Genomic DNA, 55,455 nt, shown 5'->3' with positions numbered 1-55,455 from the left:
CTCATCGGAGCTGATCATGCAGCCGGGCCGGGTGATGATCAGGTCCGGCTGCCGAGCAGCGCCGCGGCGCCGACCAGGACTGCCATCGTGGTCGCGGTCGCACCGAAACCGATCGCGGCACCGAGGGCTGTGCCGACGGTCGGAGCCAGCGCACTGGCCACCAGGAGCGGTGCGGAGAACACGCCGTTGATCGTTCCGAAGCGACGCGTCCCCCAGCGATCGGCGACCGCGGTGGCCTGGACCAGGGTGTGACAGCCGCGAGCCATCCCGATCACGATCCCGAACGCCAGCAACAGCCACAATGGTCCGGGCAGCAACGCCAGCGCCAGCAGCGCCGCTGCGGCCGCACCGATGATGATCACCAACCGGCCGGTCGGACCCCACCGTTTCGGGATGATCACGAATCCGAGCCGGCCCGCCACCTGGCCGACGCCGATCAGGCCGAGCCCGATCGCCGCAGTCCGATAGGACGCTCCGCGTTCGGTCAGTAGCGGCACCAGGTTGAGGGTGACGGCGAACATTCCCAGGGTGCTGGCCGTCATCACCGCCTGCAGGACCCGGAACCTCGCCGACCGGGTCACGCTGTGGATCGACGACGTGCTGGTGGGCGAATCATCGTGGGCGTCGTCGGGTGAGCGCCCGGTCCACGGCAGCCGGAGCAGCAGTGCGTGCAGCGGAGCGGTGATGATCAACACCACCGCCGCCATCAGCAGGTAGCTGATCCGCCAGCCCCAGCGGGTGATCGCCTCGGCCACCAATGGTGCGAAGATCGTCGAGGCGAATCCGCCGGCCAGGGTCAGGATCGTCAGCGGCCGGAGCCGGCGTTCGCCGTACCACAGCGTGATCGCCGCGAAGGCCGTCTGATAGAGCACCAGCGCCTTGGCGACGCCGGCGATCAGCCATCCGAGGGCAAAGACCACGATCCCCGGCGCGATCGCCGTGCTGGCCAATCCGATCGCGCCGAGCACCGAACCGATCGTCATCGTAACGCCGGGACCGTAGCGATCGAGGAGTCGGCCGGTCGGGATGCCGGCGACCGCGGCGACCAGCATGCCGGCGGAGAATGCACCGGTGATCAAGGTCGGTGACCAGCCCGTCGACCGGCTGATCGGCAGTAGTGCGGTGGGCAAGGAGTAGTAGAGCAGTCCCCAGCTGACGGTCTCGGTGATGCACAGGATCACCAGGCCGCCGGTCGGGGTGAGAAGGGCGCGTCGAATGGGTAGCAGTCTCCCAGCAGCGAGATCGAGCGCCCGGTCGGCCCCCGGACGGTTCTGCACGTCGACTCGGATCGGTCTGCACGTCGACCCGGAATCGGGCGTTGATGCCGAGCTGTGACGTGCTTCGATGCGCCCCGAATGGCCGCGATGTCGCCGATACGAGATAATGGGCGCCGAACCCTGCTGGAATTTCAGTTTGGATGACAGAGATGAGGAAACGATGGCTGCGATGAAGCCGCGGACCGGCGACGGCCCGATGGAGGTCACCAAGGAAGGCCGGGAGATCGTCATGCGGGTCCCGCTCGAAGGTGGTGGCCGCCTGGTGGTCGAGTTGAACGCCGACGAGGCGGCCGAGTTGGCCGGTGCGCTCAAAGAGGTTGTCGGCTGACCCGTCGTCAGTCGTCGCAGTCGGGCGCCGGGTTTCAGTTGGCCCGGTTTCTCAGTCGGCCCGGTTTTCGCAGTCGGCCCCGGTACGGATCCAGGAGCATCCGGCCGGGGCCGAGTCATGCCCGGGCGATCCTTCGCTCCGGGGATCCCTTCATTCCACGGATCCGGTCACGTCACGGTGCCGGATCGTAGTTCGGCCAGCACCTCGGCATCGTCGAGCTGGTGGAAGTCGCGGTAGGCGGCTCCGACGGCCTCCAGAGGGTCCGGCCGGGAGAGCGCGACCACGGTGACGTCATCGCGTTCCAGGTCGCTGATCGCCTGCACGGAGGCAACCGGAACAGCGGCAGTGATCGGGCCGGCACCGGCCTCTCGGACGGCGGCGACGGCCGCCCGCATCGTCGCACCGGTGGCCAGGCCGTCGTCGATCAGCACTACGGGGTCGCCGTTCGGAGCCGGTGCGATCCAGTCGGCGAAGCCGGTGCCGCGGCGCTGCAACTCGGCACGTTCCCGCTCCCAGACCCGTTCCCACACCCGCGACCGGATGCCGGCATGGTCGACCACATCACGATTGCGGACCGTACGCAGGTCGTCGCCGATCGCCGCGATCGCGCCCATCGCCAGTTCCGGATGGCCCGGAACGCCCAACTTGCGGACCAGCAGCAGCCGTAGCGGACAGCCGAACCTGTCGGCGACCGGGCGACCGACCGGTACGCCGCCGCGCGGTAGGGCCAGCACCTGCGGCCGTCCTCGGTCCGCCGCTCGTCCGACCAGTTCGGGCAGCAGTCCGGCCAACCGTTCGGCGAGCTGCTCGCCGGCGGCGGTCCGATCCGCGAACCTCATCGCCGCATCACCTCTGCGCCCGTCAGCTCGTCCCCGACACCTCACCGGCATGCAGCTCGCCGGCATGGACCTCGATCGCCCGGCGATACACCGCAACGGTCTCGGCGGCGATCTTGGCCCAGGAGAATTCGTCGATGCAGCGCTGCCGTCCGGCCCGCCCGAACGCGGCCGCCTTCGCCGGGTCCCGGGTCAGCTGATTGATCTTGTCGGCCAGCCCCTGTTCGAAGGCGGCGATCGCCGTCGGATCCTCGGCTCGTTTCGGGTCGTAGTCGACCAGGTGACCGGTCTCACCGTCGACCACCACCTCGGGGATGCCGCCGACGGCGCTGGCGACGACCGCGGTCTGACAGGCCATCGCCTCCAGATTGACGATGCCGAGCGGCTCGTACACCGACGGGCAGCAGAACACCGTCGCGTGCGACAGGATCTGTCGCACCTCGGCGCGTGGCAACATCTTCTCGATCCAGATCACGTTCCCGCGGGTCTGCTGCAGGTGCGCGAACGCCTCGCCGACCGATCGGGCGATCTCGGGGGTATCGGGTGCGCCGGCGAGCAACACCAGTTGGGTGTCGGGATCGAGATGTTCGGCGGCCCGGACGAGATGGATGAGTCCCTTCTGTCGGGTGATCCGGCCGACGAACACCGCGTAGGGGGCGTCGGTGCTGATGCCGTGCGCGGCCAGCACGTCGGTCTCCGGATCGGGCCGGAACTCCTCGGTGTCGATCCCGTTGCGGACCACATGCACCTTGTCCGGATCAAGATCACGATAGGAGTCCAGCACATCGCGACGCATCCCCGAACTGACCGCGATCACGGCGTCGGCGGACAGGAACGCACTCCGCTCGGCCCAGGACGACAGCCGATAACCACCGCCGAGCTGTTCGGCCTTCCACGGACGGTGCGGTTCGAGAGAATGGGCGGTGACCACATGGGGGATGTCGAGATACAGCCCGGCCAACCGGCCGGCCAGGTTGGCGTACCAGGTGTGGCTGTGGACAAGATCAACATCGCTGTCGGCCAGTGCGGCGACCATCGACAGATCCGCGCCGAACACCCGCAACGCGGCGTTAGCGCCCGGCGGAAAATCCTCGGCGTGAGCGGTTGCTCCCTCCCGCGGCTCGCCCATGCACTGCACGTCGACGTCGGCCAGGGCGCGCAGTTGCGGGACCAGTTGTCCGACGTGAACACCGGCACCGCCGTAGATGGCGGGCGGATACTCCCGGGTCAGGACCGAAACGCTCAACCGATCGCCAGCATCGTTCATAGCGGCATCGTTGCACGAAGGTCGTCGCGGTCAAACAGCCGATCGGTCCACATCCACCCGGCCGGTCAGGACGATGTGCCACCACGTGCTGCGGGGTGGCCGATGATCGCCGACCGCGGGGGCGATTTTGGTATCACGTACTGCGATGTGTGCCCGGGGGAGTCGTGTGCCGGGGCGATTCGGTAACACGTACTGCGGTGTGTGCCCGGGGAGTCGTGTGCCGGGGCGATTTGGTAACACGTCCTGCGGTGTGGCCCGGGAATGCCGTACGCCGCGGGCGATTCGGTATCACGTCCTGCGATGCGTCCGGCGATCGACGGCTGCGGAGGGCGATTCGGGATCAGGTACGGCGAATCGTCGCGACCGGACGGAGGTTCCGCAGCGTTCGGGTGGCCACGAACGCCCGGTGCCCTTGCTCTGCGACCCGTCCGGGCCATAGGTTCGGCTCATGGCAGCGCGTCCGAAGATCCTGTCCATCGTTCTGGCGGGCGGCGAGGGCAAACGCCTGATGCCGTTGACCATGGACCGGGCCAAACCGGCCGTCCCGTTCGGGGGGACCTACCGGTTGATCGACTTCGTGTTGTCCAACCTGGCCAATGCCGGCCTGCGGCAGGTGTGCGTGCTGACCCAGTACAAGTCGCACTCGTTGGACCGCCACATCTCGCTGACCTGGCGGATGTCGACGATGCTCGGCAACTACGTGACTCCGGTGCCGGCCCAGCAGCGGCTCGGTCCGCGCTGGTATCAGGGCAGTGCGGACGCGATCTTCCAGTCGATGAACCTGATCACCGACGAGGACCCCGACTACATCGTGGTCTTCGGCGCCGACAACATCTATCGGATGGACGTCTCGCAGATGGTCGAGGCGCACATCGACAGCGGGCTGGGTTGTACGGTCGCCGGCATCCGGGTGCCGCGGAGCCAGGCCAGCGCATTCGGGGTGATCGACGCCGGGGCCGACAACAAGATCAACTCGTTCCTGGAGAAGCCGGCCGATCCGCCCGGACTGGCCGACGATCCGGAATCCTCCTATGCCTCGATGGGTAACTACATGTTCACCCGGAGTGCGCTGGTGGATGCATTGGACGCGGATGCGGCCGACACCGATTCCCGGCACGACATGGGCGGCGACATCATTCCTGGCTTCGTCGGCAAGGGCGACGCCCAGGTCTACGACTTCACCGAGAACTCGGTCCCGGGCGCGACGGTGAAGGACAAGAACTACTGGCGCGACGTCGGCACCATCGACGCCTACCACGAGGCACACATGGATCTGGTGTCGGTCGAGCCGATCTTCAATCTCTACAACAACGACTGGCCGATCTGGACCTTCACCCCGCAGATGCCTGGCGCTAAGTTCGTGCTGGACGGTGTCGCCGAGGACTCGATCGTCAGCCCGGGCTGCATCATCTCCGGCGGACAGGTGGAGAGCTCCGTGCTGTCACCCGACGTCCGGCTGCAGGAGCGCTCGATGATCAACCGATCGGTGCTGATGTCCGGTGTCCGGGTCGGTGCCGGTGCCGTGGTCGACAACGCGATCCTGGACAAGAACGTCGTGGTGCCGCCCGGCGCCCAGGTCGGAGTTGATCATGAGCTGGACGTGGCCCGGGGCTTCACCGTCTCCGACGCCGGCATCACCGTGGTCGGCAAGGGGATCCGGATCTGATGAACGAGCAACGGCCGACCAGACGCGAGAACCACCGGGCCAACCGGCGTGGCTGGCAGGACCTGAACGATCGCCAACGGGTGATGATCATCGGCGCCGGTGCCTTGGACCTGGGGTTGCGGTTGGCCGGCTTGATCGACATCATCCGTCGTCCGGCCGCCGAGGTCCGTGGGCCGAAGCCGCTGTGGATCGTCGCGCTCTCGGTGGTCAGCTCCGCCGGCCTGCTGCCGGCGACGTACTTCGCCCTGGGCCGGCGGCGCGCGCCGCGACGCCGGGCGTCCTGAGCCCGACCCCGTGATCACGGAGCGTGATCACGGAGCGTGATCACGGAGCGGGGCCGTCAGAGCTTGACCGAGACCAGCAATCCGTCGCCGGTCGGCAGCAGCGTGCTGACCAGACTCTCGTTCTCCTTGATCGCAGTCAGGGTGGTCCGGATCGACTCGGTCTCGTCGTCGGTGTTGGCCGGGTCGGCGGTCTTGTTGTGCCACAGCGTGTTGTCGATCACCAGCAGGCCCCCGGACCGGAGCAGCCGGAGCGCCTGCTCAAGGTATTCGACGTACTCCAGTTTGTCGGCGTCGATCAGCACCAGGTCGTACGCGCCGTCGCTCAGCTTGGGCAGCACGGTCAGCGCCGCTCCGGCGATCAACCGGAACCGGCGGGCCGGGATGTCGACCGCGGTGAACGCCTGCCGTGCGGCGTTCTGATGCTCGGGCTCGATGTCGACCGAGGTGAGGACGCCGTCCGGCGCCATCCCGGCGAAGAGCGCGAGACCGGACACACCGGCACCGCTGCCGACCTCGACCACGGCTCGGGCGCCGATCGCCCGTGCCAGCACGGTCAGGGTGGTCGCCGCGCCGCGGCCGACCGGGGTCGCGCCGAACGATCGCGCCGCCTCGCGGGCGTCGACCGCAGCCTGGCTCTCCTCGACGAACAACTCCGCGTACGCCCAACTCTGGGCCGTCGGGTGGTCCGCGCCGGTGGCGGCGGGGGTGGCGTTGCCAGCATCCGCAGTACTCACGGCGTTCACCCTACCGAAACGGCCGGTCGGCGTGCGCGGTGAGCGTCCGGGTGGCACGAACCAGAAATCGGTCGGACACCATAGGATGTGCGCCATGAGATCGCATCGCCCCGTGTTCGGCGGCCCCGTGCCGGTCGGCTCGCTCCGATGAGCCACACGGTCGCGGCCGAGCTGGTGGCGAACGTTCTCAAGGTCGAGGTCGAGGTCGGGGCGAAGGTCTCGGCGACCGATCCGGTGGTGATCCTGGAATCGATGAAGATGGAGATCCCGGTGCTGGCCGATGTCGCCGGTGTGGTGGTCGAGGTGATCGCCACCCAGGGTGACGTGGTGACCGACGGCGACCCGCTCGTCGTCATCGAACAGGCGTGATGGGCAGCAGAGAGGTAAGCCGACGATGATCTACACAGACGGGCCGATGTTCGGCCGGCTGCTGACCGCCATGGTGACCCCGTTCGCCGCCGACGAATCGGTCGATCTGGAAGCGGCAGCTGATCTGGCGCGCCACCTGGTCGACGATCTCGGCAACGACGGCCTGGTGATCAGCGGCACCACCGGCGAGTCACCGACCACCACCGACGAGGAGAAGGCCGAGCTGCTGACCACCGTGATCGACGCGGTGGGGGACCGGGCATCCGTGGTCGCCGGCGTCGGCAGCTTCGATACCCGGCACACCGTGGAATTGATCTCCGTCGCCCAGCAGGCCGGTGCCGACGGTGCGTTGGTCGTGACGCCGTACTACTCCAAGCCGCCGCAGTCGGGCATCATCCGGCATTTCCACACGGTGGGCGATGCAACCGAGTTGCCGATCATGATCTACGACATCCCACATCGCACCGGGACGGCGGTCGCCACCGAGACACTGATCGAGCTCGCCCAGCACCCGCAGATCGTCGCGGTGAAGGATTCCAAGCGCGATTTCGAGGGATCGGCGTGGGTGATGGCCGAAACCGATCTGCTCTACTACTCCGGCGACGACGCGATGACCCTGCCGCTGCTGTCGCTGGGTGCGGTCGGACTGGTCGGCACCTCGACCCACTTCAGCGCGGTCGGCACCAAGCAGCTGATCCAGGCCTACCTGGACGGCAAGATCGAGGAAGCGACCCGGCTGCATCGCCAACTGCTGCCGATCTACACCGGGATCTTCGCCACCCAGGGCTGCATCCTGGTCAAGGCCGGACTCGAGCTGCAGGGACGCCCGGTCGGCGGGCTGCGGTCACCGCTGCTGCCGGCCACCGACGAACAGCGCGCCGCGCTGCAGAAGTCGCTGGCAGCCGCCGGTCTCTGACCGCACCCGAGCCACCCCCAGCACCGCCCGATCCACGCCTCCAGCCGACCGACCGACGCGGTAGCTCGGTGTCCGCCGATACCGAACTGCCGGGGCGGGAACAATGCCGGCCGGGCCCGCGTTGGCACGGATGAGAGTTGGCTAAGAGAAGTGGTCGGAGACTTGGGCGGTTTGCCAGTGTTCTCACAGCGGTTTACCAGGAAGGCTCACAAGAATGAGCCGCCAGGGCAGCAAGCCCTGCGCCGATCCGAAGCCACCGCTGTACCGGCCTCACGATCGGGCGTCGCCCCGACGAGAGGTGAGCCGATGTCCCAGCCGACCTGGCCAGCTCCCAATCCTGCCGAACGTCGCAGCCCGGCGGCCGGATCGGCGCCAACCAGCGCCGCGATCTCGCCTGCCGCCGACGAGGAGTGGACACCGCCGACCTGGGACGAGGTCGTCCGCGACCACAGCGCCCGGGTCTATCGGCTGGCCTATCGACTGACCGGCAATCCGCATGATGCCGAGGACCTGACCCAGGACGTGTTCGTCCGGGTCTTCCGTTCGCTGCACAAGTTCCAACCGGGCACCTTCGAGGGCTGGCTGCACCGGATCACCACCAACCTGTTCCTGGACTCGGCGCGTCGCAAGCAGAAGATCCGCTTCGACGGTTTCGCCGAAGGATCCGAGGAACGGTTGCAGAGCCCGACCCTGGCGCCGGCGGAGCAGTTCGACGAGGCGGGCCTGGATCACGATGTCGCCGCCGCGTTGAAGGCGCTGGCGCCGGAGTTCCGCGCCGCCGTGGTGCTGTGTGACATCGAGGGCCTGAGCTATGAGGAGGTCGGGGCCGCGCTCGGGGTGAAGATCGGCACCGTCCGGAGCAGGATCCATCGCGGCCGGGCGCAGTTGCGGACGGCGCTGGCCCACCGCAATCCTTCCGCCGCGCACTCCCGGTATTTCGGCGTCGACGCCGAGCCGGGCGAGTCGCTGCGGCCGATCGGACTGATGGGAGCCATGGGTACGGCGTGAAGCGATCCTGTCAGGCCTTCGCCGAGGCGCGTTCGGCGTACGTTGACGGTCACCTCGGGGAGGGGGAGCGGCAAGCGCTGCTCCGACACCTGTCCGACTGTTCGGCCTGCCGCTGTGAGGTCGCCGCCCTGCAACGTCTCCGATCGCTGCTCACCGACAACGGCCGCGGCCGGCCCGAACCGGTACCGATGGAACTGGCCAACCGGCTGGCCGCGATCGCGGCCGAACCCCATCCGTCACACCGCAATCGAACGCTGACCACCTCAGCCGCCGCCGTCCTGCTGGCGTTGGCGCTGATCACCGGCGTCGGCTACCTGGCCGCGCCGGCACAACCGGGCGGCGTCGCCGACCCGACCGCGTCGGTCCGGACCGATTTCGCCGCCACCGTCGCCCAGCTGCCGCTGACCAATGAGGCGGTTGCCGCCGCGCTGTCGGTCGATCCGCGGGCGTTGCGGGACAACCGGGTCGGGGTGCCGTCCGATCCGACGATGACCGGCGATGCGCTGGATCAGGATCGGATCTCGGCGATCCTGGCCAAGGCGAGTTGGGCCCGGAGCCGGGTGCCGCATGCCGGCGTCGTACGGGTGCTGGCTCCGCGTGACGACCGAACCACGGCCGCCGATGTGGCGGTCAGCTTCGTGCCCGGCAGCGGCAACTCGGTACGGGTCCGCAGCATCAAGGGCGAGCAGTTGGCCCAGGGGCTGATCCCGACGCCGGCCGCGTCCCGACTGGCAGGCAGCGCCGAACTGATCCAGGCGTTGCGCGCCGGCTACCGGTTGAGCGGCACCGACGGTGGCACCCTGCTCGGACGGCCGGTGAGCCTGATCGAGGCGCGCCATCCCGGCGCCCGGGATGCAGACATCCCCGCCGCACGCTGGTGGATCGACAATCGCACCGGTCTGGTGCTGCGACAGCAAAATTACGACCACGCCGGCCGGCTGGTGCTGTCCGCCGGCTACAACTCCGTACGGATCGGTGCCGTTGCCGACGGAGCGGACTCCGCGGCGGACGATCCGAACCGGTCCGATGAGCTGGCGGCCGGCGGGCCGGGGCTGTCCGGGCTCGCCGCCCAACGTCCGCTCGCCGCGTGGTCCACCACGGCGGCGTTCACCACCTCCAGCGCCGGGCAGTTGTCCGAACAGGGATGGTTCTGCCATTCCGAATTGGCCGGCCTCTCACTGGTCAGGCTCCGGGCCGACGCGTCGGCCGAGCCGGGCGTCCTGCACATGGTCTACACCGACGGGTTGTCCACCGTCAGTGTCTTCGAGCGGCGCGGATCGCTGGCCCGGCCGCCCGCTGAGTCGGAGTGGGATCCGGCGCTCGGCGCCTACCGCGACGACGCGATGCTGAACACCGCGACCTGGCAGTCCTCCGATGCGGTCTTCACCGTGGCCACCGACGGGTCGACCGCCTTGCGGGACCGCGTGTTGGCTGCGCTGCCCCACGATCGACCCGTCGATCGAACTACGATGGAACGCGTTGGCGCCGGCTGGGCTCACATCTTCGATCACGCGCATTCCTGATCGGTGGGCGGCCGCCCCGTTGTTGATCTGCCCGACAGCCGACGAACCGGGCCGACTGATCGTGGTGAGGTAGGGACCAGGCGATGACCGAGGGCAGCGATCCGTACCGGCCCGGATTCAGGTCGCCGCAACCTGATCGGTCGGACCCGACCGGAGGGCAGCAGCTCTACCCGGCGCCCGATCAGCCGCCGACCAACGCGCCGCGCCGACCTCGCCGATCACGTCCGATGGTTGCCGTGCTGGCCACTGTCGTCATGGTCGCCTTGGCCGTCGGCGGCGGCGCCGGCTACCTCGGCAGCAGAATCGCCCAGTCCACGGCCCCGTCGGCTGGCCCGTCGTTCGGCAGTGGCGGTCTCGGACCGACCGCACCGGCCCCGGCCAACAGCAATGCGCCCAACAACAGTGCACCCACCAGCACCTCCTCGGTCCCGGCCTCCAAGGGGGCCGCGGACACCGTGACCATCGCCGAGCAGCTGCTGCCGAGCACGGTCACCATCCGGGTCAACACGGGCAGCGGCACCTCGCTCGGTTCCGGTTTCGTGATCGATGGTGAGGGCCGGATCATGACCAACAACCACGTGGTCGACGCCGACGGCGCCATCTGGGTGACCAACTCCGCCGGCCACCGGGAGAAGGCGTCGGTGCTGGGCCGCAGCGCCAGCTACGACCTGGCAGTGATCCAGGTCGACAAGCCCGCCGGTTTTCGGGCGGCCCGGCTCGGCGACTCGGCCAAGATCAAGGTCGGCGAGGCAGCGGTCGCGATCGGATCGCCGCTCGGCCTGGGCGGTTCGGTGACCGAAGGGATCATCTCGGCGGTCAATCGTCCGGTCTCGGTCGGCGAGGCCAATTCGGGTGACGGGCCGGCCTACCTGAACGCATTGCAGACCGATGCACCGATCAACCACGGCAACTCCGGGGGCCCATTGGTCGACGCCGGCGGTGCGGTGATCGGGGTCAACTCGGCGATCCTGACCGGTTCCGGTGCCACCAGCAGCAGTGAGGACAGCGGCAACATCGGCATCGGTTTCGCGATCCCGATCAATCAGGCCCGCCAGATCGGGCAGTTGCTGATCACCGACGGCTACGCCACCTATCCCGTACTCAATGCGACTGTCTCCGGAGACGGGAGCGGTTCCGGAGTGTTGCTGTCCAGCGTCACGCCGGGTGGGGCGGCCGACCTTGCCGGTCTGCAGCCCGAGGACATCGTGACGTCGATCGACGGGCAGCCGGTGGCCGAGACCGAGGACCTGATCGTCGCGGTCCGCAACCACCGTCCGGGTGACACGATCAAGCTCCGCTACGAGCGGGACGGCAGCACCCACACGGCGACCTTGAAGCTCGCGTCCAAGCGCGGCTGAGTTCGGAGTCCGGGCGGGATCCGGATGCCGGCTGAGTTTCCTGGAATCGTCGTCTAGTCTTGCCCGAGACGGGCGAAGCGCCGGGAGGGGTTGACGCGGGATGTTGGACATCGGGGCACCGGAGCTACTGCTGCTGGCCGTCATCGCGGTGATCGTGTTCGGACCGGACAAGCTGCCGGTGATGGCGCGGAAGGCCGCCGCTGCGTTGAAGTACGTCCGCGGCATGGCCGGTAACGCGCAGAACCAGCTGAAGACCGAATTGGGCGCCGACTTCGACGATGTCGACTTCCGGGACCTGAACCCGAAGGCGTTCGTCACCAAACACCTGTTTGCCGACGTGCAGCCGATGGTCAGCGACGTCAAGGACGACCTGGCCCAGATCACCAGCCTGAGCAAGGGCACGGTCAGCGACGCGACCGCTGCGATCGACGAGGCGAAGTCGGGCGGCACCCGCAAGCAGATCAGCACCGGCAACGGCGTCACCGCCACCGTGGTTCCCGCCCTGGCCGGCCCAAGAATCAGTACGCCGTTCGACCCCGACGCCACCTGACGCGGGTCTGGGCCCGTCCGGTCGTTGGGACCGATCGGGTCAACGGCGATGCCGGAGATCACGGCGAGCGGAGACCTCGGCAAACCCGACCCGACCGCCGACGTAGCGGACATCGGGATGTCGGGGGTGCGCCGGTAGCTCCAGTGCCTCCAACGAATCGCGTAGTGCCGCGGCGCCCGGCAGCGCTCTTTCGACGGCCCGGACACCCGGTCGGTAGCCGTCCCGCACCCTGATCCCGAGGGGAGTCAGCTGCACGCGGTGGGATCGATCAACCGTGACGGCGCCGTGTCGCTCCAGCCCCGATTTGCCGTTGCCGGTGATCCGAGAATCGGCAGCGCCGTACCCGCAGGGATAGTGCGAATACTCCAATGGCAGTTGGGAGACGAACGACTCCAACGGCGCGCGGAGCGATGTCGGAGTCCACTCCTGCTCCGCGTGGCTGATGGCCGCGCCCCATCGACGCCGCGCCCGGCTGGCGGGTTCGTTCAACCGGATGATCTTGCCGTCCCTGGTTGCCCATCCCGATCGCTCGACCGCTCCCGTCATCGACCGCACGGCGCGTCGGGACAACCGCACCCGCCCGGGGAGTTCTCTGACGTCGACGCCGTCGTCGTCGATCACCCGCAGCAGGTTCGACCACAGCACGACCTCCTCGGCACCCTGGCGCTCACACTCCCGGGTCAGATCCAACAGCGCAGCCGACAGCAGCACGTTCAACGGAACCATGCGGTGACGCTAGTGCACCCCGCCGACACTCCCGCGCGGCATGCGGTCCGGGCGCGGGCTTACAGGAGATCGAGGAGCACCGTCGGTATCCGGGAGCCTGAGGCCATGATCTGCCGATCGGCGACGGTACGTCGCAGCATCGCGATGTCGAGACGGCTGGGGTCGATGGCCTCAAGGGTGGCACGGAGCCGGTGCTGCTGGTCGCGGGCGATCATCGTGCCGAGCTGTAACTCGATCGGCACGACCGGCAGCACGGTGCCGTACCAATCCATGGCGACCGCGAGGGTTCACGACGCGGCCGAGAGCCGATACGGTCCTGCAGTGCCTGTCAGCAATGTTGATCATGACGAGCTGGTCCGAATTTACGGTCCGTGGCGGAAACGGACGCCGGCGGATGTCGCCGAACTGCTCGCCGACTATCAGGGACGTTGGTGGGTCGCGGGCGGCTGGTCCCTGGAGACATTCAGCGGCGTACCGCGTGATCATGGTGACGTCGACCCGAGCATCCCGCGCAGCGAGCTCGGTCTGCTCCGGCGCTACCTTGCCGGTCGGATCGACCTCTGGTCGGCCGACCAGGAAACGCTGCGGATCCTGCTTCCCGGCGACGTCGGTGCCGACGATCACCTGGTCCCCGACAGTTGCGAGAACGTCTGGGCTCGTCGCAGCGGCGGCGATCCGTGGGAGTACGACATCATCCTGATGACCACGGTGGGCGACCGGTGGGTGTTCAAACGGGACGCGCGGACGTCACTGCCGCTCGATGAGATCGTCTGGACCCAGGACGGTGTCAACTACCTGCGCCCGGAGATCCAGCTGCTGCACAAGGCCGCCGGTCTCCGTCCGAAGGACCAGGCAGACTTCGAGGCCGTTCGTCCGTTGCTGGACGCGGGCGCTCGGCATTGGTTGCGGGAGGCGATCGCGTTGACGCATCCGGGGCACCGCTGGCTCGCCGATCTGTAGCCTTCGCGACCAGCCGGCGCCCCGAGGTCGTCAGGGAACGTTCCAACAGGAACGGCCCGTCGGTCCATAATTCATCTGACCACCCGAAGCCGGGGCGGCGACGATGGTGGATCCGAGTCGGGTTCGGCGGCCCGGTTGGTGATCGGCCGAACCTCGCTGGCCTTGACCCAGGTGGCCGAGTCCTCGGAATCGGAGAACGCGGGCAGGACGTACAGCCACTCGCCGTCGTCCCGTTCTTCCCGGTCTTCAACGGACGCGGGAATCCAGACGTTGTCGCCGAGCGGATCCTTGCCTGCCAGGAATGAAACCTGTTCAGTGCCCATACCTGCGACGTTAGCACGCATGTTCGAAAATCGATGGAGAACCGAGGAAGCAGCCATGACGCTTTCATCAGGATCGGACTCGCGATCCTGCTGCTCGACCAGCTCGTCGTCGACGGCTGGAACGCCGTCCATCCCGCGAGTTTCTGTCGCTACTTCCCGACTGTCGACCTGACGCCGCCGTTCAGCGAGCACCACGCCCGCGACTTCGGCGAGGCGACCCTGGGAACCGCCGTGATCATCCTGATCGCCCTGATCCGGCCGAGGGCACACTTCGTGATCCCCGCGATGCTGGCCTACTCGGTGTTCTCGGTGCCGCACTTCTTCTTCCACCTGACCCACCTGGAGATGGCGACCACCGGTCAGGCGATCTTCCTGACCGGCGCGAATGCGACCGTTGCGCTGCTCGGGATCGCGATCATGCTCGTCACGATCACCCGCGGCCGGGCCAAACCGGTCACCGGTCCGGACGGGGTCGACAGCAGGAGAGCCAGGCACCGTTAGGCTCGAGGTGTGACGTCGTCGAACAGACCCCGCCAGGCCGAGCTGCCGCTCGGTGCCATCCGGCCCGAGGGCTGGCTCCATGATCAACTACGGTTGCAGGCCGACGGACTGACCGGTCGGCTGCCCGAGGTCTGGCCCGATGTCGGCCCGGACAGCGGCTGGCTCGGCGGCACGGGGGAGTCCTGGGAACGTGGCCCGTACTATCTGGACGGGCTGCTGCCGCTGGCCTACGTCCTCGATGATCAAGATCTGATCGACCAGGTCCGGCCGTGGGTGGAGTGGATGATCGGCTCCCAGCGTGCGGACGGCTGGTTCGGCCCGGCCGGCAACGACGACTGGTGGCCGCGGATGGTCGCCTGCAAGGTGCTCTGCCAGCACCACGACGCCACCGGCGACGACCGGGTGCCGGAGCTGCTGAGCCGCTATTTCCGTTACCAGCTGGACAATCTGGTCCAGCGGCCGCTGTCCGGTTGGGGTCGGGTCCGGGGAGCGGACAACGTCCTCAGTGTGTTGTGGTTGCATCGGCTGACCGGCGACGACTGGCTGCTGGAGCTGGCCGATCTGTTGCTGGCCCAGACCGAGGACTGGGGCCGTTACCTGACCGAGGATCTGGTCACCGGTCGCGCGTTGTTCTTCGACCACCGGACCCACGGGGTGAACGTGGCGATGGGGCTCAAGACCGAGGCCGTTCGCTTCCTGCGGACCGGTGATGATCTTGCTCGGCAACGTACCCGGGACGGACTGGCGGCACTGGAGCGGTGGCACGGTCTGGCGCACGGATGCTTCTCCGGTGACGAGTTCCTCGGCGGACGGGAGCCGACCGCCGGGGTGGAGACCTGCCTGGTGGTGGAACTGATGTACACCTACCAGCAACTGGCCCGGATCTTCGGTGACGGTGAATGGGCCGATCGACTGGAGACGATCGCCTACAACCTGCTGCCGGCCAGCTGCGATCCGCGGATGCTGGCCCATCAATATCACCAGCAGGCCAACCAGGTCAGGGTTTCGGTGGGCAGCCGGCCCTGGACCTACTCCAGCGACGATGCCAACCTTTTCGGGTTGGAACCGCACTTCGGTTGCTGCACCGCCAACCTGCACCAGGGCTGGCCGAAGCTGGTCAGGACTCTCTGGATGCACACCCTGGACACCGATGGCGCCCCCGACGGACTCACCGCCGTCAGCTACGCTGCCTGCTCGATCCGGGTCACGATCACCGGCGCCGAGGTCCGACTCCGGGTGCGGGGCGATTATCCCTTCGACAGCGTGATCACCATCGAGGTCGAGTGCGACCGCCCGGCGTCGTTCCCGATCCGGCTGCGGATCCCCGGCTGGTGCAACGATCCGCGCGTCACTGTCGCCGGAGAGGTCGAACAGGCAGAGATCGTCGACGACCATCTGGTGATCACCCGGCAGTGGGCCGGTGGCGAGACGATCCAGCTCGAGTTGCCGACGAAGCCGCAATTGGAGCGACGGGAGAAGCAGGCCGTCGCCGTCCGCTACGGTCCGTTGATCATGGTCGCCGGCGTTGCCGAGAACTGGATCCCGGTGCCCGGCGCACCCGGCTTCGGGGAGTGGGAGGTGCACCCGCGCAGCTCCTGGAACCACGGCATCGTTGCCGATGATCATGAAAACTGGGTGATCGACAAGCGCCCGATCAGCGCCGTGCCGTTCGCGGCCGAGGATGCGCCGATCCGGATTCGGGTGCCCGGTGCGCGGATCCCCGGCTGGGGCTTGGACGGGGAACAGGCAGCACCGCTCCCCGAAGGCCCGGTGCTCGGTTCACCGGTCGGTCACGAGGTGACGCTGACGCCGTACGGCAGTGCCCGCCTCCGGGTCACCGAACTGCCGACGGTCGCCGCCCCTCATCCGGGAGCCTGAGCCCACAAAGGTCCCTGAGCCTGTCGAAGAGCCCCTGGACCTGGGGCGTCATCTGGCTGTATCAGCGACCGGCCGGTTGCAGGTTGAGCTGCCGGCCGGCCAGCCCACGGCCGCGCTTGATCAACTTCTGCGCCAGCCCGGTGAGGGCCTCCGACGAGGGCTCGGCCGGTGCGGTGCCGACGATCGGCTTGCCGAGATCGCCGCCGGCGCGCAGCTGCGGATCCAACGGCACCTGGGCCAGTAGGTCGACGTCGTAGCCGAGCTGTGTGCTGAGGGTCTCGGCGACCTCCTGGCCGCCGCCGCTGCCGAAGACGTCGTAGCGGTGCTGCTTGCCGCAGTCGGGGCAGCTGACCTGCAGGAACGACATGTTCTCGACCACGCCGATCACCCGCTGGTTGACCATCGACGCCATCGTGCCGGCGCGTTCGGCCACTTCCGCTGCGGCCTGCTGCGGGGTGGTGACCACGATCACTTCGGCATTCGGCAGCTTCTGGCCGACCGAGATCGCCACATCACCGGTGCCCGGCGGCAGGTCCAGCAGCAGGAAGTCCAGGTCGCCCCAGTAGACGTCGGCCAGCATCTGGTGCAGTGCCCGGTCCAGGATCGGCCCCCGCCAGGCGACCACCTGGTCACGGCGCGGCTTGAGCATCCCGATGCTCATCACCTTGAGATTGGTGCGACCGTCGGAGTCCGGTGCCGTCGGCACCGGCATGATCATGTCCTCGACCGAGGTCGGCCGGGCGTCGGCGATGCCCAGCATGGCCGGCACCGAGTGTCCGTAGATGTCGGCGTCCAGCACACCGACACTCTGGCCCTGCGCGGCCAGTGCCATCGCCAGATTGACCGTCACCGAGGACTTGCCGACACCGCCCTTGCCGGACGCGATCGCGATCACCTTGGTCAACGAGTCCGGCTTGGCGAACGGGATCTCCCGGTCGGTCTGGCCGCCCTTCAGCGAGTCGCGCAGCGCGGTCCGCTGCTCGTCGCTCATCACGCCGAGCGTGATGTCGACCGACTCGATGCCGGGCACGGTCACCGCGGCCGCGGTCACGTCGCGGCGCAGGGTGTCCTTCATCGGGCAGCCGGCGACCGTCAGCAGGATCTCGATCTCGGCCCGGCTGCCGTCGACGATGTCGATCCGTTTGACCATGCCGAGGTCGGTGATCGGTCGCCGGATCTCCGGGTCGTTCACTCCGTCCAACACCTTGGTGATCTGGCTCACCAGTGGGTTGTCAGGGCTGGTCGTCTCAACATCCGGCATACCCGCCAGCGTAATAGCCCACCCGACCCGCACCGCCCCCGGTACCACTCCGCAACCGTCCGCCGCCCCACACACCCGCCGACCCGTCAGTTTCTCCCCGACACGCCCGGCGTTTCGGGGAGAAACTGACGGGTCAGCGGGAGGGGGTGGGTTGCTGGGGTGGGTCGTCGAGCTCGGCGAGGATGGCGCGCAGCTCGGTGCGGAGTTCGGCGCGCAGGTAGTCGCGGGTGGCCAGTTCACCGACCGACATCCGCAGCGAGGCGATCTCGCGGGCCAGGTAGTCCATGTCGGCCCGCGTCTGGGCGGCCTGCCGGCGGTCGTCGTCGAGGGCGACCCGGTCGCGGGCCTCCTGCCGGTTCTGAGCCAGCAGGATCAACGGCGCGGCATAGCTGGCCTGGGTGGAGAAGAACAGATTGAGCAGGATGAACGGGTACGGGTCCCAGCGCAGCCCGAACAGGCCGATGAAGTTCAACAGCACCCACAGCACGACGAAGCCGGTCATGTAGGCCAGGAACCGGGCCGTACCCATGAAGCGGGCGAACGCCTCGGCGAAGTTGCCGAACGCGTCGCCGGAGATGCGCATCCGCGGCAGCCGGCGTTGTCGACTGCGGCCAGGAGTGTCGAGTCGTTCGGAATCGCGTTCGGAGTCGCGGCGGGATTCACGCGGTGCTCGTGCCATCAGTTCGCCTCCTCGCTGTCGCTCATCGCGTCGAGCTGATCACCTCGCCAATCCTGTGGCAGCACGTGATCAAGAACGTCGTCAACGGTGACTGCGCCGATCAGTCGCCCCGCCTTGTCGACGACCGGTGCGTTGACCAGGTTGTAGGTGGCGAAGTAGCGGCTCACCGCGTGCAGATCGGACTGGTCGCTCAACGGCTCCAGATCGGAGTCGATCAGCCCGGACACCAATACCGACGGCGGTTCCCGCAGCAACCGCTGGGTGTGGACACAACCGATCAGCCGCCCGGTCGGGGTCTCCAGCGGCGGTCGGCAGACGAAGATCATCGCGGCAGTGGCCGGGCTCAGCTCTTCCTGCCGGACCAGGGCGAGCGCATCGGCGACGGTGGCATCGGGCGGAACGATCACCGGTTCCGGCGTCATCATGCCGCCGGCGGTGAACTCCTCGTAGGTCAGCAGTCGGCGCAGGTCCTTGGCCTCGTCGGGTTCCATCTCACCCAGCAGCAACTCGGCCATCTCGGCCGGCAGCTCGGCGATCAGGTCGGCGGCGTCGTCGGCGTCCATCTCCTCCAGGACCGCCGCCGCCCGTTCGACATCGAGAGACTGGATCAGCTGCACCTGCTCGTCCTCGGGCAACTCCTCCAACGCGTCGGCGAGCTTCTCGTCGTCCATCCCGGACGCCACATCCGCCCGGCGCTGCGGAGTCAGCTCGTGCAATTCGCGTGCGACGTCGGCGGCCTTCATATCCTCCATCTCGGCCAACAACTGCTCCGCCGCCTGACCGTAGGATCCGAGCATCGCGGCGATGTCGGACCACTCCACGATGGAGACCTGACCCTTGCGGGTGAAGGGTCGACCGAACCGACGGCTCCGGGTGGCCTCGCGGACCGCGACCTCGGAGACCTCCCAATCGTCATTGCGGACCTGATGCATCGCCACGTCGAAGATCACCCACGGACCGGGCGCGGACGGCTGCGTGACCTGTTGATCGAACAGGTCCTCCACCACCAGCGTCTCGGAGTCCCGGCGGGCGAACCGGCGGGTGTTGACCACTCCGGAGGTGACGATCTGGACCGCGTCGATGCTGCGGACGCGCTGCATCGGGACGAAGATCCGGTGCCGGGCGAACAGCTCGACGACCAGTCCTTTCACCCGCGGCGGACGACTCAACGTCCGCTCACTGATCACCACATCGCGCAGTTTGCCGATGGTGTCGCCGGCATCGTCCACGATCGCGCAACCGCGGATCCGGGAGATGAAGATGCTGGGCCCGTTCACCCCGCGAGAGTACCGCGTCCGTGCCTCCGGATCGGTACGAACGTGCTCACTCCCGTTCGGTCATCCAGCCCAGCCCGTCGGTCAACGCTTCGGCCTGCTTCGGGCCCCAACCGTCCGGCTCGTACGGCAGCGGCTCGGGCGGATCGGCCAGCACCGGTTCGGCCACTCGCCAGGCGTCCGCCAAGCCGGCTGAACTGGTGAACAGCGAACGGTCGCCGAGCAGCACGTCGTGGATCAACGCGACGTACGGGTCCAGCGCTTCGCCTCCGGAGACCTCGCCCAGGCTGAGATCGATCCGTTCCTCCCGCAGGGTCAGGTCGGGGCCCGGACGTTTCATGATCAACGCCACCGCGATCGACCCGCTGCCCTTCAGTGAGATCTCCAGCCGGGCCGCCGCATCGTCAAGATCGCCGAGCGGTCCCTGCGTCTCGCGCATGATCAACGACACCAGTTGGTCGTCGCCGGCCATCCGTTTCCCGCTCCGCAACACGAACGGCACACCGCGCCACCGATCGGTGTCGACCCAAAGTCTGACCGCAGCCAACGTGTCGGTGGTCGAGTCGTCGGTGATCTTGTCGATGTCGGTGTAGCCGTCGAACTGACCGAAGACGACCTCGGACGGATCCAGCGGCCGGAACGCCGCCAGCACCTGCTCCCGGGCATCCTGCAGGTCGTCCGGTGCGATGCTGGCCGGCGGATCCATCGCCACCTCGGCGGCGACCTGGAACAGATGGGTGGCGATCATGTCCTTGAAGGCGCCGGTGGCGTCGTAGAACTCGGCCCGTTGCGCGACGTCCAGCGGTTCGGGTGCGTCGATCTGGACCTGGGCCACGGCGTCGGCCGACCAGATCTTGTTGATCATGGCATTGCCGAACCGCAGCACGTGCAGGTTCTGGGTGGCTTCCTTGCCCAGGAAGTGATCGATCCGGAAGACCTGCTCCTCCTTCATCACCGAATGGACCTGCTCGTCCAGCTCGGTGAAGGACTGCAGCGAGGTCCCGTACGGCTTCTCGAACACGACCTTGGCGTTCTTCAGCAGGTCGTGCGCGGCAAGCCCGGCCACCACCTCACCGAACGCCACCGGCGGAACGGCGAGATAGTGCACGTACTGAGCGCCGTCGCCGATGCCGTCGGCGGCCTCGCCGATCACATCCAGCAGACTGCCCGGATCGGTCTCGTCGAAGCCACCACCGGCGAACCGCAGCCGATCGGAGAAGTCCTTCCACTGCTTGTCGTCGATCTTGTCGCTGCCCGGCCCGAACTCCTCCAACGAGGCGCGGACCCGTTCGGCGAAGTCCTGGTCTGCGTCGGCACCGCGGCCGTTGCCGACCAGTACCCACTCCGGCGGGGTGAGTCCCCGGCAGAACAGGTCGTAGAAGGCCGGCAGCACCATCCGCCGGGACAGGTCGCCGGTCGCACCGAACAACACGAACACCGTCGGCGTGGGCGCCTGCTGCGGGCCGGAACTGATCGTCTGCTGCGGCATCGTTCCTCCTGGTGGGATCCTGAGGTGGACGATACCGTTTCGATCATGGTCGACAACCAGGGTGGACAGCGCGCATTCAAGGATCTGGTGATCGACGCTCAGGACCCTCGCAGGATCGGCGACTTCTGGGCGGCTGCGATCGGATTGAGCGCGGAGTTCGACGGCGACGGCCCGGACGGGGTGTTGCGGGGGACCGAACCGGAACACACGATCTGGATCAACCAGGTCGCCGAGCCACGGACCGTCAAGCAGCGGGTCCACCTCGACGTGCATGCGAGCGGGACCGACCCGCTGACGGCACTCGGCGCAACCGTAGACACCGAACATCCGGGCTGGACGGTGATGCGAGATCCGGAGGGCGGAGAGTTCTGCGCGTTCGAACGGAACGCGTCCCAGTTGACCGACTACCGACTGTACGAATTGGTGATCGACGCCGCCGACCCGGCCGCCATCAGCGCCTGGTGGGCCGAGCAGTTCGGTCTGGCGGCGCAGCACGATCCCGCCGATCCGTGGCACTGGATCGACGGCGGAGCCGCCGGGCTGCCGTGGGATCTGGTCTTCAACCCGGTGCCCGAGCCCAAGCGGGTGAAGAATCGGATCCACTGGGACGTGTGGGGTGATACCGCCGACTACCTCGATGCCGGGGCGACGCTGCTGAGGCGCCGTGACGACGAGATCGGCTGGGACGTGCTCGCAGATCCGGAGGGTAACGAGTTCTGTGTGTTCACGCGGTAGCGTTGGGGGTGAGAACGGGAGGCGAGCCCAATGTCATTTTCCAACCAGAGCTTCTCCCGGCCGGGGAACTCGCTGTTCGAGCTCGAGTTCCCGCAGACGGTCGGCACCTACACCAGCTATGCCGAGGCCCAGAAGGCCGTGGACTACCTGGCCGACAACAAGTTCGAGGTACAGAATCTCGCGATCGTCGGCACCGGTCTGAAGTCGGTCGAACGGGTCCTCGGCCGACGTAGTTGGCGGACCGTGATCGGCCAGGGCATCCAGTCCGGCGTCACCACCGGTCTGTTGATCACCGTGGTGATGGTGATCTTCGGGCGTCCCGGCAGCTGGCTGGCCCTGTTGGCCGTCGCCCTCGGGATCGGCATCGTGCTCGGCATCGGCTTCCAGGCCATCGGGTACGCCCTCAGCCGCGGCCGCGACTTCACCTCGATCAGTCACACCGTCGCCGCCCAGTACGAGGTGCTCTGCGAACACAAGCTCGCCGCCAAAGCTCGGGAGATGCTGCAGCAGATGCCCGGCGCTCGGGCCGCCTACTTCCAGTAGCCCAAGGGTCCTGAGCCTGTCGGACCTCTCACCATGGGTCCTCGTTTGTGAAGGATTGGGTGCCTGGTTGGGGATTCCGGCCCGGTGGTCGGGTTTCCGCCCAGCATCGCGGCCGGGTCGCTTCGGGTGCTTGGGTGCTGTTGGTCCTACCGGCCGCGACGCAACGCCCGCCACACCCGAAACCCGACCACCGGGCCGAAATCCCCGTTGGGTGCCCGGGTGCGGTTGTCGCTGTCGAACGTCTCGCCCCGCATTGCTGGTCAGATGGTAACTCTTGTTGCGGAATCGCCCTCGGTAGTCGCTGTTCCGGGGCGATTTGGTAACAGCTGCTGCGAAGTGGCCGGAGTCTGTGGAGCCGGGTCTGTGGAGCCGGGTCGGCCTCTGCTGCAGGTGGTGGATGGGTCTTACAACCACTTGTTGCGTTTGAAGCCGATCCAGATGGCCAGCACCATGGCGGCGATGATGGCGCAGAAGATCACGAAGCCCCAGTGGCTGTCGGCGCCGGGGATCCAGCTGAAGTTCATGCCGTAGATGCCGGCCAGAGCGGTCGGGGCGGCGATCATCGCGGCGTACGCGGCCAGCTTGCGCATGTCCTGGTTGTCGCTGACCGACAGCCGGGCCAGGGCGGCCTGCATGATCGAGGTGAGCACCTCGTCGAAGGAGGACACGGCTTCGGCGGCGGCGATGTGATGATCATGGAGTTCGCGGAAATAGGCCTGGGCGTCGGACGGGATCATCGGGTAGCCGCGGGTCGACAATCGCTGCAGCGGTTGGCCCAGCGGCACCACCGACCGTTTGAATTCGATCAGCTCACGTTTCAGTTGATAGACGCTGGCGACCTTGCGTTCGCCGTCCTCGGCGAACACCGCGGCCTCGACCTCGTCGACGTCGGTCTCGAACTCGCCGACCACGTCCTGGTAGTCGTCGATGATCATGTCGGCGATCGAGTAGAGCACCGTCCACGGCCCTTCGGCGAGACGTTCGGGATCCTGCTCCAGAGTCTTGCGGATGTTGCCCAGCGGGGCATGTTCACCGCGCCGCACGGTGATCACGAAGTGTTCGTTGAGGAAGATCATCACCTGGCCGGTGGAGACCACCTCGGCGGCCTCGGACAGATGTTGGTGCTCGACGTAGGCGACGGTCGAGATGACCATGAACATGTCGTCGCCGAACATCTCCATCTTGGATCGGGTGTGGCCCTCGACGGCGTCCTCGATCGCCAACGGATGCAGATCGAACTGCTGCGGCAGCGCATGCAGATCGGCGTCGGTCGGATCCTTCAGCCCGAGCCAGACGAAGCCGTGCTTGTCCGCGACCGCGCGCCGGGCAGCGGTCGCCACATCGGGTGCCGACTGCCGTACGCCGCCGACGTACCAGCCCCAGTCGATCACCGAGTTCGGCGGCGGCTCGGGAGCCGTTGCCGGCGCGGGCGGCCGCCGCCGTGAGCCGAGAACGTTCAACGACAGATAGCGTTCTCGGCGGGACGGGGGACCGTCGGGTCGGCGCGGGCTCATCGGGTCAGGCCTTCAGCAGGCCGGCCATCCAGGCTTCGACATCGTCGGCGGTCCGGGGCAGAGCGGCGGACAGGTTGCGATTGCCGTCCTCGGTGATCAAGATGTCGTCCTCGATCCGGACGCCGATGCCGCGCAACTCTTCCGGCACCAGCAGATCGTCGGACTTGAAATAGATCCCGGGTTCGACGGTGATCACCATCCCCGGCGCCAGCGTTCCCTCCTTGTAGTTCTCCTTGCGGGCCTGGGCACAGTCGTGCACGTCGATGCCGAGATGGTGGGACGTCCCGTGCACCATCCAGCGCCGATGCTGCCCGCCGTCGTCGCTCAGCGTCTGCTCGACGCTCACCGGCAGGATGCCCCATTCATCCAGGTACTGCGCGATCACCGCGATCGCCGCCTTGTGGACTTCGGAGAACGTGGTGCCGGCCTTGGCCGCGGCGATACCGGCCTCTTGCGCGGCCAGGACTGCTTGGTAGACCTTGCGCTGGGCCTCGGAGAACGTCCCGTTCAGCGGCAACGTCCGGGTGACGTCGGCGGTGTACAGCGAGTCGAGCTCCACACCGGCGTCGATCAGGATCAGATCGCCGTCCTTGAGGTCGCCGTCGTTGCGGATCCAGTGCAGCGTGCAGGCATGATCACCGGAGGCGGCGATCGTGTCGTAGCCGACCGCATTGCCGGCATGCCGGGCGTGCAGCCCGAAGATGCCCTCGACCCAGCGCTCGCCCCGGCCGCGACGGATCGCCTCCGGGAATCCCTTCACCACCTCGGCGAAGGCCGCCGCGGTCTGCTCACAGGCTTCTTGCAGTTGATCCTGCTCGAAGGCGTCCTTGATCAACCGGAGTTCGCTGAGGAAGACGGTCAGCTCCTCGTCGGACTGCTCGGCAGCCTCGCTGTCGATCTCCTGATCGGCCCGGAGCTGGTCGACGATCCGGGCGATCTCCGGGTCGGCCGAACGCAGCAACCGGATCGCCGTCTGATCGGCGTTCTTGGCCAGTGCTTCGGCGAGCTCCTCGATCGGGACGCAGCTGAGGCCGGACAGGGCCGCCATCTCTTCCAGCGTCTCCCGCTTGCCGACCCACATCTCGCCGTACCGGGCGTTGGCGTAGAACTCCTCGGAGTCACGCGGCGCCCGCGGCTTGAAGTAGAGCGTGGCGTCATGCCCGGAGTCGGTCGGCTCCAACACCAACACGGCGTCGGGCTCCTTGTCGGTGCCCAGCCCGGTCAGGTGCGCGAACGCCGAATGCGGCCGGAACCGGTAGTCGGTGTCGTTGGAGCGGACCTGCAGGCCGCCGGCCGGGATCACCACCCGTTCGCCGGGATAGGCGGCACTGACCGCGGCCCGCCGGTCTGCGGCCGGCCCGGTGGCGGGCAGCGGATCGGGCAGCTCGGCAGGGTCTGCGGCCCAACCGGTCCCGATGAACGCGCGAAACGCCTCGGAGAACGGGGTCTGGCGGTTCGTCGGTTTGGCTTGCTTCTCGCTCATGACCGCATTCTTGCACTCGGTCCGACAGCCCCACGAGCTGACGAAGCCAAGCCGTGGTCCGGCCGTACCGACGACCTGGGGGAGGATCGATGGCCGGGAGTTGCCGACCGCGGCCCGCTAAGGTTTGGACCGTGCCGACTCCCGCGACCTCCTCTGCTCGAACCACCCCGACCCGAACCGCCGCCGATCGCCTGGCCGCCGCCGACGACGCCGCCCTGCGCCGGCTGGGATTCCGTGACGACGATCGTGCCGAGCTGGCCGCGATCATCGAACGAGTGCTCGCCGACACCGACCGTCTCGCTCAGGTCGAGGAGTTGGCGGCGGCGCTGAGGGCGCGGATCGGTGCCTTCGACAGCGAGGAGCAGCCGTTCGCCGGCTACGCCGGGGACGAACGCGAGCGTGCCGACGCCGAGTGGGGGATCGGCGTCCTGCCCCTGCTGGCGTTGTTGGTCACCGCCGACGACGTCGCCGCCTTCCATGCCGAGCGGGGCATCGGCCGAGACATCTCCGAGGTCAGCCTGTCCGATCTCGGACAGCAGGCCTGGGTGCACCGCCGCACCTACGGGGAATTCGGTCTGCACACGTTCGGCTGGTTGACCGTCGCCTGGTCCGGCGCCCTCTACTGGCTCGGCCGGCTCCAGTTCAATCTCACCCGCTCCGAGTTGCCCGGGATCGACGGTGGCTGGGTGATCTCGACCCATATCCCCGAGGCCGGTCCGCTGACCCCGGAGGCGGTGGCCGAGTCGTTCGGCCGCGCACGCGCCTTCTTCGGTCGGTATTTCGCCGACTACCCGACGACGTTGTTCCACTGCGCGTCCTGGTTGCTGGATCCGCAGCTGGTCGAGGTGCTGGCGCCGGAATCCAACATGGTCGCCTTCCAGCAGCTGTGGGAGCTGCGCGGTGAGCCGCGGGACGGCGACGGCGATGCCCTGTTCTTCGTCTTCCGCCGGCGGGGCGAGGTCGATCACACGACGTTGCCGCAGCGGACGTCACTGGAGCGGGCGATCGTCGCCCGGCTGAATGACGGCGGGCACTGGAGCGTCCGGGAGGGCGTGATCGATCAGCAGCGCTTTCCGGAGCTCGACCGGTGACCGAGCTGTACCTGGTCCGGCACGGTGAGACCGAGTGGAGCAAGAGCGGTCAGCACACCTCGACCACCGATCTGCCGCTGACCGAACACGGCCGCGAACAGGCCGAGCTGCTCAACGGCCGACTGCTGCCGGAGGACTTCGGGCTGATCCTGACCAGTCCACGCCTGCGGGCCCGGGAGACGGCCCGATTGGCCGGGTTCACCGGCGATGCCGAACCGAAGACCGACGATGATCTCGTCGAATGGGCCTACGGGGACTACGAGGGCCGGACCAGTCCGGACATCCGGACCGCCCGCCCGGACTGGGATCTGTGGCGGGACGGCTGCCCGGGCGGCGAGTCACCGGCTGACGTGGTCCAGCGGCTGACCCGGGTGGTGGACAGAGTGCGCAACTCCGGCGTCGAACGGTCGATCGCGTTCGCTCACGGCCACGCCCTCCGGGTCTTGACCCTGTGCTGGCTCGGACTCGACATCAGCCTGGGTGATCAGTTCCCGCTGCACACGGCGACGATCTCGGTGCTCGGCTGGGAGAAGAACGAGCCCGCACTGCAACGCTGGAACGGTCCGGTCGGCTGAGTCGGGTCGGCCGAATCAGGTCCGCCGAGAATCGGGTCCGCCGGCTGAGCCGGTGCTGTCGGGTTCTCCCGATCAGAGCGATCGCCGGGACAGCCGCAACATCAGGGCCAGAGCCAGGCCGGTGGCCAAGATCATCATGCCGGCCAGCGGGACGGCGGTGCCGTTGTTCAGCAGCCCGACCAGCGGAGTGGCCAGACCACCGATCACGAACTGGGCCGAACCGAGCAGGGCGGCGGCGGTGCCGGCGTTCTCGCCGTGCCGGGACAGTGCGATCGCGGCTGCGTTCGGCGCGGAAACCCCGCAGGCGGCGAGCAGTGCGAAGATCGGCACCACGAAGCCGATCAGCCCGGCACCCGACAGCGAGGTCAGCAGCAGCGCCACCGAGGCCGTGACAGCGGTGATCACCGCTCCACGCAGCACCCGCTCGGGCCCGAATCGCTTGACCAGCAACGGATTCAGCTGCGTCATGACGATCAGCCCGACAGCATTGACGGCGAACACCACACCGTACGTGGCCGGGCTCAGCCCGAAGACGTCCTGCAACACGAACGGCGAGCCGGCGACGTAGCCGAACAGCGCAGCGAACATCAACGCGGCCACCGCGACCATCGTCAGGTATCGGCGATCGGCGAACAGACCGGCGTAGCCCTGCAGCCAGCGCAGCGGCTCGGCCGGCACCCGACGTCCGGTCGGCAGCGTCTCGGGCAGTGCCACGACGGCGATGATCATCGCCGCCAACGCGATCAGCGCCAGCACCACGAAGATTCCTTGCCAGTCGGTCAATGCCAGCAGTGCGCTGCCCAGGCTCGGCGCCAGGATGGGGGACACCCCGGTCACCAGCACCAGCCGGGACAGTAGCTGGGCGGCCTTCAGGCCGGTGAACAGGTCCCGAACGATCGCCATCGCGACCACCGCGACCGCAGCGCCGGACAATCCCTGAACCGTACGGGCGATGATCAACATCTCGATGCTCGGCGCCAGTGCGCAGACCAGTGACATCAGGGCGTGGCCGAGCAGACCGAAGATCAGCGGCTTCCGCCGGCCGACCGAATCCGACAGCGGACCGATGATCAATTGACCGAGTCCGAGTCCGGCCAGCAGACCGGTCATGGTCAGCTGGGTGCTGGCATCGCCGGCCTGCAGTTCGGCGCGCAGAGCCGGCAGCGCGGGCAGATAGGTGTCGATGGTCAGCGGACCGATCGCGGTCAGGGCGCCCAGCAACAGCACGAGTTGGACGTACTTGCGGCCGACGAAGCGGTCGCCGAGGGCAACGGGAGCGGAGGGCGCGGTGGCGCTGGTCATGGCGGTCCATCTCAGGCGTACGGGAACGGCTGGGTCGGCCACATCGCCAAGACCCGGGAGGTCGGGGTGCTGCAGGAATTCCCGGGCTGTACCGGGCGCTCGACCATCACGGTCCGGGATCGCTGCTGTCCGGCCCAACTCGGTACCGGCAGATTTCATTCCCTGCTGCCCAGAGGTGGCAGCGGTCCGTGCTCGCTCTGCCAGAAATGATGCACCATCGTCCAGGTCGGCGTCCAGCACAGCAGCCGCCTGTCGGCAGCGGATTGTCCTGACGCTGCGGGACCGGCCCGTTCGGCACCGAACTGGCCTGTTGACACCGGACCGCACGGCTGCGAATAGGGTGGACCGGCAACGAGGAAACGCCGCCGGCGATTCCCGGGGCGATGCAGGGTTGGGAGGGCTGAATCATCAAAGCCGATCACGCGGTCCAGCTGAGGTTGCTGGACCTGCAGGCCGTCGACACGACGATCGCGCAGTTGCAGCATCGCCGGGCCAATCTGCCCGAGCATGCGCAGCTGGCCAAGCTGGCTGCCGATCGGTCGGCCGCCTCCGAGGCGCTGGTCGAGGCCGAGACCAAGGTGTCGGATCTGGAGTTGGCGCAGCGGCAGTCCGAGACCGACCTGGAGCCGGTCCGGCAGCGGCGGATCCGCAACCAGCAGCGGATCGACGACGGCTCGGTCGGTGACCCGAAGGCGCTGGCAGGACTGGTCGAGGAGATCCAGCATCTGGACCGCCGGATCGGTGATCTGGAGGACGCCGAGCTCGAGGTGATGGAACAACTGGAGACGGCCGTCGCGACCCGTGATCAGCGTGCCGCTGCCAGCGCCGAGCTGGAACAGAAGGCGGCCGAGGTGATCGCCCGCCGCGACCAGCAGGTGACCGGCATCGACGGGGAGCTGTCCGATCAGAGCACCCGGCGTGACGCGGTGGCCGCCGACATCCCGGCCCAGTTGTTGGCCAGCTACGACAAGCTCCGCGCCGGCCACGGCGGCGTCGGCGCGGCAGAGCTGCGCAACCGGCGCTGTACCGGTTGCCAGCTGGAGGTCAATGCGGCCGACCTACGGGACTTCGCTGCGGCGGCCGACGACGAGGTGCTGCGCTGCGAGGAGTGCGGCCGGATCCTGGTCCGGACGGTCAACTCCGGTCTCTGATCAGGCGGCCGGCAGGCCCCCGCCGGCCAGCAGGCGGCTGCCGATCTCGGCGTACCGGGCGGTCGCGAGCGCCTGTCCGAACGGCCCGATCGACACCCGGGCGACGCCGAGCTCGGCCAACTCCGCCGTCGTCGGCCCACCGGGAGCGTTCATGATGCTGACCTGCTGCCGGCCCAGCGCGCCGACCAGTTCACCGATCAGCTCGGTGGACAGCACACCGGGCACGAAGACGCACTGCGCGCCGGCCTGCTGATAGGCCCGGCCGCGTTCGATCGCATCGGCGAGCGACTGGTCGGCGGCTCGCTCGGGTGCCAGCAGGAAGGCGTCGGTCCGGGCGTTGATCACGATCGGCACTCCCTCCGCCGCGCCGGCCGCGAGCGCTGTCTCGACCATCGCCACCGACTCCTCGATCGGCCGGAGGTGATCTTCGAGATTGGCACCGACCACGCCGACCCCGATCGCTCGGCGGATCGTCTCGCCGACGTCGCCGTAACCGGCTTCGAGATCGGCGGTGACCGGCAGCTCCACCGACCGGGTGATCCGAGCCACCACCGCGAGCATCTCGTCCCGGCTGATCTGCTCGCCGTCCTGGTAGCCGTAGGACGCGGCGATCGCGTGGCTTGCGGTGGCGATGGCCTGCGCGCCGGTGAGCCCCGCTGCCGTACGGGCGCTGATCACGTCCCAGCAGTTGATCAAGGTGAGGATCTCGGGGCGGCGGTGCAGGCTGAGCAACCGAGCCGCCTTGTCCTGGACGGTGTCTGCGATCGAGGTCTGGTCTGCTGTCGGCATGTGATCATGCTGGATCCGGTCCCGGCGACGGTCAATCGGATTCGGTGGCTTCGTCCGATTCCCGCGTGCCGGCATGGGGCGACGGGCGCATCCCGCTGCCGGGCCGGGCTCGGCATTGGCCGGATCGGCCGGCCAGACCGTAGACTGTCTCTTCGGGCGAGTCGGCCAGGCGATCGCGGCATCGGGTGACCGGTGTCGAGGAAAGTCCGGACTCCGATGAGCAGGGTGGTGGGTAACACCCACCCGGGGTGACCCGCGGGACAGTGCCACAGAAAGCAAACCGCCCGATGATCATCGGTCATCGGGTAAGGGTGAAACGGTGGTGTAAGAGACCACCAGCGGTCCAGGTGACTGGGCCGGCTCGGTAAACCCCACCCGGAGCAAGATCAAGAAGGGGGCGCTTCGGCGCCTCCGCGGAAGCCGCTCGAGGGCTGCTCGCCCGAGGTTTCCGGGTAGATCGCACCAGGCCGTCGGCAACGACGGTCGCAGATGGATGATCGCCACCGCCTCCGGGCGGTACAGAATCCGGCTTACCGGCCGGCTCGCCCCCTCAGCCGCCGGTTCGACCGAGAGAGCCGCTCGACCCACCCCCGACAGGTGAGCGGCCCTCTCGACGACGGGCCGCCACCCGAGGGGCCACATCGGGATGTGAAAGATCGGCGGCGGCGCGCCACAGGGCAGGACACCGCCGACGCGGGGTCGTCACGCCCGGGTCGCACAGTTTTTGCGGGTAATTCCTGACATCTGGCCCCGAGCGACCGCCGACGCGCGCATGATGGAGCGGTCACGGATCGTCATGGGGCTGGTCCGGTGACGACGTGTGACTCGGGGCTGCTCGGGATCGCTGCGGGATCGAGGGCTCGCGTCGTCGCAACAACTGCCCCTTTCCCCCGACCCTGGTCGTGGTCAGGGACGCACGTCCCCCGGTGTCCCGACCGCGTGGCTCTCCCCGCTTCGTCGACGATCGCTTCGCCAAGGCTCGTCGAGCAGAGGGGGAGGAGAGCGGGGCGCAGCCCCACCTGACGGTGGGGCGGCGCTTCGCGGCCCCTCGGCGCAGCCGACCCGTGATCGGGCTACCGGCGGGCGGGCGTCCGCCGCCGTCCGGCGATCGGATTGTCCAGCGAGCCGGCGAACTGCAGTGAGCCGGCCTGATCGCCGAGGTCCACCATCCGCAGGGTGTTGCGCAACTGCAACCGGTTGAGACAGGAATGCGCAAACTGCCCGGCGAACAGTTCCCGGACCTGCTGCTCCTGCTCCGGGTGGTCCTCGGCGTAGTCGTTCAGGCAGTCGGCGACGAGCTGCCAGAAGCGCTCTGCGGACAGGACAGCCGCATCGTCGAGGATCGCTGCCAGGTAGCGCAGGAACCCGTCGAACACATCGGTATGGATCGACAACATGATCATCTCCTCCGGCACCTCGGCCCGGATCCGCTGCGCGGCGTCGGGCAAGGGCTGGTCGTCGAGCACCGCGACCTCCTCGCCGATGTCCTTGATGAACATCCGGGCCGGAACGTGGTCCTTCAGCACCATGATCAAGTTTTCGCCGTGCGGCATGAACACCAGCCGATGCACCAGCAAGGAGTGCACGATCGGGCGCAGGTAGGCCCGCAGGAACGCGCCGAGCCAGTCGTCGGCGGATCGGCCGGAAGCGGTGATCAACTCGCCGACCAGGGGCCGGCCGCTCCGGTCCCGATGCAGCACCGCCGCCATCGTGGACAGCCGTTCGTCGGTGCGGACCCGCGGCATCGGGCTCTCCCGCCACAACGCGGCGACCATCTTCTGCTGCGGTGCCGAGCCGTCGATCCGTTCGTAGCTGCTGCCGGTGTAGCCGATCGACGCCGCCTCGCACAGCACACCGAACCCGCGGCCACCCAGTTCCGGATCAGCGGAGACGACGCCTGCCACCCAGGCGTTGATCGCCGGGGTGTCCCGCATGTAGCGCGGTGACAGGCCGCGGAGGAAGCCCATGTTCTGGATCGCCAACGGCATTTTCACGTAGGCCCGGTCGGGATCGTCGAGGTTGAACAGCGTACGGATCGACTGCTGGGGTTGATAACGAGCAGCGCTGGGCTCGAGGTAGACCAGGTCCCGCCGGGCCAGGTCGGCGGCAAAGGTGACGGTGATCTTGTTCTCCCACTGCCACGGGTGCACCGGCAGGTAGCGGTAGTCGTCGGGCTCCAGGCCCAGGCTGCGCAACCGGTCGGCGAACCGGGCCAGTGTCGCCGCCCCGACCTCGGCCCGATACAGCTCGTCCTCGTCGATGCCGTCCATGGCGGCGAAGTGGCTTGCCGCGCGACGTACTGCCAGCCACTGGATCCGCACCGGCCGACCGGTCTCCGGCGCGTACGCGGCGTAGTCGCCGACGCCGAATCCGATCCGGCCGTTGTTGGCGACGAAGGCCGGATGCCCTTCGGTCATCGCCGCCTCGATCTGTTGGAAATCGGCATCGACCAGCTCGGCCGCAGTCAGCCGTTGATGGGTCGCCTTGTACATCGCAGCCGCCAGAGTGCTGCTGATCTCCTCCAGATACGTCCGCAACAGGCTGTCCGGGATTCCGAGCGTCGGCGCCAGCTCGCGGATCAGCTCCAGGACGTCGGGCGTCGACTCGTCACCGTCGACCGTCCGGGCGAGTGAGCCGGGGTCGATCAACCAATGCTCCAACGGAAGCAGCCGGGCGGTGAAGGTGTACTCGGCTCGACTACCGGCGATCGACAGCCGGTACCGATGGCCGCCGTCCGGTGTCGCAGCTTCGCGGTGCGGAACGATCAGCCGTTCATGACTGAACTCCGCGATCGCCTTGGCCGTCAGATGTCGATGGCAGACCTCGGCAGTCCGTGGATTGAGGTGGGCGACGGCAGACTGTCCGGTGGCATCGGACGGTTCGGTGGCTGCGAACGACCCGGCGTGCGAACGGGGCAGAGTGGTGGTGCTCATCGGAGAACCTCCCGGGTAGGTGAATCAGGGGCTGGCTGAGGACGACGGGCGAGCGGGCTGCGGGCGAGCGTGCTGTCGGCGAACTGGGCGCGACTGCAGAACGAGAGCGAGGCGTGCTTGGTCGGCAGCCGGACGACGCGGTCCACCACGAAGCCCGCTGCCGCGTTCTTGGTGGCGATCTTGGTGTTGTCGACGTCGGGCTCGACGACCACCCGTTCGCACCGAGGGTTGCTGAAGAGGAACTCCAGCACGGTGCACAGCACCGCGTCGGTGGTGCCGTGCTGCGGCCGGTCGGTCGGCGCGACCAGGAGATGCATGCCGACGTCGCCCGACCGGACCGAGTAGACGTCGGCCAGTTCGCTGTGCGCGGGCAGGTAGCTCTCGGTCAGGAAGATCGGACGACCGTTCACCCGACCGAGCCAGGCATGATGATGATCATCGGCGTCGATCTCGGCGTACTCGGCTCGGACGCGTTCCAGGTCGGCATCCTGGAGCTCCCAGAAGCGGGCCTTCGGATCGGTCACCCAGCCGTGCAGCAGGGTCAGATCGCGGTCCAGTTCGAGCGGTTCGATGGTGATCCGGCCGATCTCGGACGGTCGGTCGAAGACGACGGTGTCCGGCGATGTCTCGATCATGCGCTGAGCTCCTCGCGGTGCGGCACCCGTTCCGGCTCGGGGCCGGACATTGCAGGGACTCCGAAATCCTGGAACGCGATCCGCCGCTCGATCGGATACACCTCACGGCCGAGGATGCCGGCGATGATCATGGAATTGCGGTAGGCGCCCAGACCCAGATCTGGGGCGCTGAGTCCATGGGTGTGCTCCTCGCCGTTCTGCACGAAGATGCGGCCCCGACCCCCGTCGACGGAGTAGTCGCGAGCCACATCGGGGCGGCCGTCGGCACCGATCGCGATCTGATCGACGATCGGCTCCAGGAAGTCCGGCCGGCGGGGCCGATAGCCGGTGGCACAGACGATCGCCGAGGTTTTAGCAGTGAACCGTCGGCCCTGTTCGATCTGGTGCAACTCCAACGTCAGTTCCGATTCGTGGCCGTCCGCGGCCTCGGCACCGTTCGCCGCAACCAGCTCGACACCGGTCAGCAGTCGGGTCGGCGGGGGGCCGGCTACGCTCTTGGCGTAGAGGGTGTCGTAGATCGCGTTGATCAGATCGGAACTGATTCCCTTGTACAGCCCGCGTTGTTGATCAAGCAGCTCGGCGCGCAGCGGAGCCGCCAGCTGATGGAAGTAGCTGGTGTATTCCGGTGAAGTCATCTCCAGCGTCAGTTTGGTGTATTCCATCGGGAAGAACCGCGGCGAACGGGTGAACCAGTCCAGCCGGTAGTCATGCTGCTCGATATCGGCCAGCAGGTCGAGGTAGATCTCGGCCGCGCTCTGTCCGCTGCCGACGATCGTGATCGCCGGTCGCTGCTGCAGCTCCTCCTTGCGGTGCAGGTAATCCGAGCTGTGCAGGACCGTTCCCGGAAGCCCGCCGACGGCATCCGGGAGCCACGGTTCGGTGCCGATACCGACAGCCAGCCGGCGTGCCCAGTGCTGCACCTCGCTGCCGCGGTGATCGGCGATCACCTGGTAGGCGTCGTGGCCGGGGTGGTAGCGGACCGCGGTGACCCGCTGGCCGAAACGCAGCGTGCGGAGCTGATCGCAGACCCACCGGCAGTACGCGTCGTACTCCCGGCGCAGCGGATAGAAGCTCTCCCGGATGTAGAACGGATAGATCCGCCCGGTCTGCTTCAGGTAGTTCAGGAAGGAGTACGGCGACGTCGGGTCGGCCATCGTCACCAGATCGGCCAGGAAGGGCACCTGGATGGTTGCCTCGTCGAGCAGCATGCCCGGATGCCAGCTGAACTCGTCCCGGGCTTCGAGGAAGATCGCGTCCAGGTCCTCGATCGGGTCGGTCAGACTGGCCAGGCCGAGATTGAACGGGCCGATCCCGATCCCGATCAGATCGTTGATTCGCATCAGGCGGCCTCGATCCCGGTGCCGTCGGCGCCGTCGCTCGAACAGTCAACGAACTCGCCCGACCCGATCAGCCGTCGTCCGGTCCACTTGATCAACTCCAGCGCCGACGCGATGCCGTCGATCCCGGTCTCCGGGTTGAGCAGGGTCAGCTTCAGCCAGCTGCTGCCGTTGATCCTGGTCTTGGCGATCAGCACCCGGCCGGAGGCGAACAATTCCTCCCGGATCCGGGTGTTGACCGCATCGAGTAGCCGCGGCCCGGTTGATCCGTCCTCCGGGAGGTAGCGGAAGAGCACCGTGCTCAGGGTCGGCTCCTGCAGCAGCTCCAGGACCGGGTCGTCGTCGATCAGCTCGGCCACGCCGGTCGCCAGGTCGATCACCTGGTCGAATGCGTCGCCCAGCAGGTCCGGTCCGGTCGCCCGCAGCGTCAGCCACAGTTTGAAGGCGTCGAATCGGCGGGTGGTCTGCAGGCTCTTGTCGACCAGGTTGGGATGCCGGCTCTCCGCCGGGTTCAGATAGTCGGCGTGCCACCCGGCGTGCTGCATCGTCTCGGCGCGGCGTACCAGGACGGCACTGCACGCGACCGGCTGACCGAAGCTCTTGTGATAGTCCACGGTGACCGAGTCGGCCCGCTCGATCCCGTCCAGCCAGGAACGACGCTGCCGGGACACCAGCAGCCCGCAACCGTACGCCGCGTCGACGTGCAGCCAGATCCCTTCCCTGGTGCAGATCGCGGCGAGTTCGGGCAGCGGGTCGATCACTCCGCGGTCGGTCGTTCCGGCCGTCGCCGAGACCGCCATGATCGACTTCCCGGCGGCCCGGAGGTCGGAGATCAGGTCGGTCAGGGCATCGGGCCGCATCCGGCCCCGTCGGTCGGTCGAGACGACCCGTACGGCGTCGTCGGGCAGCCCGAGGATGCCGGCGGCCTTGGCGACGCTGAAATGGGTCTGGTCGGTGGCCAGGATGCAGAACCCTGCCGTGGAACGCAGCCCGCTGCGTCGTCGACATTCATCGCGAGCCAACAACATCGCCTGCAGATTGGACTGCGTGCCACCGCTGGTGAAGATGCCGTCACACTGCTCGTCGAAGCCGATCCGGGCCCCCGTCCAGGTGATCAACTTCTGTTCCATCAGGGTCGCGCTGGTGCTCTGATCCCAGGTGTCGACCGAGGTGTTGACGGCGGAGGCGATCGCGTCGGCCGCGAGCGCCGGTAGGGCGACCGGGCAGTTGAGATGGGCCAGGTAGTCGGGGTGGTGGAACCAGACCGCGTGCTCCAGGTAGAGCGATGCCGCCTCGTCGATCGCGGCGAACGTGTCGCCGGTCGGGCGGTCCAGGTCGATGCCGTCGACCAACGCCTGCAGCTGCTCGGGCGCTGCTGCGGTCCTCGGTTGGCGGACCGCCTGGATCCGGGAACTGACCGCTTCGACCGCTGCGCGCACCTGCTTGTCGTAATCGTCGACGGTGCGGTGGCTGAACAGGTGGGGGTGCACTGTTCTCCTTAGGTAGGTAAGCCTTACCTAAGCAACGTATCATCGAGGCGTGCGAGGCACAGTGCAGGTGTCCGTGAGGCGAAATGCGCCAGGAACCTCGCCGTGGTCAGCGGCGTACCGCTCAGTTGCCGCCGCCGAGAGTGCCGGTCAGTCGGGAATGCCAACGCAGGCTGGGCTCGTTCAGTCCGGTGATCTCGACGTTCTTGCCCTTCTCCCGGTACTTCTGCTCGATGGCGTCCAGGGTGGCGACGGTCGATGAATCGTAGATCTGGGACTGTGACAGGTCGATGATCACGTTCGGCGGATCACCGGTGTAATCGAACTGGTAGACCAGGTCGTTACTGGAGGCGAAGAACAACAGTCCCCTGACCGCGTACACCCGGGTCTCGTCGTCGGGATGGGCGACGTCGACCACCTCGGTGAAGTGCGCGACCCGGGCGACGAAGAAGAGAGCCGCCACCACGACACCGATGATCACACCGACCGCGAGATTGTTGGTGAGGACTGTCGGCACCACGGTGCAGAGCATGATCACCGTGGCGCTGATCGGCATTCGCCGAAGTGTCCGCGGGTGGATGCTGTGCCAGTCGAAGGTGCCGACCGAGACCATGATCATCACCGCTACCAGGGCAGCCATCGGGATGACAGCGACGATGTCGTTCAGTGCGACGACCAGGATCAGCAGGAAGACACCGGCCAGGAAAGTCGAGATCCGGGTCCGAGAACCGGACTGCTTGACGTTGATCATGGTCTGGCCGATCATCGCGCAGCCACCCATCCCGCCGAACAGCCCGGTGACGACATTGGCGACGCCTTGACCGAGCGCCTCCCGGGTCTTGTTGGAGTGGGTGTCGGTGACGTCATCGACCAGCTTCGCCGTCATCAGGGATTCCAGCAGGGCGACCAGTGCCATCCCGAACGCGTACGGTCCCACGATCCGCAGAGTCTCCCAGCTCAGCGGCACATCCGGCAGGAAGAGGGTCGGCAGGCTGTCGGGCAACTTGCCCTCGTCGCCGACGTTCGGGATGTCCAGCCCGGTGGCGATCACCAGCACGCTGATCACCAGAATCGCGATCAATGGTGCCGGCACGACCGTGGTCAGCCGCGGAAAACCGATGATGATCACGATGCCGGCCGCGACCAGTGGGTAGACCAGCCAGGGGACGCCGATCAGGTGCGGCAACTGGGCGATGAAGATCAGGATCGCCAACGCATTGACGAAGCCGATCATCACGCTGCGGGGGATGAACCGCATCAGCTTGGCCACTCCGAGCAGTGCCAGCACGATCTGGATCACCCCGGCCAACAACACGGTGACGATCAGGTAATCGATGCCGTGTTCGCGGGTCAGCGGACCGATCACCAGGGCGACCGAACCGGTTGCGGCCGAGATCATCGCCCGGCGGCCGCCGACGATCGAGATCGTCACCGCCATCGTGAACGAGGCGAACAGGCCGACCCGCGGATCGACCCCGGCGATGATCGAGAACGAGATCGCCTCCGGAATCAGCGCGAGCGCGACAACCAGACCGCCGAGCACCTCGATCCGCATCCGACGCAGGGAACCGAAGGCCGCCCGGACGGTGTAGGGGTCGCCGGAGTCGGGGAGGCTGTCCGGTGCGGGCGTGCTGGCGTCTGGGCCGGTGGTGGACAAGGGGTGGTTCCGTTCGCTGGTCGCGGGAGGTGGAGTTGCGCGACGCTGCGCGAACGGCAGAACCCTACCGCCGGCTCAGCAGTTCCCCGATGGAGGCGACGGCATCGAGCACCTCGCCGAAGCTCGTGGTCAGCGGCGCCAGGCCGAGTCGGATCCCGTCCGGGTTGCGGAAATCGGGGATCACATCGGCTTCCCACAGTCGTCGGGTGACCTCACGGAACGCGGGGTGCGAGATGGTGACGTGGCCACCGCGGAGCGCGTCCTCGCGAGGAGAGGACACCGTGACACCGTGTCCGGCCAGCAGGGTGTCGGTGGCCTCGATCGCAAACCGGCCGAGCCGGCGCGCCTTGTCGCTGATGGTGGTGATCCGGGCGCGTTCGATCAGGTCCAGGCTGGCGGTCAGCGGGATCATCGCCAGGATCGGCGGCGTACCGGACAGGAAGCGCCGCATCCCGGGGCCGGGCGACCAGCCCTGGCCCATCGCGAACGCGTCGGCGTGCCCCATCCAGCCCTGGATGGGCTGGGTCAGCCGGTCCTGTAGTCGGGCGGCGACGTAGCCGAAGGCCGGCGCGCCGGGCCCGCCACAGAGGAACTTGTAGCCGCAGCCGACAGCCAGGTCGACGTCCGCGTCGTCCAGTCGGACGTCCAACAGTCCGACCGAGTGGCACAGATCCCACAGCACCACGGCGCCTGCCCGGTGGACCTGCTCGGTGATGGTCGGCAGGTCGGCGACGAACCCGGACTTGTACGCGACGTGGCTGAGCGTGACGACGGCGACGTCATCGGCCAGCGCCGCGGCCAACAGATCGGGCGTGACGCCGGCGACCGGATCGGGCTCCAGCCAACGCACGGTGAAGCCACGCTCGGACGCGACGGACTCCACGATGTAGCGGTCGGTGGGGAAGTTCTCCCGGTCGACCACAATCACGTTCCGGCCGTCCGGCGCCGCATCGACCGCTGCCCGCAGCAGTTTGTAGAGCATCACCGTTGTCGAGTCGCCGATCACGGTCTGACCGGCGGCCGCTCCGAGGGTGAGTCGGCCGAGACGATCACCGAGCTCCAGCGGGAGTGCGAACCATTGCTCGTCCCAGCTGCGGATCAGCCGGTTGCCCCAGTCGTGTTCGACCACAGCCGCGAGCCGCACCGCGGCCTCCCGCGGTGGCCGGCCGAGCGAGTTGCCGTCCAGGTAGGCCCGGACCTCGCCGCTGAACTCGTGTCGGCACCAGGCCAGCGGGTCGGCCGCGTCCAACTCGGCGGCGCTGGTCTGCAAACTCGTCACGGTCATCTGTCCTCCTGGAATCGGCTCCGGCCGTGACGGTCAGGGCAGGGTGAGGATCTCCGCACCCGAGCCGGTGATCACGATGGTGTGTTCGAACTGGGCACAGCGTGAGCCGTCGGCGGTCAGCACGGTCCAGCCGTCGTCCCATTGGATCCAGTCGTAGCCGCCGGTGGTCAGCATCGGCTCGACGGTGAAGGTCATGCCGGGCTCGATCACCGTGTCGTAGGCCGGTTCGTCGTAGTGCGGGATCACCAGACCGGAATGGAAGGTGGTGTGCACGCCGTGTCCGGTGTAGTCGCGCACCGAGCTGAAGCCGAAGCGGGTCGCGTACTTTTCGATCACCCGACCGATCACGTTGACCTGTCGGCCGGGTTTGGCGGCCTTGATGCCGCGCAGCATGGCCTCCTGGGTGACCTCGGAGAGCTTGCGTGCTTCGTCGTCGACCTCGCCGCAGAAGTAGGTGGCGCAGTTGTCGCCGTGCACGCCGCCGATGAAGGCGGTCAGATCGATCTTGACCAGATCGCCGTCCTGCAATGGTCGGGCGTCGGGGATGCCGTGGCAGATCACCTCGTTGACCGAGGTGCACAGCGACTTGGGAAAGCCGCGATAGCCCAGTGTCGACGGATAGGCGTGGTGGTCCATCAGGAACTCGTGGCCGACCCGGTCGATCTCGTCGGTGGTCACGCCCGGTGCGATCGCTTCGGAGGCTGCTCGCATCGCCTGGGCGGCGATCCGGCCCGCGATCCGCATCTTCTCGATGGTCTCGCTGGTCTGCACCGCCGGGCCCGTGTACGGCTGTGGTCCCTTCTTGCCGACATACTCCGGACGCGGTATGTCTGCCGGTACTGCACGCATCGGGGAGACGGCGTACGGCTTGATCGGGGACCTGAGAGACGTCACGAGATCCGATCCTATTCGCGACCTGGTAGGACGCCGGAGACGGTCCGCCGCGCGGCAACACCGGACCCCGGGGGTGCAGGAAGCTGTCGAGTTTTCACCGCACGGAGAGTCCAGTTGAGGCGAGCGTTGATTTCGTTGATCTGTTCGTGATGCGGGGGTCGGGCCGGCACCTGTGTCGACCGACGATGGAGTGGTCGTGACCGTGACGGGCTGGGTCGGACTGGATCGTTTGACAAGACTCCACAAGGCGCGCGGCCGTGACGTGCCGGGTCTGTGGGAAACAGTCCGGCTGTAGGCTCGGTTCCGACGAAGGAGGAACGATGGCTGAAGATCAACAGTGGTTCTACTGCCTCGATCACAAGACCGTCGAGACCGCCGACGGCTGTCGTTCGGCGAATCGGTTCGGGCCCTATCCGACGCAGGAGGAAGCTCAGAACGCGATGGCCAAGGTCGCCGAGCGCAATGAGCAGGCCGATCGTGAGGACGCCGAGTGGGAGGGCGTCGATCGGCCGGACTGACCGGCCGCGAATCACCCTGGACGAATCACCCGATGAATCACCTTGGTACGAATCTTGAATGATTCCAGACAAGGTGATTGAATCGGAGCATGCAGACGGCCACCGGGAGCAGTGCTCAGCACGAGGAGTGGCGGACGCGGCTGCGTTCGGCCGGGTTGCGCGTCACCCAGCCGCGGCTGGCGGTCCTCGATGCGGTGCAGACCGACTCACACCTTGCCGCGGACCAGGTGTCGGACCGGGTCCGGTCGACCATCGGCACCGTGTCCACTCAGGCCGTGTATGACGCCCTGAACACTCTGACCGAGCATCAGATCCTGCGCCGGATCGAGCCCGCGGGGTCGTCGATGCTGTTCGAGATCAATGCCGGCGACAACCACCACCACCTGGTCTGCCGCGGCTGTGGCGCCGTCGTCGACGTGCCCTGTGCGGTCGGCGCGATGCCCTGCGCGACACCGCAGCAGACCCACGGCTTTGTGATCGACGAAGCCGAGGTCACCTACTGGGGTCTGTGCCCGGACTGCGCCGCCGGCACTGACCGGCCGCCGGCAGCTGCCGACCGGCTCCATGATCACACCCGAACCTGATGATCATGGTCACCATGATCATCTCACCTGACTCAGCGGCCCGGCCGCGACGACTTCATCAGACAGCACCAGCGAGAGGAAGAGCGAGACAGCGATGACCGAAACGAAGTTCTCCACTACCGACAGCGGCGCTCCGGCGCCGAGCGACAACAACTCGCTGACGGTCGGACCGGACGGCCCGATCCTGCTGCACGATTACCACTTCGTCAATCAGATGGCGCACTTCAACCGGGAGCGGGTCCCGGAGCGCAACGTGCACGCCAAGGGCTCGGGTGCGTTCGGCTTCTTCGAGGCCACCGAGGACGTCAGCCAGTACACCAAGGCGGCGCTGTTCCAGAAGGGGGCACGCTCCGAGGCGCTGGCCCGGTTCTCCACCGTCGCCGGCGAGCAGGGCTCCTCCGACCTCGCCCGTGACCCGCGCGGTTTCGCGCTGAAGTTCTACACCAGCGAAGGAAACTACGACCTGGTCGGCAACAACACGCCGATCTTCTTCATCCGGGACGCGATCAAGTTCCCGCACTTCATCCGTTCCCAGAAGCGGTTGCCGGACACCGGACTGCAGGACTGGGACATGCGCTGGGATTTCTGGACCCTGCAGCCGGAGTCGGCGCATCAGGTCACCTACCTGATGGGTGATCGCGGCATCCCGGCCAGCTACCGGACCGAGAACGGTTACGGCTCGCACACCTACCTGTGGGTGAACGCCGCCGGCGAACGGTTCTGGGTCAAGTACCACTTCATCTCCGAGCAGGGCGTCGTCAACCTGACCAACGAGGAAGCCGCTGCCCTCGGTGCGCAGGATCCGGACGCGCACCGTCGTGATCTCTTCAACGCGATCAAGAACGGCGAGGCTCCGATCTGGAATCTGCATGTCCAGATGATGCCGTTCGACGACGCAGCCGACTACCGGTTCAACCCGTTCGATCTGACCAAGATCTGGCCGCACAGCGACTACCCGTTGATCAAGGTCGGCCGGTTGGTGCTGGACCGCAACCCGGAGAACTTCTTCGCCCAGATCGAGCAGGCGGCGTTCGAGCCGTCGTCGATCGTGCCGGGTGTCGGTTTCAGCCCGGACAAGATGCTGCTCGGCCGGGTGTTCGCCTACTCCGACACGCATCGCTACCGGATCGGGCCGAACTACCTGCAGCTGCCGGTCAACAAGCCGAAGGTCGAGGTCAACAGCTACGACTTCGACGGCGCGATGCGCTACGACTTCAATGTCGGTCAGCCGGTCTACTTCCCGAACAGTGTCGGCGGTCCGGAGGCCAAGGAGGACCTGTTCGCCGGTTCCAACTGGTCCGCCGACGGTGACTTCGTCCGTGCCGCCTACTCGCTGCACGCCGAGGACGACGACTTCGGTCAGCCCGGCACCCTGGTGCGCGAGGTGATGGACGAGGCCGAGCGCGGCCGCCTGGTCGAGACCGTCGCCTCCACCCTCGACGGCACCGGTGTCCGGGACGAGGTCAAGCAGCGGGTCTTCGAGTACTGGCGCAACGTGGACAAGGGCGTCGGCGACGCCATCGCCGAGAAGGTCCAGGCCGGCGCAGCGCCGTCGGCTCCGGCTCCCAACGCTCCGTAGTTCCGAACGACCCGTAGTTCCGAACAACCCGTAGTACGGCGTCGCCGATGCGACGTGAACGCCCGCCCCGATACATCGGGGCGGGCGTTCGCATTGCTGGGACACTGGGGGCATGCGGTGGCGCACCCGATTGGCGATCAAGATCGGCTCGGTGCCCTGGATGCCGCGGCTGCTGCCGCTGATCGTGCGTTGTGACAATGCCGTCCAGACCGTCACCGGCCAACGCTGCGGTTTGCTCGACATCGCCGGTCTGCCCAATGTCACGCTGTTGACCACCGGGCGCCGCTCGGGTGTTCGGCGTGTCACCCGGTTGCTGGCGGCGCCGACCGGGTCCGGCTGGCTGATCGCCGGTTCGTACTTCGGCGGACCGCGGACACCCCAATGGGTCTTCAACCTGCGCGCTGTCGACCGGGCCGCCGTCGTTGATCATGGCCGCCGGATCGCCGTTGTTGTCTCCGAGCTCGGTGGCGACGAACGACACGCCGGCTGGCAACGGCTGCGCGCCGTCTGGCCGAATTTCTCCCTGTATGAACGGCGCACCGATCGGCAGATCCCGGTGTTCGAGCTCGTCCGCGACTGACACCCGCAAGCAGATCGAGACCTTGACGGCCGGTCAGGACTCTGTTCCCCGACTACGCCAGCAATCCACCGCAGTACCCGGCCTTGCATCGCTGCCTGGCCGACACCGCGGTCCCGGTGTTGGCGGTCTGGGGCAAAGGCGATCCGATCTTCGCCGCTGCCGGCGCTGAGGCCTTCCGGCGGGACGCTGTCGACCCGGAGATCACACTGCTGGCCGGCGGACATTTCCTGCTGGAGAGCGCGCTCGACGAGGTGGCGATGCGGATCAAGGACTTCCTGGGTCGACGGCTCGCTGCTGTCTGAGGCTGAGCACCGTGAACAGAGGATGATCATGACGCATCAGGGCGTGCCGACACGTCGAGAAATGCCGCCTGAGGGGTGTTGCCGGCACACCGACGTCTCGTGGTCGACCGTCGGCGGCAGGCCCGGGCTGCCGGGACCGTCCACCCTGACGGCGGCGATCACCGCAGCCAGGGTGATGCGATCAGCGAAGGTCGCGGCGTAGCGGCAGCAGGACCGCCACGCAGCTGGCAACGGCGGCGTACCCGATCAGAACTGCGGCAGCGGCGACCGGCGGTAACAGGCCCGGAGCCGACAGCGTCCCGGTGGCACCGACGCTGTCGGTGATGAAGGTGAACTGGGTGAGTGCGGCAGCGGCCCCGCCCGGCAGGAACGGGTAGATCGCGTTCACACCGGGAATGATCATCAACAGGTACTCCAAGAAGTAGAAATAGCCGAGCACGATCCCGACGGCCGCCAACTGATGGCGGGCCAATGCGCCGATCGCGACCCCGATGATCATGTAGATCGCTGCTGTGACGGCGATCCGCAACAGCAGTGTCACAACGACGGCGATCGGCATGCCGATCGGCATCCCGCGGAGTGCCGCCGCACCGTACAGGCCGATGGCCGCAGCGACCACGACGATCAGACCGTAGGTCAGGCCGAATCCCGCATAACAGAGCAGCTTGGCCAGGAGTACCTGGCCGCGGCGCGGGACGGCCAGGAAGGTGGCGCCGATGGTGCGGTGACGGTACTCGCTGGTGACTGCGATGGTGCCGATCAGCGCCGGCACGAACAACGAGACACCGGCCAGGCCGAGTGCGGTGCTGACGCCGGCCGCGGAATCGATGTCGGGCATCGGAGGCTGTGCAGTGCCGGGGCCGCCGAGCACCAGAGCTCCGGTGGGAACGAGCCCGCTGAGTGCGGCGAGGATGATGGCGATCAGCGGCATCCTGGTGCCGAACAATCGGCTGAGTTCGCCGCGGATCGCCCGCCGGAGCCCGCGGCCGGTGGTGACGGTCACGTCCGAGGCTGTCGGTCGCTGCGTCGTACTGGTGGTCATCGCGCTGCCTCCGTGGTCATGGTCCGAGTGAGGAATGCCGTCTCCAGGTCCGGGTGGCCGTCGACGAAATCGGGTCGACTCCCCGACCAGACGATCTGTCCGTCGTTGATCACCACCAAGTCGTCGATGCTGAGCTCGAGCTCGGCCAGCTGGTGGCTGGAGATCAACACCGTGCCGCCCGCAGCTGCATGGTCGACAACGAGTTGCCGCAGCCAAGCGACCCCGGCCGGGTCGAGCCCGGCGGACGGCTCGTCCAAGATCAACACGGCAGGATCGCCGAGCAAAGCGGTGGCGAGTGCGAGTCGGCGGTGCATCCCGGTGGAGAAGCCGCGAGTCCGTCGATCGGCCGCTCGATGGAGTCCGGTGATCGTCAGCACGTCGTCAATACGGTCGCGCGGATGGCCGCCGAGGTCGGACTGGATCCGCAGCTGTGTGCGCGCAGTCATTGCCGGATGCGCCGCTGCGAGGTCGAGCGTGGCGCCGACGATCCGGGTCGGGGTCGGCAGGTCGCGGAAGGGGGAGCCCCCGACGGTGGCCGATCCGGAGTCGGGGCGGACCAATCCGAGGATCATCCGCAGGGTGGTCGATTTGCCCGCACCATTGGGTCCGAGGAAGCCGGTGACCCGTCCGGGGTGGGCAGTGAAGTGCACGTCCCGGACGGCGGCGACCGCCCCGTACTGCTTGGACAGGCCGTTGACCTCGATCGGCATCGCTGGATGGCGGGGCGTGGTCATCGGTACGCCGCCCGCGCCGACGTGATCGTGCTGGCGATCTCCGAGGCGCGCTGGGTGCTGAGCAGCAGCTCGTCGAAGCGCGGTGCGGCATCGGCTGGGCCCGTCAGGCCGAGTCTCAGCACGGGGAGCCCTCGCTTCATGGCTACCAGTCGGCGCGTGCCTGAGGGGTGGGTGAAGGTGCCGAGTTTGTACCAGCCGGAGATCACCAGGCCGACCCGCAAGCCGAGTGATTCCGATGTCCAATCGGGCAATACCTCGACACGATCAATGCTTCCGATCGGCACCTCCAGGGTCTGGCGGCGGACCATCAGGGATTCCCATCCGGTGAAACGCACCATCAGCCGGTGCCGGTCGAGTTCGATTGCGGGCATCATCACTCCTGACGAACGTTACGATTGGTCTCGTGGCGATAACATTATCAGAGTGAGAACATAAATCGAAGGGAGGGGCGATGACCGCGGACAGCGACGTCGCCCGGCTGATCGGGCATCCGGTGCGGCTCCGGGTGATCATCGCGTTGGGCGGCCGGACATTGACCACCAAGCAGCTGGCCGAGGCGCTGCCCGACGTCGCTCAGGCAACGCTCTACCGACACGTTGCGGCGATGGTGCAGCAGGGTTTCCTGGCCGTCGTCGATGAACGCCCGGTGCGCGGAACGGTCGAACGGAGCTACGCGCTGGGTGATCGGTTGGCCCATGCCGACGAGAAGGAACTGGTGGCGATGGACACCGCGCAATTGCGGTCCACCTTCCTGGTCTTTCTGCGAACCATCAGCGAGAGCTTCGAACGGGCGGCCGAACCCGACGAGCACGGAGACCGAGGAATTCTCGGCTTCGGCCACACGATGCTGTACCTGTCCGACGACGACCTGCCGCAACTCCAGGAGGCGATGGCCGAGCTGCTGGCCCCCTATCTCGTCGAGCCGGAAGGTGACGAGTCCCGCGACCGTCGGCGGGTTATGTTGTCCACCGCTCTGATCCGGCAGCCGGAAACTGACAACTGATCCACCGTCAGTCGGCGACGGTGATCAATACCCGATCCGCAGGTCGGCGACGGTCGCGTTGACGATCTTGGTCCGTCGGCTGTCGCCGAGCGGGGAGACGCCGACGAAGATCGAGAACGATCCCGGTGCCCCGGCGTCCACCACCAGCAGTCGGATCCGGTCACCGGTTGCGCCGTCGCCGACCGGCCGGACGCCGACGTCGGTGATCATCTCCCAGCCCTGTTGACCGTCGACGGTCCGCTTCCTGCTGCGGATCAGATCCTGACCTGTGTAGTGCTGATACTCCGCGGAGCCGATCACGCAGCGCAGGGCCGATCGGGCCGCCTGATGGGCCGAACGGTAGCCGTCGCGGATCGCCAACGAACCGACAGCCAAGCGCGCGGCACGGCCGGTGCCGGCGCCGGCGGTGCTTCGAGCGATCTGTGCGTGTTCGTCGTACCACCAGCCGTAATGATCATCGCTCCGGGGCTTGCCGAATCCGTGCCCGGACACCGGATCGAAGGAGAGCTGGCCGCCGTGCACGCGGCCGTCGCGGGGATGTTTGACCGATTGCTCCGGTTCGCCGGCCGGACAGTTGCCGGCGGGTCGGGGGATCGTCGCGGCCCGACTGGAAGGAGCTCGGCTCGCCGTCGGTGATGGCGATGCAGTCGGCGACGGCGACGGCGACGGTGAAGCCGAGGAGGTCGGGTGGGAATCGTCCCAGCCGCTGGCCGAGGACCCGGGCGGGTTGGTGTCCGGCGTTGCCGATCGATCGGGTCGGACCATGATCACGGTGATGATCACGATCACGACGACGAGTGCGAGTCCGGCACCGAGAAGTGCGATGAACCGCGCCGAACCTCGAGCCCGGTCGGGGCGTGAGTCGACAGACTCGGCCGCCCACCGTTGGCCGTCCCAGAAGCGGAAACGGCCGGGAGCGCCCTCGGGATCTGGATACCAGCCCGGCTCGGCCATGGCGGCCAAGCTACCCGATCGGTCGGTCGAGTCCGATGATCACCACGGCCTACCGGCAACATGGGCGGCACCACCCGTCGGCGGTCGTCAGCCGCGCACCTTCAGACCGGACAACACCCGCTGGCTGAGGGCCAAGCGGGTTCGGTCGCCCAACGGGACCATCCCGCACCACACCGAATAGGCACCGTCGCGGCCGTCGTCCACCACGACGAAGGTGAGCTGGTCGCCGTCCACCCTGACCCGCGGACTGTCGTCGCGGATCTCGGCGGTGACGATCCAGGCGTCGCGGCCGTCGACCTTGGTCGCCTCGTCGCGGATGTTCTTGGAGCCGGCCAGATGCAGGTACCAGCCGGTCCGCTTCGCACAGTCGAGGGAGGACCGTGCGGCGTCGCGCAGGCTGTCGAAGCCGTCGGAGCGCTGGATCTCGCCGACCGCGAAGATCGACTGCCAGCCCGGTTCGGTCACTTGACTGACACCTTCGGTGTCCCACATCCAGCTCAGCATGTATTCCGGCTCGGGATCGGAGTAACCGTCGATCGGTGCCATCGACAGCCGGCCGCCGTGGATCCGGCCGTCATTAGGGTGCAACGACAGCTCGTCGGGACGCCCCGCCGGACAGTTCACCGCCGTACGGGGTGGGCCGCTCGAGCCCGATGTCGACGGCGAGCCGCCCGCCGGCGACGACGGCAGCGGACTGGAGTCGTCCCAGCCGCTCGCGCCGGCTCCCGGGGCGCCGATGCTGCTCGCGTTGTCGGTGCGGCGGACGATCAGCACCGCGCTGACGACGACGATGACGAGCACCAGGACGGCGATCCCGATCGTCCGGCCCGGATGGTGATGGTCGGCATCGGGGGTCGGTCGCCGCCCGGTCCCCGCGCCGGGCGGCGGGTCGGCGGGGTCGTCGGTCATCACCTCCGACCAGGACTCACCGTCCCAGTAGCGGTATCTCCCGGGTTTGCCACCGGGGTCCGGATACCAGCCGGCCAACGCCATCGACCTCCTTCCACCTCAGTTCAGAACCTAACCGAAGCCACCAACCCGGCGGCGGCCGCGGCACGGGTGCGGAGCGGTTGTCAATCCACCCGCAACCCGCTGATCACCTCATCCAGCTGGGAGATCCGTGCGGCATCACCGATCGGGACGAAGCCGGCGAACAGCGACAGCCGGTCGGCGTCCCCGGTGTCCAGCACGATCACCTCGACCACGTCGCCGGCGGCCTGCACAGCGGGGTCGTCGACACGGATCTCGCTGCGGATCGACCAGCCGGAATGGCCGTCCAGGGCGAATCGCTTACTGGACAGATCCTTCCTGCCGGTGAAGTACTCGTAGTAGAACGACGAGGCGATGCACTGCAGCACCCCGTCGGCAGCCTGCTTCGGCCGGCGGAAACCGTCGTCGGCGTGGAGTTCACCGACCGCGACCATGGCGAACCAGCTCGGCTCGACCTGTTCGCTGGCGCCGCTGACGTCGTAGGCGTAGCTGAGTCCGGAGGCATAACGGTCGTCGCGTCGCCACGGACTGCCGGGCTGTTCGAGTGACAGTCGGCCGCCGTGCAGCCGGCCGTCGGACGGGTGCGGATTGCGACTGCCCGGCGCACCTGCCGCGCAGGCGACGGCACTGGTCGGCCCCGTGCTGTCGCCGGTCGGCGGCGGCGACGCGGTCGGCAACGGACTGGAGTCGTCCCAACCGCTGACGCTGGATTCCGGCGGGTCAGGATCGCCGAGTGCGCCGGGACGTTGATCACCCAGCGAACGGATCACCAGGGTGGCGATCACGACGACGACCAGCAGAACGGCGAGGGCGGCCAGGATCAGCCCGGTCCGGCCGCGGCGCGCTGCCTGCCGGCCGGCGCCGGACGCAGGTTGTGCGGTGGAGGAGCTGCCGATCGGACCGCCACCGGTCGGGCTGCCGATGCTCGGGTTGTCGGTCGTCTCGGCCGACCACTGGCGGCCGTCCCAGTAGCGATAGCGTCCCGGCGTGCCGTCCGGATCGGGATACCAGCCCGTCGCTGCCACGTCGATTCGCCCCTCAGGAGACACGGAGGTCGTGCATCACGGCCTCCAGTTGTTCGAGTCGGGCGGTGTCGTCGATCGGCACGCAACCCCAGAAGAAGGACAGTGTGCCCTGCTCACCGGTGTCCACCACGATCGCCTCGGAGACATCACCTTCGAGGTCGTCGCCGGCATCGTCCACCCGGATCTCGGTGCGCACCGCCCAGCCCGGCTCGCCGTCGACATCGTGCCGCTTGCTGTAGACGTCGTGCCGTCCCTGGAAACCACGATAGAAGGTCGACGACGCGATGCACTGGGTGATCGCCTCGGCCGCCTGTTCGGGGCCGGTGAATCCATCCTCGGTGCGGACCTCACCGACCGCGATGGACTCGTACCAATTCGCCTCGACGATCTTGTCGACCAGGCCGACATCGTAGGCGAAGGACAATCCGATGGCGTCCCGGTTGGTGTGATTCCAACTGCTGTCCGGCGACGGCATCGACAACTCACCGCCGTACACCCGGCCGTTGTCGGGGTGCTTCGCCCGCTCGGTCGGAGCACCGACCGCGCAGGCCACCTTCGGATTGCTGCGCGGGCTCGGAGACCGCGCGCTCTTCGACGGTGTCGGTGTGGGAGTGGCGGTCGGCAGCGGACTGGAGTCGTCCCAGCCGCTGGCCGTCGATGGCGGTGGATCAGGGTCGTCGAGCACGGTGTCGTGATGATCATCGAGGGCGCGCACGATCAGCGCGGCCACGATCGCCCCGACGATCAGCACCGCCAATCCACCGATCAGCAGGCCGGCCCTGCCGCGCTGTCGGCGCTGCGCCGATGGCCCGGTGGGGCCCGGCGGCGGCGCCTGGGGAGTGTTGCTCGTCGCCGCGGACCACTGGTTGCCGTCCCAGTAACGGAAGCGTCCCGGGGTGCCGTCCGGGTCGGGATACCAGCCCGCCGCTGCCATCGTTCAGCCGACCTGCAGGCCGGCGATGGTGTCGTCCAGCGTCCGGATCCGCGGCTGGTCGCCGATCGGCACGAAGCCACCGAAGAAGGACAGCTGTCCGGCCGTACCGGTGTCCACCACGATCACCTCGGCGACGTCGCCTTCGACGCTCAGGTCGGGATTGTCCACTCGGATCTCTGATCGCAGTGCCCAGCCTGGATGGCCGTCGACGGTGACCTTCTTGGAGAACACGTCCTTGCGGCCGGTGAATTGGCTGTAGTAGCCCGACGAAGCGATGCACTGCATCATGCCGTCGGCGCTCTGCTTGGTGGTCTTGAAGCCGTCGGCCGACGTGATGTAGCCGACCGCCAGCAACGACGCCCAGGCCGGCTCGGTGCTGGTGTAGACACCGTCGGTGTCGTAGGCCCAGGTCATCGAATGGGTGTAGGCGGCGTTGTCGTCATAGCCCGCCGGTTTGGGAAACGACAGGTCACCGCCATAGGTGCGTTTGTCGTCGGCCGGATGGTTCTGGCGACGGCTCGGATCACCGTCCGGGCAGGACTCCAGGCCCTGTGGACTGGCGCTGTCGGACGGCTCGGCGCTCTGCGTCGGGGTCGGTGTCTCGGTCGGCAGCGGGCTCGAGTCGTCCCAGCCGCTGACACTGGACTGTGGTGGATCCGGATCCATCAGCACCCGGTCGCGCCGATCGGTCACCGCTCGGACGGTGAACACCACGGCCAAGATCAACACCACCAGCACCACCAGGGCGCCGACCACGATGCCGGTGCGGCTCTTCTGCCGCTGCCCAACGAGTGCGGAGGGCCGGCTCGAGGGGTCCGTCGGACCCGTCGAGGAAGCCGTCGCCGAGCCGTAGGACGCGGTCGGCGGTGGGGCGGTCGGATCATCGGTGGTCTCAGCGGACCACCTGCTGCCATCCCAATAGCGGTAACGCCCCGTCGCTCCTCCGGGATCGGGATACCAACCGGTTGCTGCCACCGTAGGCGACTCCTCGCTCTGCCGTGTCTGGCACCGGATCGGTGCTCGATCAGGCAGAACCCTACGTCACCGCAGCGTCATTCGGCCGCTGATCGACCGCCCTGCAGATGCTGCTCGACCCGCTCGACCTTGGCGGTCAACTGGCCGGTGTACCCGGGGCGGATGTCGGCCTTCAGGACCAGACTGACCCGCGGCGACTCAGCGGCGAGCACGTCGACGGCCCGTTTGACCACGGCCATCACCTCGTCCCACTCGCCCTCGATGTTGGTGAACATGGCGTTGGTCTCGTTGGGCAGGCCGGACTCGCGGACGATCCGGACGACCTCGGCGACGGCGGCCGACACCGATCCGTTCTCGTCCGGTGCGGCGGGGGAGATGCTGAAGGCGACGATCATGAGGACAACGCTACTGGGACCTCCGGCATGTCCAGAATATGGTCATGGGTACCGCTATCCGGACGCTTCGCTGGCTTTCTGTGACCGGGCTCGTACCGTGGTGGGGTGATTCCGCACCAGCTCCGAATGCCCGGCTGCCGCGCTCTGCGGCATGCCGTGGCCTGTTGTCGCTGACCCGACGTCTGAGCCTGCGAACACCCACACCCCTCCCCATCCGGACCGCGCATCGACAGCGTGCGGAGCCGGGCCTGCGCGTGCGCCGATCCGCCCGCGTGGACACAGAAAGGAATCCATCATGTCCCGTCCAGACCTGGTACGCCGACTGCCGCGGTTGCTCGGCGCCGTCGTCGCCGCGACCGCCCTGCTGCTGGCAGCCGCCTGCGGCACGGACTCCGGTGCCTCCGGAGGAGACGACAAGCACGTCAAGATCGGTGTCGCCGATGCGGCCGAGCCGTACTGGCAGACCTACAAGCAGAAGGCGTCCGAGGCCGGCATCGAGGTCGAGCTCGTCAACTTCTCCGACTACAACCAGCCGAACCCGGCGCTGACCCAGAAGCAGTTGGACCTGAACGAGTTCCAGCACCTGCAGTACCTGGCCGAATACAACGTGAAGGCCAAGCAGGACCTGACGCCGATCGGCGCGACGGCGCTCTACCCGCTGCCGCTGTATTCGACCAAGCACGCCAGCACCGCCGAGATCCCGGCCGGCGGCAAGGTCGCGATCCCCAACGACCCCACCAACCAGGCCCGTGCGCTGCTCGTCCTGCAGGCCGCGAAGCTGATCACCCTGAAGGACGGCGGCAACTCGCTGTCCACCCCGGCCGACGTGCAGCCGGGCGCCAAGATCAAGGTGGTGCCGGTGGACGCCAGCCAGACCGCGGCCAACCTGGGGAGCGTCGACGCCGCGATCGTGAACAACAACTACGCCACTGCCGCCAAGCTCGGCGAGGACAAGATCATCTACAAGGACAACGTGAACGCCGACGAGTTCAAGCCCTACATCAACATCTTCGTCGCGCGCGCCGAGGACAAGGACAACCCGACCTACAAGAAGCTGGCCGAGCTCTACCATGACCCGGCCGTGGTTGCCGCGGTCAAGAAGGACCTCGGCGCCGGGGGCACCTTCAAGACCAACTCCACCGCCGATCTGCAGAAGACACTGAACGGAATCGAGGACGACATCAAGGCTGCCAACTGATGGCCGCCCTGGTGAGCCTGGTCGGCGTCAGCAAGGAGTTCCGCCGGCCGTCGGTGGTCCGTGCGGTCGATGATGTCGATCTGGACATCAACGCTGGCGAGATCACCGGAGTGATCGGCTATTCCGGGGCCGGCAAGTCGACCTTGGTGCGCTTGATCAACGCCCTGGAACGCCCATCCAGCGGCCGGGTGCTGCTGGACGGCGTTGATCTTGGTCGCTTGACCGAGCGGGAGCTGGGCCGGGTGCGCAGCGAGGTCGGGATGATCTTCCAGCAGTTCAACCTGTTCGCCTCCCGGACCGTCGCCGGCAATGTTGCCTACCCGTTGAAGCTGGCCGGTCTCGGTCGGGCCGAACGTGCGGCCCGGGTGGCGGAGATGTTGGACTTCGTCGGTCTCGCGGATCGGGCGTCGGCCTACCCGAACCAGCTGTCCGGTGGCCAGAAGCAGCGAGTCGGGATCGCCCGGGCGCTGGCCACCGGTCCCAAGCTGCTGTTGGCCGACGAGGCCACCAGTGCGCTCGATCCGGAGACGACAGCCGACGTGCTGGCGCTGTTGCGCCGGGTCAATCGCGATCTCGGGACCACCGTCGTGGTGGTCACTCACGAGATGGAGGTGGTCCGCTCGATCTGTGATCGGGTGGTGGTGATGGAGCAGGGACGGATCGTGGAACGGGGGCCGGTCTTCGACGTCTTCGCTCGTCCGCAGTCGACCGCGACCCGGCGGTTCGTCCAGACGGTGTTGCATGATCGTCCGGACGCGGACGTGATCTCACGGCTGCGCGGCGATCATGCCGGGACGATCATCACTGTCGAGCTGGTTGACCAGCGGACCGCGATCTTCGACCGACTCCGGGATCAGCGCGTACACAGCGCGGTGATCTACGGCGGCATCTCCGAGATCGGTGACCGGCCGTTCGGGTCACTGACCTTCGAACTGACCGGTGAACCCGACGCGATCCGATCGACGATCGCCTCGCTCGCAGAGATCACCGAGGTCACCGAGTGGCCGGAAGGGGGAGTGTGATCGTGGACATCTCAGCTCTGCTCCCACAGCTCGGGATCGCGTTCCGGCAGACCGTGCTGATGGTCGTGATCACCTTGTTCGCCGGAGGCATCGGCGGGCTGATCATCGGCACCGCGCTGTATGCGACCCGACCGGGCAATCTGGCGCAGAACAAGATCATCTTCAACATCCTGAACGTGTTGGTCAACCTGATCCGGCCGATCCCGTTCATCATCTTCATCACCGCGATCGGCCCGCTGACGATGCTCGCCGTCGGGACCACGATCGGCACCAAGGCGGCGATCTTCCCGATGTCGGTGATGGCCGCGGTCGCCATCGGTCGGATCGTTGAGCAGAATCTGGTCGCCGTCGATCCCGGCGTGGTCGAGGCCGCTCGTTCGATGGGGGCGGGTCGGCTCCGCATCCTGCTCACCGTGGTGGTCCCGGAGGCGCTGGCCCCGTTGATCCTGGGTTACACCTTCATGTTCATCGGGATCGTCGACATGTCCGCGATGGCCGGTTACATCGGTGGCGGCGGGCTCGGCGACTTCGCCATCACCTATGGCTACCAGCAGCTCAACTGGGCCGTCACACTGCTCACCGTGGTGATCATCATCGTGATCGTCCAAGGCGCTCAACTCCTGGGCAACGTCCTGGCCCGCCGCGTCCTCCACCGCTGACCCGTCAGTTTCTCCCCGACATTCCGCGCGTGTCGGGGAGAAACTGACGGGTCGGCGGATTTGGCCGGGACCTTCGTCCCCTTGCCAAGCTCTGAGCGGAGGCATACTGTTAGCGCTAACACCTGATAGTTAGCGCTAACATTCGCGCGATCTCGGCACCAGGAGGTCAACGATGACCAGGACAGACCCGATGCAGTCGTCGACTGCCCGCTTCGACCGACGATCCGCGCTCCGGGCGGCGGCGCTGCTGGGTGGTGCGGGTCTCGCCGGCTCCGGCCTGGCGGCCTGCATGCCGGGGTCGTCGCAGCCGGAGCAGAAGTTGGCGCCCAAGCCCAGTGCGACG

At 67.6% G+C, this 55,455-nt stretch carries 59 protein-coding genes and 1 other RNA gene (2 of these 60 cut by a window edge); 29 read left to right on the top strand and 31 right to left on the bottom strand.

All coding sequences use genetic code 11. The annotated features are described in order from the left end of the window. A protein-coding gene (locus BLU38_RS05875; protein ID WP_197680012.1) for a DNA-3-methyladenine glycosylase I crosses the window boundary here: on the top strand, positions 1-14 show its end. The gene continues 550 nt to the left of window position 1, outside the view; only the last 14 of its 564 coding nucleotides appear in the window; its start codon lies off the left edge, out of view; it ends in the stop codon at positions 12-14. A 24-nt stretch (positions 15-38) separates the two neighbouring features. Here the strand turns inward: BLU38_RS05875 and BLU38_RS05870 are convergent, their stop codons facing one another. Then, positions 39-1,277, bottom strand: a complete 1,239-nt coding sequence (locus tag BLU38_RS05870) for an MFS transporter (RefSeq protein ID WP_197680011.1) — start codon at positions 1,275-1,277, stop codon at positions 39-41. 160 nt (positions 1,278-1,437) lie between these two features. Between BLU38_RS05870 and BLU38_RS05865 the strand changes: the two genes are divergently transcribed. Beyond that, on the top strand, positions 1,438-1,605 hold the full coding sequence (locus BLU38_RS05865; protein WP_091521298.1) for a DUF3117 domain-containing protein: 168 nt from the start codon (positions 1,438-1,440) through the stop codon (positions 1,603-1,605). A 167-nt stretch (positions 1,606-1,772) separates the two neighbouring features. Here the strand turns inward: BLU38_RS05865 and BLU38_RS05860 are convergent, their stop codons facing one another. Both BLU38_RS05860 and glgA read right to left on the bottom strand, forming a co-directional pair. Beyond that, positions 1,773-2,444 carry a phosphoribosyltransferase gene (locus BLU38_RS05860; RefSeq protein WP_091521296.1) on the bottom strand — a complete coding sequence of 224 codons (672 nt, stop codon included), beginning with the start codon at positions 2,442-2,444 and terminating at the stop codon, positions 1,773-1,775. A gap of 22 nt (positions 2,445-2,466) precedes the next feature. Then, positions 2,467-3,687, bottom strand: a complete 1,221-nt coding sequence (gene glgA / locus BLU38_RS05855; RefSeq protein ID WP_091532005.1) for a glycogen synthase — start codon at positions 3,685-3,687, stop codon at positions 2,467-2,469. A gap of 469 nt (positions 3,688-4,156) precedes the next feature. On the opposite strand from glgA, the gene glgC reads away from it, so the two are divergent. Together glgC and BLU38_RS05845 are read left to right on the top strand one after the other, a co-directional pair. Beyond that, entirely contained in the window at positions 4,157-5,374 is a 1,218-nt protein-coding gene (gene glgC, locus BLU38_RS05850) for a glucose-1-phosphate adenylyltransferase (protein ID WP_091521292.1), read from the top strand. Next, on the top strand, positions 5,374-5,658 hold the full coding sequence (locus tag BLU38_RS05845) for a hypothetical protein (RefSeq protein ID WP_091521289.1): 285 nt from the start codon (positions 5,374-5,376) through the stop codon (positions 5,656-5,658). Before glgC ends, BLU38_RS05845 begins: the two co-directional genes overlap by 1 nt. 56 nt (positions 5,659-5,714) lie before the next feature. Here the strand turns inward: BLU38_RS05845 and BLU38_RS05840 are convergent, their stop codons facing one another. Then, positions 5,715-6,392, bottom strand: coding sequence for an O-methyltransferase (locus BLU38_RS05840; protein ID WP_231920193.1), 678 nt, complete (start codon positions 6,390-6,392; stop codon positions 5,715-5,717). Between the two features lie 147 nt (positions 6,393-6,539). Here BLU38_RS05840 and BLU38_RS05835 point away from each other — a divergent pair, with 147 nt between their 5' ends. From BLU38_RS05835 to BLU38_RS05810, 6 genes are all read left to right on the top strand, one after another. Continuing rightward, entirely contained in the window at positions 6,540-6,761 is a 222-nt protein-coding gene (locus BLU38_RS05835) for a biotin/lipoyl-binding carrier protein (protein ID WP_091521282.1), read from the top strand. Positions 6,762-6,786: 25 nt separating this feature from the next. Beyond that, positions 6,787-7,677, top strand: coding sequence for a 4-hydroxy-tetrahydrodipicolinate synthase (gene dapA / locus BLU38_RS05830; RefSeq protein ID WP_091521278.1), 891 nt, complete (start codon positions 6,787-6,789; stop codon positions 7,675-7,677). A gap of 306 nt (positions 7,678-7,983) precedes the next feature. Continuing rightward, positions 7,984-8,685, top strand: a complete 702-nt coding sequence (sigE, locus tag BLU38_RS05825) for an RNA polymerase sigma factor SigE (RefSeq protein ID WP_091521275.1) — start codon at positions 7,984-7,986, stop codon at positions 8,683-8,685. Continuing rightward, positions 8,682-10,208 (top strand): zf-HC2 domain-containing protein, encoded by a 1,527-nt coding sequence (locus BLU38_RS05820; protein WP_091521272.1) that lies wholly within the window; start codon positions 8,682-8,684, stop codon positions 10,206-10,208. Before sigE ends, BLU38_RS05820 begins: the two co-directional genes overlap by 4 nt. Before the next feature lie 83 nt (positions 10,209-10,291). Continuing rightward, positions 10,292-11,566 (top strand): S1C family serine protease, encoded by a 1,275-nt coding sequence (locus BLU38_RS05815; RefSeq protein ID WP_091521268.1) that lies wholly within the window; start codon positions 10,292-10,294, stop codon positions 11,564-11,566. Positions 11,567-11,666: 100 nt separating this feature from the next. After that, complete coding sequence (locus tag BLU38_RS05810) at positions 11,667-12,116, top strand: sec-independent translocase (RefSeq protein WP_091521264.1); 450 nt, start codon at positions 11,667-11,669, stop codon at positions 12,114-12,116. Between the two features lie 39 nt (positions 12,117-12,155). Here BLU38_RS05810 and BLU38_RS05805 read toward each other — a convergent pair whose 3' ends face one another. Both BLU38_RS05805 and BLU38_RS05800 read right to left on the bottom strand, forming a co-directional pair. Beyond that, positions 12,156-12,842 carry a hypothetical protein gene (locus BLU38_RS05805; RefSeq protein WP_091521260.1) on the bottom strand — a complete coding sequence of 229 codons (687 nt, stop codon included), beginning with the start codon at positions 12,840-12,842 and terminating at the stop codon, positions 12,156-12,158. 59 nt (positions 12,843-12,901) lie between these two features. Next, on the bottom strand, positions 12,902-13,114 hold the full coding sequence (locus BLU38_RS05800) for a hypothetical protein (RefSeq protein ID WP_091521257.1): 213 nt from the start codon (positions 13,112-13,114) through the stop codon (positions 12,902-12,904). Between the two features lie 49 nt (positions 13,115-13,163). Between BLU38_RS05800 and BLU38_RS05795 the strand changes: the two genes are divergently transcribed. After that, complete coding sequence (locus BLU38_RS05795) at positions 13,164-13,802, top strand: hypothetical protein (RefSeq protein WP_231920192.1); 639 nt, start codon at positions 13,164-13,166, stop codon at positions 13,800-13,802. Positions 13,803-13,873: 71 nt separating this feature from the next. Here BLU38_RS05795 and BLU38_RS05790 read toward each other — a convergent pair whose 3' ends face one another. Beyond that, on the bottom strand, positions 13,874-14,125 hold the full coding sequence (locus BLU38_RS05790; protein ID WP_091521252.1) for a hypothetical protein: 252 nt from the start codon (positions 14,123-14,125) through the stop codon (positions 13,874-13,876). A gap of 33 nt (positions 14,126-14,158) precedes the next feature. Here BLU38_RS05790 and BLU38_RS05785 point away from each other — a divergent pair, with 33 nt between their 5' ends. Further along, positions 14,159-14,626 (top strand): hypothetical protein, encoded by a 468-nt coding sequence (locus BLU38_RS05785; RefSeq protein ID WP_091521249.1) that lies wholly within the window; start codon positions 14,159-14,161, stop codon positions 14,624-14,626. Positions 14,627-14,635: 9 nt separating this feature from the next. Next, positions 14,636-16,504 carry a beta-L-arabinofuranosidase domain-containing protein gene (locus BLU38_RS05780; RefSeq protein ID WP_091521245.1) on the top strand — a complete coding sequence of 623 codons (1,869 nt, stop codon included), beginning with the start codon at positions 14,636-14,638 and terminating at the stop codon, positions 16,502-16,504. Between the two features lie 61 nt (positions 16,505-16,565). On the opposite strand, the gene BLU38_RS05775 is transcribed toward BLU38_RS05780, so the two are convergent. The 4 genes from BLU38_RS05775 to BLU38_RS05760 form a co-directional block, all read right to left on the bottom strand. Continuing rightward, complete coding sequence (locus BLU38_RS05775) at positions 16,566-17,765, bottom strand: Mrp/NBP35 family ATP-binding protein (protein WP_091521241.1); 1,200 nt, start codon at positions 17,763-17,765, stop codon at positions 16,566-16,568. Between the two features lie 133 nt (positions 17,766-17,898). Further along, positions 17,899-18,444: a DUF1003 domain-containing protein gene (locus BLU38_RS05770; protein ID WP_091521238.1), complete on the bottom strand. Its 546-nt coding sequence runs from the start codon at positions 18,442-18,444 to the stop codon at positions 17,899-17,901. Then, complete coding sequence (locus BLU38_RS05765; RefSeq protein ID WP_157683232.1) at positions 18,444-19,721, bottom strand: magnesium transporter MgtE N-terminal domain-containing protein; 1,278 nt, start codon at positions 19,719-19,721, stop codon at positions 18,444-18,446. The genes BLU38_RS05770 and BLU38_RS05765 overlap by 1 nt, the downstream gene beginning before the upstream one ends. A gap of 46 nt (positions 19,722-19,767) precedes the next feature. Beyond that, positions 19,768-21,207, bottom strand: coding sequence for a glucose-6-phosphate dehydrogenase (locus tag BLU38_RS05760; protein ID WP_091521234.1), 1,440 nt, complete (start codon positions 21,205-21,207; stop codon positions 19,768-19,770). Between the two features lie 24 nt (positions 21,208-21,231). Here BLU38_RS05760 and BLU38_RS31570 point away from each other — a divergent pair, with 24 nt between their 5' ends. Together BLU38_RS31570 and BLU38_RS05750 are read left to right on the top strand one after the other, a co-directional pair. After that, a complete protein-coding gene (locus BLU38_RS31570) occupies positions 21,232-21,942 on the top strand; it encodes a VOC family protein (protein WP_231920191.1) in 711 nt (236 codons plus the stop codon). 30 nt (positions 21,943-21,972) lie between these two features. Next, the gene (locus BLU38_RS05750) at positions 21,973-22,485 is read left to right on the top strand and encodes a general stress protein (RefSeq protein ID WP_091521231.1); all 513 of its coding nucleotides are present in this window, start codon (positions 21,973-21,975) and stop codon (positions 22,483-22,485) included. A 404-nt stretch (positions 22,486-22,889) separates the two neighbouring features. On the opposite strand, the gene BLU38_RS05745 is transcribed toward BLU38_RS05750, so the two are convergent. Continuing rightward, entirely contained in the window at positions 22,890-23,999 is a 1,110-nt protein-coding gene (locus BLU38_RS05745) for a magnesium and cobalt transport protein CorA (protein WP_091521228.1), read from the bottom strand. Between the two features lie 4 nt (positions 24,000-24,003). Beyond that, a complete protein-coding gene (locus tag BLU38_RS05740; protein ID WP_091521224.1) occupies positions 24,004-25,482 on the bottom strand; it encodes an aminopeptidase P family protein in 1,479 nt (492 codons plus the stop codon). Positions 25,483-25,613: 131 nt separating this feature from the next. Between BLU38_RS05740 and BLU38_RS05735 the strand changes: the two genes are divergently transcribed. After that, positions 25,614-26,573 carry an acyltransferase domain-containing protein gene (locus BLU38_RS05735; RefSeq protein WP_091521220.1) on the top strand — a complete coding sequence of 320 codons (960 nt, stop codon included), beginning with the start codon at positions 25,614-25,616 and terminating at the stop codon, positions 26,571-26,573. Beyond that, positions 26,570-27,148 carry a histidine phosphatase family protein gene (locus BLU38_RS05730; RefSeq protein WP_091521217.1) on the top strand — a complete coding sequence of 193 codons (579 nt, stop codon included), beginning with the start codon at positions 26,570-26,572 and terminating at the stop codon, positions 27,146-27,148. The genes BLU38_RS05735 and BLU38_RS05730 overlap by 4 nt, the downstream gene beginning before the upstream one ends. 72 nt (positions 27,149-27,220) lie before the next feature. Here the strand turns inward: BLU38_RS05730 and BLU38_RS05725 are convergent, their stop codons facing one another. Next, positions 27,221-28,450 carry a multidrug effflux MFS transporter gene (locus BLU38_RS05725; protein WP_091521214.1) on the bottom strand — a complete coding sequence of 410 codons (1,230 nt, stop codon included), beginning with the start codon at positions 28,448-28,450 and terminating at the stop codon, positions 27,221-27,223. 437 nt (positions 28,451-28,887) lie between these two features. Here BLU38_RS05725 and BLU38_RS05720 point away from each other — a divergent pair, with 437 nt between their 5' ends. Continuing rightward, positions 28,888-29,601, top strand: coding sequence for a zinc ribbon domain-containing protein (locus BLU38_RS05720; RefSeq protein ID WP_091521210.1), 714 nt, complete (start codon positions 28,888-28,890; stop codon positions 29,599-29,601). Here the strand turns inward: BLU38_RS05720 and BLU38_RS05715 are convergent, their stop codons facing one another. Continuing rightward, positions 29,602-30,390, bottom strand: a complete 789-nt coding sequence (locus BLU38_RS05715; protein ID WP_157683231.1) for an isocitrate lyase/PEP mutase family protein — start codon at positions 30,388-30,390, stop codon at positions 29,602-29,604. 157 nt (positions 30,391-30,547) lie between these two features. On the opposite strand from BLU38_RS05715, the gene rnpB reads away from it, so the two are divergent. Then, an RNA gene (gene rnpB / locus BLU38_RS05710) (RNase P RNA component class A) lies at positions 30,548-30,939 on the top strand. A gap of 524 nt (positions 30,940-31,463) precedes the next feature. Here rnpB and BLU38_RS05705 read toward each other — a convergent pair. The 7 genes from BLU38_RS05705 to map all read right to left on the bottom strand — a co-directional run bounded on the left by BLU38_RS05705 (position 31,464) and on the right by map (position 40,573). Then, positions 31,464-33,323, bottom strand: coding sequence for an IucA/IucC family protein (locus BLU38_RS05705; RefSeq protein WP_091521202.1), 1,860 nt, complete (start codon positions 33,321-33,323; stop codon positions 31,464-31,466). Then, a complete protein-coding gene (locus BLU38_RS05700; RefSeq protein ID WP_091521199.1) occupies positions 33,320-33,958 on the bottom strand; it encodes a GNAT family N-acetyltransferase in 639 nt (212 codons plus the stop codon). The genes BLU38_RS05705 and BLU38_RS05700 overlap by 4 nt, the downstream gene beginning before the upstream one ends. Further along, entirely contained in the window at positions 33,955-35,298 is a 1,344-nt protein-coding gene (locus tag BLU38_RS05695) for a lysine N(6)-hydroxylase/L-ornithine N(5)-oxygenase family protein (RefSeq protein ID WP_091521195.1), read from the bottom strand. Before BLU38_RS05695 ends, BLU38_RS05700 begins: the two co-directional genes overlap by 4 nt. Continuing rightward, positions 35,298-36,785: a pyridoxal phosphate-dependent decarboxylase family protein gene (locus tag BLU38_RS05690; protein ID WP_091521192.1), complete on the bottom strand. Its 1,488-nt coding sequence runs from the start codon at positions 36,783-36,785 to the stop codon at positions 35,298-35,300. The genes BLU38_RS05695 and BLU38_RS05690 overlap by 1 nt, the downstream gene beginning before the upstream one ends. Before the next feature lie 121 nt (positions 36,786-36,906). Continuing rightward, entirely contained in the window at positions 36,907-38,439 is a 1,533-nt protein-coding gene (locus BLU38_RS05685) for a SulP family inorganic anion transporter (protein WP_231920190.1), read from the bottom strand. A gap of 64 nt (positions 38,440-38,503) precedes the next feature. Next, a complete protein-coding gene (locus BLU38_RS05680; protein WP_091521188.1) occupies positions 38,504-39,724 on the bottom strand; it encodes a kynureninase in 1,221 nt (406 codons plus the stop codon). Positions 39,725-39,757: 33 nt separating this feature from the next. Then, positions 39,758-40,573 (bottom strand): type I methionyl aminopeptidase, encoded by an 816-nt coding sequence (gene map, locus BLU38_RS05675; protein WP_091521185.1) that lies wholly within the window; start codon positions 40,571-40,573, stop codon positions 39,758-39,760. Positions 40,574-40,938: 365 nt separating this feature from the next. On the opposite strand from map, the gene BLU38_RS05670 reads away from it, so the two are divergent. The 5 genes from BLU38_RS05670 (at position 40,939) to BLU38_RS05650 (ending at position 44,181) form a co-directional block, all read left to right on the top strand. Next, positions 40,939-41,136: a hypothetical protein gene (locus BLU38_RS05670; protein WP_091521181.1), complete on the top strand. Its 198-nt coding sequence runs from the start codon at positions 40,939-40,941 to the stop codon at positions 41,134-41,136. Between the two features lie 89 nt (positions 41,137-41,225). After that, positions 41,226-41,720, top strand: a complete 495-nt coding sequence (locus BLU38_RS05665; RefSeq protein ID WP_091521177.1) for a Fur family transcriptional regulator — start codon at positions 41,226-41,228, stop codon at positions 41,718-41,720. Positions 41,721-41,814: 94 nt separating this feature from the next. Beyond that, positions 41,815-43,299, top strand: coding sequence for a catalase (locus tag BLU38_RS05660; RefSeq protein WP_091521173.1), 1,485 nt, complete (start codon positions 41,815-41,817; stop codon positions 43,297-43,299). Between the two features lie 112 nt (positions 43,300-43,411). Then, the gene (locus tag BLU38_RS05655; protein WP_091521170.1) at positions 43,412-43,879 is read left to right on the top strand and encodes a nitroreductase family deazaflavin-dependent oxidoreductase; all 468 of its coding nucleotides are present in this window, start codon (positions 43,412-43,414) and stop codon (positions 43,877-43,879) included. Positions 43,880-43,962: 83 nt separating this feature from the next. Continuing rightward, positions 43,963-44,181: an alpha/beta fold hydrolase gene (locus tag BLU38_RS05650; RefSeq protein WP_197680010.1), complete on the top strand. Its 219-nt coding sequence runs from the start codon at positions 43,963-43,965 to the stop codon at positions 44,179-44,181. A gap of 181 nt (positions 44,182-44,362) precedes the next feature. On the opposite strand, the gene BLU38_RS05645 is transcribed toward BLU38_RS05650, so the two are convergent. The 3 genes from BLU38_RS05645 to BLU38_RS05635 are packed head-to-tail and all read right to left on the bottom strand — an operon-like array spanning position 44,363 to position 46,331. Next, entirely contained in the window at positions 44,363-45,223 is an 861-nt protein-coding gene (locus BLU38_RS05645) for an ABC transporter permease (protein ID WP_197680009.1), read from the bottom strand. Next, positions 45,220-45,933: an ABC transporter ATP-binding protein gene (locus BLU38_RS05640; RefSeq protein WP_157683230.1), complete on the bottom strand. Its 714-nt coding sequence runs from the start codon at positions 45,931-45,933 to the stop codon at positions 45,220-45,222. The genes BLU38_RS05645 and BLU38_RS05640 overlap by 4 nt, the downstream gene beginning before the upstream one ends. A 20-nt stretch (positions 45,934-45,953) precedes the next feature. Next, the gene (locus BLU38_RS05635; protein ID WP_197680008.1) at positions 45,954-46,331 is read right to left on the bottom strand and encodes a hypothetical protein; all 378 of its coding nucleotides are present in this window, start codon (positions 46,329-46,331) and stop codon (positions 45,954-45,956) included. A 77-nt stretch (positions 46,332-46,408) separates the two neighbouring features. On the opposite strand from BLU38_RS05635, the gene BLU38_RS05630 reads away from it, so the two are divergent. Beyond that, positions 46,409-46,960, top strand: coding sequence for a helix-turn-helix domain-containing protein (locus tag BLU38_RS05630; protein ID WP_091521163.1), 552 nt, complete (start codon positions 46,409-46,411; stop codon positions 46,958-46,960). A gap of 24 nt (positions 46,961-46,984) precedes the next feature. Here the strand turns inward: BLU38_RS05630 and BLU38_RS05625 are convergent, their stop codons facing one another. From BLU38_RS05625 to BLU38_RS05600, 6 genes are all read right to left on the bottom strand, one after another. Beyond that, positions 46,985-47,914 (bottom strand): DUF2510 domain-containing protein, encoded by a 930-nt coding sequence (locus tag BLU38_RS05625; RefSeq protein WP_091521159.1) that lies wholly within the window; start codon positions 47,912-47,914, stop codon positions 46,985-46,987. 87 nt (positions 47,915-48,001) lie between these two features. Then, entirely contained in the window at positions 48,002-48,907 is a 906-nt protein-coding gene (locus BLU38_RS05620) for a DUF2510 domain-containing protein (protein ID WP_091521155.1), read from the bottom strand. A gap of 80 nt (positions 48,908-48,987) precedes the next feature. After that, entirely contained in the window at positions 48,988-49,929 is a 942-nt protein-coding gene (locus BLU38_RS05615; RefSeq protein WP_157683229.1) for a DUF2510 domain-containing protein, read from the bottom strand. A 13-nt stretch (positions 49,930-49,942) separates the two neighbouring features. Beyond that, positions 49,943-50,863, bottom strand: coding sequence for a DUF2510 domain-containing protein (locus BLU38_RS05610; RefSeq protein ID WP_091521149.1), 921 nt, complete (start codon positions 50,861-50,863; stop codon positions 49,943-49,945). Between the two features lie 3 nt (positions 50,864-50,866). Continuing rightward, positions 50,867-51,838: a DUF2510 domain-containing protein gene (locus BLU38_RS05605; protein ID WP_157683228.1), complete on the bottom strand. Its 972-nt coding sequence runs from the start codon at positions 51,836-51,838 to the stop codon at positions 50,867-50,869. Positions 51,839-51,915: 77 nt separating this feature from the next. After that, a complete protein-coding gene (locus BLU38_RS05600) occupies positions 51,916-52,233 on the bottom strand; it encodes a thiamine-binding protein (RefSeq protein WP_091521145.1) in 318 nt (105 codons plus the stop codon). A gap of 295 nt (positions 52,234-52,528) precedes the next feature. Between BLU38_RS05600 and BLU38_RS05595 the strand changes: the two genes are divergently transcribed. The 4 genes from BLU38_RS05595 to BLU38_RS05580 form a co-directional block, all read left to right on the top strand. Then, complete coding sequence (locus BLU38_RS05595) at positions 52,529-53,431, top strand: MetQ/NlpA family ABC transporter substrate-binding protein (protein WP_197680007.1); 903 nt, start codon at positions 52,529-52,531, stop codon at positions 53,429-53,431. Beyond that, entirely contained in the window at positions 53,431-54,453 is a 1,023-nt protein-coding gene (locus BLU38_RS05590) for a methionine ABC transporter ATP-binding protein (protein ID WP_091521142.1), read from the top strand. The genes BLU38_RS05595 and BLU38_RS05590 overlap by 1 nt, the downstream gene beginning before the upstream one ends. 59 nt (positions 54,454-54,512) lie before the next feature. Beyond that, the gene (locus BLU38_RS05585; protein WP_091531989.1) at positions 54,513-55,112 is read left to right on the top strand and encodes a methionine ABC transporter permease; all 600 of its coding nucleotides are present in this window, start codon (positions 54,513-54,515) and stop codon (positions 55,110-55,112) included. A 172-nt stretch (positions 55,113-55,284) separates the two neighbouring features. Next, positions 55,285-55,455, top strand: the 5' end (the start) of a protein-coding gene (locus BLU38_RS05580; RefSeq protein ID WP_197680006.1) for an ABC transporter substrate-binding protein. It continues 1,215 nt past the right edge of the window; 171 of the gene's 1,386 nt are visible here — the first part of the coding sequence; it begins with the start codon at positions 55,285-55,287; its stop codon lies beyond the right edge, outside the window.

Source organism: Microlunatus soli, assembly GCF_900105385.1.
Lineage (GTDB): Bacteria > Actinomycetota > Actinomycetes > Propionibacteriales > Propionibacteriaceae > Microlunatus > Microlunatus soli.
The sequence above is the reverse complement of the archived record's forward strand: the minus strand, read 5'-3'. Positions and strand labels throughout refer to the sequence as shown.

Excerpts from the sequence above, each read along its gene's own strand:
- BLU38_RS05865 (WP_091521298.1), top strand. The coding sequence starts at position 1,438 with ATGGCTGCGATGAAGCCGCGGACCGGCGACGGCCCGATGGAGGTCACC.
- BLU38_RS05860 (WP_091521296.1), bottom strand. The coding sequence starts at position 2,444 with ATGAGGTTCGCGGATCGGACCGCCGCCGGCGAGCAGCTCGCCGAACGG.
- glgC (WP_091521292.1), top strand. The coding sequence starts at position 4,157 with ATGGCAGCGCGTCCGAAGATCCTGTCCATCGTTCTGGCGGGCGGCGAG.
- BLU38_RS05845 (WP_091521289.1), top strand. The coding sequence starts at position 5,374 with ATGAACGAGCAACGGCCGACCAGACGCGAGAACCACCGGGCCAACCGG.
- BLU38_RS05835 (WP_091521282.1), top strand. The coding sequence starts at position 6,540 with ATGAGCCACACGGTCGCGGCCGAGCTGGTGGCGAACGTTCTCAAGGTC.
- dapA (WP_091521278.1), top strand. The coding sequence starts at position 6,787 with ATGATCTACACAGACGGGCCGATGTTCGGCCGGCTGCTGACCGCCATG.
- sigE (WP_091521275.1), top strand. The coding sequence starts at position 7,984 with ATGTCCCAGCCGACCTGGCCAGCTCCCAATCCTGCCGAACGTCGCAGC.
- BLU38_RS05815 (WP_091521268.1), top strand. The coding sequence starts at position 10,292 with ATGACCGAGGGCAGCGATCCGTACCGGCCCGGATTCAGGTCGCCGCAA.
- BLU38_RS05810 (WP_091521264.1), top strand. The coding sequence starts at position 11,667 with ATGTTGGACATCGGGGCACCGGAGCTACTGCTGCTGGCCGTCATCGCG.
- BLU38_RS05805 (WP_091521260.1), bottom strand. The coding sequence starts at position 12,842 with ATGGTTCCGTTGAACGTGCTGCTGTCGGCTGCGCTGTTGGATCTGACC.
- BLU38_RS05800 (WP_091521257.1), bottom strand. The coding sequence starts at position 13,114 with ATGGATTGGTACGGCACCGTGCTGCCGGTCGTGCCGATCGAGTTACAG.
- BLU38_RS05790 (WP_091521252.1), bottom strand. The coding sequence starts at position 14,125 with ATGGGCACTGAACAGGTTTCATTCCTGGCAGGCAAGGATCCGCTCGGC.
- BLU38_RS05785 (WP_091521249.1), top strand. The coding sequence starts at position 14,159 with ATGGAGAACCGAGGAAGCAGCCATGACGCTTTCATCAGGATCGGACTC.
- BLU38_RS05775 (WP_091521241.1), bottom strand. The coding sequence starts at position 17,765 with ATGCCGGATGTTGAGACGACCAGCCCTGACAACCCACTGGTGAGCCAG.
- BLU38_RS05770 (WP_091521238.1), bottom strand. The coding sequence starts at position 18,444 with ATGGCACGAGCACCGCGTGAATCCCGCCGCGACTCCGAACGCGATTCC.
- BLU38_RS05760 (WP_091521234.1), bottom strand. The coding sequence starts at position 21,207 with ATGCCGCAGCAGACGATCAGTTCCGGCCCGCAGCAGGCGCCCACGCCG.
- BLU38_RS05750 (WP_091521231.1), top strand. The coding sequence starts at position 21,973 with ATGTCATTTTCCAACCAGAGCTTCTCCCGGCCGGGGAACTCGCTGTTC.
- BLU38_RS05745 (WP_091521228.1), bottom strand. The coding sequence starts at position 23,999 with ATGAGCCCGCGCCGACCCGACGGTCCCCCGTCCCGCCGAGAACGCTAT.
- BLU38_RS05740 (WP_091521224.1), bottom strand. The coding sequence starts at position 25,482 with ATGAGCGAGAAGCAAGCCAAACCGACGAACCGCCAGACCCCGTTCTCC.
- BLU38_RS05725 (WP_091521214.1), bottom strand. The coding sequence starts at position 28,450 with ATGACCAGCGCCACCGCGCCCTCCGCTCCCGTTGCCCTCGGCGACCGC.
- BLU38_RS05715 (WP_157683231.1), bottom strand. The coding sequence starts at position 30,390 with ATGCCGACAGCAGACCAGACCTCGATCGCAGACACCGTCCAGGACAAG.
- BLU38_RS05705 (WP_091521202.1), bottom strand. The coding sequence starts at position 33,323 with ATGAGCACCACCACTCTGCCCCGTTCGCACGCCGGGTCGTTCGCAGCC.
- BLU38_RS05700 (WP_091521199.1), bottom strand. The coding sequence starts at position 33,958 with ATGATCGAGACATCGCCGGACACCGTCGTCTTCGACCGACCGTCCGAG.
- BLU38_RS05695 (WP_091521195.1), bottom strand. The coding sequence starts at position 35,298 with ATGCGAATCAACGATCTGATCGGGATCGGGATCGGCCCGTTCAATCTC.
- BLU38_RS05680 (WP_091521188.1), bottom strand. The coding sequence starts at position 39,724 with ATGACCGTGACGAGTTTGCAGACCAGCGCCGCCGAGTTGGACGCGGCC.
- map (WP_091521185.1), bottom strand. The coding sequence starts at position 40,573 with ATGCGTGCAGTACCGGCAGACATACCGCGTCCGGAGTATGTCGGCAAG.
- BLU38_RS05670 (WP_091521181.1), top strand. The coding sequence starts at position 40,939 with ATGGCTGAAGATCAACAGTGGTTCTACTGCCTCGATCACAAGACCGTC.
- BLU38_RS05665 (WP_091521177.1), top strand. The coding sequence starts at position 41,226 with ATGCAGACGGCCACCGGGAGCAGTGCTCAGCACGAGGAGTGGCGGACG.
- BLU38_RS05660 (WP_091521173.1), top strand. The coding sequence starts at position 41,815 with ATGACCGAAACGAAGTTCTCCACTACCGACAGCGGCGCTCCGGCGCCG.
- BLU38_RS05655 (WP_091521170.1), top strand. The coding sequence starts at position 43,412 with ATGCGGTGGCGCACCCGATTGGCGATCAAGATCGGCTCGGTGCCCTGG.
- BLU38_RS05645 (WP_197680009.1), bottom strand. The coding sequence starts at position 45,223 with ATGACCACCAGTACGACGCAGCGACCGACAGCCTCGGACGTGACCGTC.
- BLU38_RS05640 (WP_157683230.1), bottom strand. The coding sequence starts at position 45,933 with ATGCCGATCGAGGTCAACGGCCTGTCCAAGCAGTACGGGGCGGTCGCC.
- BLU38_RS05635 (WP_197680008.1), bottom strand. The coding sequence starts at position 46,331 with ATGATGCCCGCAATCGAACTCGACCGGCACCGGCTGATGGTGCGTTTC.
- BLU38_RS05630 (WP_091521163.1), top strand. The coding sequence starts at position 46,409 with ATGACCGCGGACAGCGACGTCGCCCGGCTGATCGGGCATCCGGTGCGG.
- BLU38_RS05625 (WP_091521159.1), bottom strand. The coding sequence starts at position 47,914 with ATGGCCGAGCCGGGCTGGTATCCAGATCCCGAGGGCGCTCCCGGCCGT.
- BLU38_RS05620 (WP_091521155.1), bottom strand. The coding sequence starts at position 48,907 with ATGGCGTTGGCCGGCTGGTATCCGGACCCCGGTGGCAAACCCGGGAGA.
- BLU38_RS05610 (WP_091521149.1), bottom strand. The coding sequence starts at position 50,863 with ATGGCAGCGGCGGGCTGGTATCCCGACCCGGACGGCACCCCGGGACGC.
- BLU38_RS05600 (WP_091521145.1), bottom strand. The coding sequence starts at position 52,233 with ATGATCGTCGCCTTCAGCATCTCCCCCGCCGCACCGGACGAGAACGGA.
- BLU38_RS05595 (WP_197680007.1), top strand. The coding sequence starts at position 52,529 with ATGTCCCGTCCAGACCTGGTACGCCGACTGCCGCGGTTGCTCGGCGCC.
- BLU38_RS05590 (WP_091521142.1), top strand. The coding sequence starts at position 53,431 with ATGGCCGCCCTGGTGAGCCTGGTCGGCGTCAGCAAGGAGTTCCGCCGG.
- BLU38_RS05585 (WP_091531989.1), top strand. The coding sequence starts at position 54,513 with ATGGTCGTGATCACCTTGTTCGCCGGAGGCATCGGCGGGCTGATCATC.